The sequence below is a fragment of the Streptomyces griseus subsp. griseus genome (genome assembly GCF_000720255.1).
GTDB lineage: Bacteria > Actinomycetota > Actinomycetes > Streptomycetales > Streptomycetaceae > Streptomyces > Streptomyces griseus_I.
Genome location: NZ_JOJE01000005.1, coordinates 57,672 through 115,342, shown reverse-complemented (window position 1 = coordinate 115,342; position 57,671 = coordinate 57,672). Strand labels below are relative to the sequence as shown.

The 57,671-nt window shown below is 70.8% G+C and carries 48 protein-coding genes and 5 pseudogenes (2 of these 53 cut by a window edge); 24 read left to right on the top strand and 29 right to left on the bottom strand.

What is annotated here, in order from left to right; translation table 11 throughout:
• From IG99_RS08850 to IG99_RS08840, 3 genes are all read left to right on the top strand, one after another.
• Positions 1–962: the 3' portion of a copper amine oxidase gene (locus tag IG99_RS08850; RefSeq protein WP_037671652.1), read on the top strand. 349 nt of this gene lie to the left of the window's left edge; 962 of the gene's 1,311 nt are visible here — the last part of the coding sequence; its start codon lies beyond the left edge, outside the window; the stop codon is at positions 960–962.
• Between the two features lie 106 nt (positions 963–1,068).
• A complete protein-coding gene (locus IG99_RS08845; protein WP_078947588.1) occupies positions 1,069–2,307 on the top strand; it encodes an SAV2148 family HEPN domain-containing protein in 1,239 nt (412 codons plus the stop codon).
• Between the two features lie 136 nt (positions 2,308–2,443).
• Positions 2,444–3,169: a 3'-5' exonuclease gene (locus IG99_RS08840; RefSeq protein WP_037671648.1), complete on the top strand. Its 726-nt coding sequence runs from the start codon at positions 2,444–2,446 to the stop codon at positions 3,167–3,169.
• A 7-nt stretch (positions 3,170–3,176) separates the two neighbouring features.
• Here the strand turns inward: IG99_RS08840 and IG99_RS08835 are convergent, their stop codons facing one another.
• On the bottom strand, positions 3,177–4,040 hold the full coding sequence (locus IG99_RS08835) for a phosphotransferase enzyme family protein (RefSeq protein WP_037671646.1): 864 nt from the start codon (positions 4,038–4,040) through the stop codon (positions 3,177–3,179).
• Positions 4,041–4,228: 188 nt separating this feature from the next.
• Here IG99_RS08835 and IG99_RS08830 point away from each other — a divergent pair, with 188 nt between their 5' ends.
• From IG99_RS08830 to mgt, 4 genes and pseudogenes are all read left to right on the top strand, one after another.
• Positions 4,229–5,164 carry a carbohydrate ABC transporter permease gene (locus IG99_RS08830; RefSeq protein WP_037671644.1) on the top strand — a complete coding sequence of 312 codons (936 nt, stop codon included), beginning with the start codon at positions 4,229–4,231 and terminating at the stop codon, positions 5,162–5,164.
• Entirely contained in the window at positions 5,161–5,994 is an 834-nt protein-coding gene (locus IG99_RS08825; RefSeq protein WP_037671641.1) for a carbohydrate ABC transporter permease, read from the top strand. Before IG99_RS08830 ends, IG99_RS08825 begins: the two co-directional genes overlap by 4 nt.
• A complete protein-coding gene (locus tag IG99_RS08820; protein WP_107055860.1) occupies positions 5,994–7,274 on the top strand; it encodes an ABC transporter substrate-binding protein in 1,281 nt (426 codons plus the stop codon). Before IG99_RS08825 ends, IG99_RS08820 begins: the two co-directional genes overlap by 1 nt.
• A gap of 382 nt (positions 7,275–7,656) precedes the next feature.
• Positions 7,657–8,926 (top strand): annotated as a pseudogene (gene mgt, locus IG99_RS08815) (macrolide-inactivating glycosyltransferase).
• Between the two features lie 60 nt (positions 8,927–8,986).
• Here mgt and IG99_RS08810 read toward each other — a convergent pair.
• Positions 8,987–11,254: an MMPL family transporter gene (locus tag IG99_RS08810; RefSeq protein WP_037671636.1), complete on the bottom strand. Its 2,268-nt coding sequence runs from the start codon at positions 11,252–11,254 to the stop codon at positions 8,987–8,989.
• 235 nt (positions 11,255–11,489) lie between these two features.
• Between IG99_RS08810 and IG99_RS08805 the strand changes: the two genes are divergently transcribed.
• A complete protein-coding gene (locus IG99_RS08805) occupies positions 11,490–12,044 on the top strand; it encodes a DUF1697 domain-containing protein (protein ID WP_037671634.1) in 555 nt (184 codons plus the stop codon).
• Here the strand turns inward: IG99_RS08805 and IG99_RS08800 are convergent.
• Positions 12,013–12,873 carry an aldo/keto reductase gene (locus IG99_RS08800; protein ID WP_037671633.1) on the bottom strand — a complete coding sequence of 287 codons (861 nt, stop codon included), beginning with the start codon at positions 12,871–12,873 and terminating at the stop codon, positions 12,013–12,015. The two genes, IG99_RS08805 and IG99_RS08800, sit on opposite strands and share 32 nt — an antisense overlap.
• A 38-nt stretch (positions 12,874–12,911) precedes the next feature.
• Between IG99_RS08800 and IG99_RS08795 the strand changes: the two genes are divergently transcribed.
• Positions 12,912–13,919: a ketopantoate reductase family protein gene (locus IG99_RS08795; protein ID WP_037671632.1), complete on the top strand. Its 1,008-nt coding sequence runs from the start codon at positions 12,912–12,914 to the stop codon at positions 13,917–13,919.
• Between the two features lie 16 nt (positions 13,920–13,935).
• Here IG99_RS08795 and IG99_RS08790 read toward each other — a convergent pair whose 3' ends face one another.
• The 15 genes from IG99_RS08790 to IG99_RS08725 all read right to left on the bottom strand — a co-directional run bounded on the left by IG99_RS08790 (position 13,936) and on the right by IG99_RS08725 (position 28,944).
• Positions 13,936–14,676 (bottom strand): sirohydrochlorin chelatase, encoded by a 741-nt coding sequence (locus tag IG99_RS08790; protein WP_037671630.1) that lies wholly within the window; start codon positions 14,674–14,676, stop codon positions 13,936–13,938.
• A 5-nt stretch (positions 14,677–14,681) separates the two neighbouring features.
• A complete protein-coding gene (locus tag IG99_RS08785) occupies positions 14,682–15,593 on the bottom strand; it encodes an ABC transporter permease (protein WP_037671629.1) in 912 nt (303 codons plus the stop codon).
• On the bottom strand, positions 15,580–16,368 hold the full coding sequence (locus IG99_RS08780) for an ABC transporter ATP-binding protein (RefSeq protein ID WP_037671628.1): 789 nt from the start codon (positions 16,366–16,368) through the stop codon (positions 15,580–15,582). Before IG99_RS08780 ends, IG99_RS08785 begins: the two co-directional genes overlap by 14 nt.
• A 35-nt stretch (positions 16,369–16,403) precedes the next feature.
• A complete protein-coding gene (locus tag IG99_RS08775) occupies positions 16,404–17,516 on the bottom strand; it encodes an aliphatic sulfonate ABC transporter substrate-binding protein (RefSeq protein WP_037671626.1) in 1,113 nt (370 codons plus the stop codon).
• 236 nt (positions 17,517–17,752) lie between these two features.
• Entirely contained in the window at positions 17,753–19,087 is a 1,335-nt protein-coding gene (locus IG99_RS08765) for a sulfate adenylyltransferase subunit 1 (RefSeq protein WP_037671623.1), read from the bottom strand.
• A 2-nt stretch (positions 19,088–19,089) separates the two neighbouring features.
• On the bottom strand, positions 19,090–20,025 hold the full coding sequence (gene cysD / locus IG99_RS08760) for a sulfate adenylyltransferase subunit CysD (RefSeq protein WP_037671620.1): 936 nt from the start codon (positions 20,023–20,025) through the stop codon (positions 19,090–19,092).
• A complete protein-coding gene (gene cysC, locus IG99_RS08755; RefSeq protein ID WP_037671619.1) occupies positions 20,022–20,558 on the bottom strand; it encodes an adenylyl-sulfate kinase in 537 nt (178 codons plus the stop codon). The genes cysD and cysC overlap by 4 nt, the downstream gene beginning before the upstream one ends.
• 29 nt (positions 20,559–20,587) lie before the next feature.
• Positions 20,588–21,301 (bottom strand): phosphoadenylyl-sulfate reductase, encoded by a 714-nt coding sequence (locus IG99_RS08750; RefSeq protein WP_037671617.1) that lies wholly within the window; start codon positions 21,299–21,301, stop codon positions 20,588–20,590.
• Entirely contained in the window at positions 21,298–21,477 is a 180-nt protein-coding gene (locus IG99_RS50140; RefSeq protein WP_078947586.1) for a hypothetical protein, read from the bottom strand. The genes IG99_RS08750 and IG99_RS50140 overlap by 4 nt, the downstream gene beginning before the upstream one ends.
• The gene (locus IG99_RS08745) at positions 21,474–23,171 is read right to left on the bottom strand and encodes a nitrite/sulfite reductase (protein WP_037671614.1); all 1,698 of its coding nucleotides are present in this window, start codon (positions 23,169–23,171) and stop codon (positions 21,474–21,476) included. Before IG99_RS08745 ends, IG99_RS50140 begins: the two co-directional genes overlap by 4 nt.
• A 192-nt stretch (positions 23,172–23,363) precedes the next feature.
• Complete coding sequence (locus IG99_RS51935; protein WP_361451897.1) at positions 23,364–23,447, bottom strand: putative leader peptide; 84 nt, start codon at positions 23,445–23,447, stop codon at positions 23,364–23,366.
• A gap of 127 nt (positions 23,448–23,574) precedes the next feature.
• Positions 23,575–24,147, bottom strand: a complete 573-nt coding sequence (locus tag IG99_RS08740; RefSeq protein ID WP_037671611.1) for a GNAT family N-acetyltransferase — start codon at positions 24,145–24,147, stop codon at positions 23,575–23,577.
• Between the two features lie 56 nt (positions 24,148–24,203).
• The gene (locus tag IG99_RS08735; RefSeq protein ID WP_037671610.1) at positions 24,204–25,517 is read right to left on the bottom strand and encodes a hypothetical protein; all 1,314 of its coding nucleotides are present in this window, start codon (positions 25,515–25,517) and stop codon (positions 24,204–24,206) included.
• Between the two features lie 201 nt (positions 25,518–25,718).
• The gene (locus IG99_RS08730) at positions 25,719–27,008 is read right to left on the bottom strand and encodes a GAF domain-containing protein (protein ID WP_037671609.1); all 1,290 of its coding nucleotides are present in this window, start codon (positions 27,006–27,008) and stop codon (positions 25,719–25,721) included.
• Positions 27,009–27,309: 301 nt separating this feature from the next.
• Entirely contained in the window at positions 27,310–28,944 is a 1,635-nt protein-coding gene (locus IG99_RS08725; protein WP_037671607.1) for an acyl-CoA dehydrogenase family protein, read from the bottom strand.
• A 145-nt stretch (positions 28,945–29,089) separates the two neighbouring features.
• On the opposite strand from IG99_RS08725, the gene IG99_RS08720 reads away from it, so the two are divergent.
• Entirely contained in the window at positions 29,090–30,250 is a 1,161-nt protein-coding gene (locus IG99_RS08720) for a YihY/virulence factor BrkB family protein (protein ID WP_037671605.1), read from the top strand.
• A 14-nt stretch (positions 30,251–30,264) separates the two neighbouring features.
• On the opposite strand, the pseudogene IG99_RS08715 reads toward IG99_RS08720, so the two are convergent.
• Positions 30,265–31,103: pseudogene (locus IG99_RS08715) on the bottom strand (NmrA family NAD(P)-binding protein).
• Positions 31,104–31,183: 80 nt separating this feature from the next.
• On the opposite strand from IG99_RS08715, the pseudogene IG99_RS52345 reads away from it, so the two are divergent.
• The 3 genes and pseudogenes from IG99_RS52345 to IG99_RS08705 all read left to right on the top strand — a co-directional run.
• Positions 31,184–31,756: pseudogene (locus tag IG99_RS52345) on the top strand (cupin domain-containing protein); the annotation flags it as partial.
• 203 nt (positions 31,757–31,959) lie between these two features.
• Positions 31,960–32,106 (top strand): annotated as a pseudogene (locus tag IG99_RS52340) (helix-turn-helix domain-containing protein); the annotation flags it as partial.
• A 65-nt stretch (positions 32,107–32,171) separates the two neighbouring features.
• The gene (locus IG99_RS08705) at positions 32,172–32,852 is read left to right on the top strand and encodes a helix-turn-helix domain-containing protein (RefSeq protein ID WP_037671602.1); all 681 of its coding nucleotides are present in this window, start codon (positions 32,172–32,174) and stop codon (positions 32,850–32,852) included.
• On the opposite strand, the gene IG99_RS08700 is transcribed toward IG99_RS08705, so the two are convergent.
• Both IG99_RS08700 and IG99_RS08695 read right to left on the bottom strand, forming a co-directional pair.
• A complete protein-coding gene (locus tag IG99_RS08700) occupies positions 32,841–33,236 on the bottom strand; it encodes a VOC family protein (RefSeq protein ID WP_107055876.1) in 396 nt (131 codons plus the stop codon). The genes IG99_RS08705 and IG99_RS08700 overlap by 12 nt on opposite strands.
• Positions 33,237–33,294: 58 nt before the next feature.
• The gene (locus IG99_RS08695; RefSeq protein ID WP_037671599.1) at positions 33,295–33,924 is read right to left on the bottom strand and encodes a VOC family protein; all 630 of its coding nucleotides are present in this window, start codon (positions 33,922–33,924) and stop codon (positions 33,295–33,297) included.
• Between the two features lie 73 nt (positions 33,925–33,997).
• Here IG99_RS08695 and IG99_RS08690 point away from each other — a divergent pair, with 73 nt between their 5' ends.
• The 3 genes and pseudogenes from IG99_RS08690 to IG99_RS08680 all read left to right on the top strand — a co-directional run.
• A complete protein-coding gene (locus IG99_RS08690; protein ID WP_037671597.1) occupies positions 33,998–34,657 on the top strand; it encodes a hypothetical protein in 660 nt (219 codons plus the stop codon).
• Positions 34,654–35,316 (top strand): ThuA domain-containing protein, encoded by a 663-nt coding sequence (locus tag IG99_RS08685; protein ID WP_037671596.1) that lies wholly within the window; start codon positions 34,654–34,656, stop codon positions 35,314–35,316. The genes IG99_RS08690 and IG99_RS08685 overlap by 4 nt, the downstream gene beginning before the upstream one ends.
• Before the next feature lie 179 nt (positions 35,317–35,495).
• Positions 35,496–35,892 (top strand): annotated as a pseudogene (locus IG99_RS08680) (isocitrate lyase/phosphoenolpyruvate mutase family protein); the annotation flags it as partial.
• Between the two features lie 62 nt (positions 35,893–35,954).
• Here the strand turns inward: IG99_RS08680 and IG99_RS08675 are convergent.
• The 8 genes from IG99_RS08675 to IG99_RS08640 form a co-directional block, all read right to left on the bottom strand.
• Positions 35,955–36,638, bottom strand: coding sequence for a 2-phosphosulfolactate phosphatase (locus IG99_RS08675; RefSeq protein ID WP_051865043.1), 684 nt, complete (start codon positions 36,636–36,638; stop codon positions 35,955–35,957).
• A 40-nt stretch (positions 36,639–36,678) separates the two neighbouring features.
• Positions 36,679–37,728, bottom strand: a complete 1,050-nt coding sequence (locus tag IG99_RS08670; protein WP_037671595.1) for a LacI family DNA-binding transcriptional regulator — start codon at positions 37,726–37,728, stop codon at positions 36,679–36,681.
• Between the two features lie 221 nt (positions 37,729–37,949).
• Positions 37,950–39,542 (bottom strand): glycoside hydrolase family 43 protein, encoded by a 1,593-nt coding sequence (locus IG99_RS08665; RefSeq protein ID WP_037671593.1) that lies wholly within the window; start codon positions 39,540–39,542, stop codon positions 37,950–37,952.
• Positions 39,539–40,453 (bottom strand): carbohydrate ABC transporter permease, encoded by a 915-nt coding sequence (locus tag IG99_RS08660; RefSeq protein ID WP_037671591.1) that lies wholly within the window; start codon positions 40,451–40,453, stop codon positions 39,539–39,541. Before IG99_RS08660 ends, IG99_RS08665 begins: the two co-directional genes overlap by 4 nt.
• The gene (locus IG99_RS08655) at positions 40,453–41,337 is read right to left on the bottom strand and encodes a carbohydrate ABC transporter permease (RefSeq protein WP_037671590.1); all 885 of its coding nucleotides are present in this window, start codon (positions 41,335–41,337) and stop codon (positions 40,453–40,455) included. Before IG99_RS08655 ends, IG99_RS08660 begins: the two co-directional genes overlap by 1 nt.
• Before the next feature lie 10 nt (positions 41,338–41,347).
• Positions 41,348–42,682 (bottom strand): ABC transporter substrate-binding protein, encoded by a 1,335-nt coding sequence (locus IG99_RS08650; RefSeq protein ID WP_037671589.1) that lies wholly within the window; start codon positions 42,680–42,682, stop codon positions 41,348–41,350.
• 370 nt (positions 42,683–43,052) lie between these two features.
• On the bottom strand, positions 43,053–44,141 hold the full coding sequence (locus IG99_RS08645; RefSeq protein ID WP_037671587.1) for a LacI family DNA-binding transcriptional regulator: 1,089 nt from the start codon (positions 44,139–44,141) through the stop codon (positions 43,053–43,055).
• A gap of 183 nt (positions 44,142–44,324) precedes the next feature.
• On the bottom strand, positions 44,325–45,350 hold the full coding sequence (locus IG99_RS08640; RefSeq protein WP_037671585.1) for a hydroxyacid dehydrogenase: 1,026 nt from the start codon (positions 45,348–45,350) through the stop codon (positions 44,325–44,327).
• Positions 45,351–45,963: 613 nt separating this feature from the next.
• Here IG99_RS08640 and IG99_RS08635 point away from each other — a divergent pair.
• From IG99_RS08635 to IG99_RS08600, 8 genes are all read left to right on the top strand, one after another.
• Positions 45,964–47,313: an extracellular solute-binding protein gene (locus IG99_RS08635; RefSeq protein WP_037671583.1), complete on the top strand. Its 1,350-nt coding sequence runs from the start codon at positions 45,964–45,966 to the stop codon at positions 47,311–47,313.
• Entirely contained in the window at positions 47,310–48,308 is a 999-nt protein-coding gene (locus IG99_RS08630) for a carbohydrate ABC transporter permease (protein ID WP_037671582.1), read from the top strand. Before IG99_RS08635 ends, IG99_RS08630 begins: the two co-directional genes overlap by 4 nt.
• Positions 48,305–49,177, top strand: coding sequence for a carbohydrate ABC transporter permease (locus tag IG99_RS08625; RefSeq protein WP_037671580.1), 873 nt, complete (start codon positions 48,305–48,307; stop codon positions 49,175–49,177). The genes IG99_RS08630 and IG99_RS08625 overlap by 4 nt, the downstream gene beginning before the upstream one ends.
• A 58-nt stretch (positions 49,178–49,235) precedes the next feature.
• On the top strand, positions 49,236–51,020 hold the full coding sequence (locus IG99_RS08620; RefSeq protein ID WP_037671579.1) for an Ig domain-containing protein: 1,785 nt from the start codon (positions 49,236–49,238) through the stop codon (positions 51,018–51,020).
• A gap of 28 nt (positions 51,021–51,048) precedes the next feature.
• Positions 51,049–54,375 carry a putative Ig domain-containing protein gene (locus tag IG99_RS08615; protein WP_037671577.1) on the top strand — a complete coding sequence of 1,109 codons (3,327 nt, stop codon included), beginning with the start codon at positions 51,049–51,051 and terminating at the stop codon, positions 54,373–54,375.
• A 25-nt stretch (positions 54,376–54,400) separates the two neighbouring features.
• Positions 54,401–55,654 (top strand): alginate lyase family protein, encoded by a 1,254-nt coding sequence (locus tag IG99_RS08610; RefSeq protein ID WP_037671575.1) that lies wholly within the window; start codon positions 54,401–54,403, stop codon positions 55,652–55,654.
• A 92-nt stretch (positions 55,655–55,746) separates the two neighbouring features.
• Positions 55,747–57,360, top strand: a complete 1,614-nt coding sequence (locus IG99_RS08605) for a carboxylesterase/lipase family protein (protein WP_037671574.1) — start codon at positions 55,747–55,749, stop codon at positions 57,358–57,360.
• 184 nt (positions 57,361–57,544) lie between these two features.
• Positions 57,545–57,671, top strand: the 5' portion of a protein-coding gene (locus IG99_RS08600; protein WP_037671573.1) for a bactofilin family protein. It continues 1,622 nt past the right edge of the window; only the first 127 of its 1,749 coding nucleotides appear in the window; it begins with the start codon at positions 57,545–57,547; the stop codon falls past the right edge of the window.

Below are 57,671 nucleotides of genomic sequence, written 5' to 3'. Positions count from 1 at the left end.
CGGGCTTCGGCTTCGCGCAGGGCCTGGTGAACATGGCGCCCGCCGAGTGCCCCGGCGGCACCATCAAGACCGTCAAGGTCCAGGACGCCTTCTACTCGGACAACCCCAACATCAAGGGGCTGTGCACCACCACCCGCGCGCGCGGTCACGCGTACCGCATGCAGGCCGACAACAACAAGGTGTACCAGGAGCAGGGCAAGGACCTGCTCGTCTACACCGTCAACAAGGTCGGCTGGTACGAGTACATGACCGAATGGCGCTTCCAGGACGACGGCACCATCAACATGAACGTCGGCGCGACCGGCAGCCTCTCGCCGGGCGACTACGACGCCGGCGACGGCCGCGGCTGGCCCATCGGCAACGGTGCCCGCTCCAAGGCCACCAGCCACGCCCACAACGTCTTCTGGAAGCTCAACTTCGCCCTCGACGGCTCCTCCAAGAACACCGTCGAGCAGTACGACTCGGTCGTCAGCCCGCCCGCGCGCGGCCAGGAGGCGCCCACCAACAAGACCACCCGCACCAAGGTCACCAAGGAACTCGCGGGCGACGCCAAGAACATGCGCTGGTGGCGCGTGGTCAGCGCCACCGGAAAGAACAAGGACGGCCACGCGCGGTCGTACGAGATCGTCCAGAACGCCACCAGCAAGTACCCGGGCCGCAGCTTCACCCGGCACGACGTCTACTTCACCGAGTACGACAAGTGCGAGCAGTTCGCCAGCAACAACCCGGGCTGCGCGAACGGCCATCCGCGGTTCGTCAACCAGTGGGTGAACGGGCAGACCCTCACCCGGCCCGTGGTCTGGGTGAACGTGGGCTTCCACCACATCGCGCGCGACGAGGACCAGCAGCCGATGCCGGTGCACTGGCAGGGCTTCTCCATCGCCCCCCGCGATGTGACCGCTATGAATCCGCTCACTCCGGCCGCCCTCGCCGACCAGAACGGCCGGCCCCGCAACGGGTAGTCGATAAATGCCATGCCCATCCGGCTGCACCGTCGACCGCTTGCGGAGTACCCTTCCTTGATCGTTGGGACGGGGAGTGCTCGGGGGAGCGGAAGGCGGTGCGCGGGTGGGCTCGGGAGGGCTGGAGCTGCCCCCTGGTGACGAGGGTCACGAGGGGAGCTCCACAGAGGTCCCGCCCGGCACGGTGTCCCTGGCCCGGCCGATGGACGTGGGCGCCATCGGACCGGAGCTGGACTGGGACGCCGACGCCTGGCGCGAGGTGCGTACCCGCGCCCAACGGGCCGGCCGGGCCTACATCTGGCTGAACCTCGTCGAGCAGCGGCTGCGCGCGGTCGTGGCCGCCGTCCTGCGCCCCATCTACGAGCCCGTCCATGGCGACGAGTGGGTCGTGGCCGCGGCCGGCCCCGCCGGACAGGAATGGGTACAGCGCGCGGTCGCCGTCCGTGAGGTCAGCCGCCGCAAGGGCTACCTGCTCGACCCGGCCGACGACAACGTGATCAGCTTCCTCACGCTGCCGCAGCTGCGCGAGCTGATGGTGCAGCACTGGCCGTGCTTCGAGCCCTACTTCGACGAGCGCCGTGACCTCGAACTCGCCTTCGACGAGCTCGAGGTCACCCGCAACGTCGTCTCCCGCAACCGCGCCCTGTCCGAGGCCGTCCTGAACCAGGCGGAACGCGCCTCCGCGCACCTGCTGGAGATGCTCGGCACGGGCGGCGACGTGCCCTCCGCCCGCCGGCTGCCCGTCGACGCGGTCGAGGACCTCGTCGGCGACCGCTACGCCGACGTCGTCGCCGTGCACTCCGACCGGGTGCGGCTGATGCGCCGGTTCCCCGCCGAGGACATCTTCGGCGGCGCCCGCAGGCTCGACGCCATCGGCATCGGCCTCAACCTGCTCGTGCAGAACTTCTCCGGACGCCGGATGATCCGGCTGGCCGAGGCGGGCGCCCGCGTCCGGCTGCTCTTCCTCAACCCCGCCTCCAGCGCGGTGAAGCGGCGGGAACGGGAGCTCGGTCTGAAACGGGGCGAGCTGAGCCGCTCCGTCGAGATGAACATCCTGCACATGCGCCGGGTGCGCTCCCGGCTGCGGGACCCGGACGCCTTCCAGATCCAGGTCTACGACGAGACCCCCCGCTTCACCGCCTACCTCGTCGACGGCGACGGCTCCGACGGCGTCGCGGTCGTGCAGTCCTATCTGCGGCGGGCGCGGGGCATGGAGGCGCCGGTGCTGGTGCTGCGCAACGGGCACCGGGTGCTCAAGTCGGACGAGATCGACGAGGGCGGGCTGTTCGCCGCGTACCGCGAGGAGTTCGAGCTGGCTTGGGTGGATTCGCGACCGGTGTCCTGAACCGCGCCCGGGCGTGGGGCGGCGGTGGGCGTGGCGCGACGGAGGGCGGGCAAACGGAACGCGGACCTCTGATTGTCAGTGGCGCATGCGATGGTGAAGGCCACTGGGGGAAAGCACCACCGAGAAGGGGGGCCGCATGGCCTGGCACCGGGAGCTGCTCATCGGCTTCGACCTGGAGACGACCGGGACGGATCCGCGGCAGGCGCGCATCGTCACGGGCGCCGTGATCGAGGTCAGAGCCGGGAAAGTCCTCGGGCACCGCGAGTGGCTGGCGGATCCGGGCGTGGAGATCCCGGCGGACGCGGTCGCGGTGCACGGCATCAGCAATGAGCGAGCGGTCACCGAGGGCCGGCCGGCCGACCAGGTCGCGGACGCCATCGCCGACGTCCTCGTCTCGTACTGGAAGACGGGCGTCCCGGTCGTCGCCTACAACGCCGCGTTCGACCTCACCCTGCTCTCCGCCGAACTCCGGCGGCACGCCCTGCCGTCCCTGCGCGACCGCCTCGGCGGCCCGGATCCGGCGCCCGTCATCGACCCGTACACCATCGACCGCTGGGCCGACCGCTACCGCCGTGGCAAGCGCAACCTCGAAGCCGTCTGCGCCGAGTACGGCGTCACCCTCGACACCGCCCACGACGCATCCTCCGACGCCCTGGCAGCCGCCCACCTCGCCTCCGCGATAGCCACCCGCCACCCGAAGATCGCCGCCCTCGGCCCCGCGGAACTCCACCACCGCCAGATCGAGTGGTACGCCGCCTGGGCGGCCGACTTCCAGAACTTCCTGCGCGGCAAGGGGGAAACGGACGCGGTGGTGGACGGTACGTGGCCCCTGCGGGAACTGGCGGAGAGCCCCACCGTGTGAGCCCCTCTCAGAAGGGGTACCACCGCACCGCCGCGTCACCCTCCCGCAGCGATCCCACCCGTCGCTCGAACTCGGCCAACGCCTTGGGATTGTTGGGCGCGTGCTGTGCCACCCACGCGCAGCTCGCCGTCTCCCGGGCCCCGCGCAGCACACCGCAGCCCTCCCACGCGCGCACATCCCAGCCGTACGTCTCGACGAACGACTCGTACGCCCCGGCGGGCAGCCCGTAGCGGTCACGGGAGAGGGCCATGACCACCAGGTCGTGCTCCCGCAGGTCCGCGGAGAACGTCTCCAGGTCCACCAGCACGGGTCCGTCCGGCCCGACATGCACATTGCGGGGCAGCGCGTCGCCGTGGATCGGCCCGGGCGGCAGCTGCGGGGTGAGCGCCGCCGCGGCCGCCGCGAAACCGTCCCGCCGTTCCCGCAGATATGCCGCGTCCGCCGGATCGATCGCGTCCCCGGCGAGCCGCAGCCACCGTTCCACCCCGCCCAGCAGGTCGCGGGGCGGCAACGCGAAGGAGGGCAAGGGCAGCGTGTGGACGACCCGTAGCAGTTCGGCCAAATCCCGCGGCTCGGCCGGCCGTACCGGATCCGGCAGCCGGTGCCACACCGTCACCGGATGCCCCTCCACGAGCCGCGCCTCCGGCTCCACCGCCCGCACCGCCGGAACACCCGCCCTGGCGAGCCACCCGGCGATGTCCAGTTCACGCCGCGCCCGGTCCAGGAGTTCGGCGTCGCGGCCCACCTTCACGACCAGCTCACCCGCGGCGAACACCGCGTTCTCACCCAGGGCGAGGAGCCGCACGTCCCGGGCCGCGACGGGCAGCACCCCCGCCGCGTCCAGTACGCCCCGCGCCCGTGCCTCGTCCATGGTCCGCTCCCTGCCCGTACTCGCCCCGATGCGCCCGCGCGCACGCCGTCGCGTTCCCGCCATTCGTCGGCCAGTGTCGCATCCGCACAGGTCGGGCGGTGTGCACGGTGCCTTGACGCGGCACATGACCTTCACGACCATGACCAGGCCCGTCCGAGCCGTGCAAAGGGGCTGATGACGTGACATCGGTGAGTGAGACGGCAGAAGTGAGGCCACCGGTGCGCGGCGCGCCGGGCTCGGGCAGGCGGCGGGGCGTCGGCGGCCACGGCGCCTGGTTCCTCGTCCTGCCCGCGCTGCTCCCCATCCTCGTCCTGAGTGTGGGGCCCCTGCTCTACGGCATCCTGCTGGCCTTCACCGACGCCCAGTCGGGCCGGACCGACCCCACCCGGTGGATCGGCGGACTCAACTTCCGGGACCTGCTGCACGACACCCTGTTCTGGGAGTCGTTCCGCATCGGCCTCGTCTGGGCGGTCGGCGTGACCGTCCCGCAGTTCCTGCTCGCCCTCGGCCTCGCGCTGCTCCTGAACCAGGACTTACGGCTGAGGTGGCTCGCCAGAGCGCTCGCCATCGTCCCCTGGGCGATGCCCGAGGTCGTCGTCGGCATCATGTGGCGCCTCGTCTACAACCCGGACGCCGGCATCCTCAACGAGACCCTGCGCGACCTCGGCCTCGGCGACGGCCGCGACTGGCTCAGCGGCCTGGCGACCGCCCTCCCGGCGGTGATCGTCGTCGGGGTGTGGGCGGGCATGCCGCAGACGACCGTCACCCTGCTCGCGGGGCTCCAGAACACTCCGCGCGAACTGCACGAGGCGGCCGCGGTGGACGGCGCGGGCGCCTGGCGCCGCTTCCGCACGGTCACCTGGCCCGCTCTCAGACCCATCGCCCTCGCCATCACGGCACTCAACTTCATCTGGAACTTCAACAGCTTCGCCCTGGTCTACGTGCTGACCAACGGCGGACCGGGCGGCCGCACCCGCCTGCCCATGCTCTTCGCCTACGAAGAGGCCTTCCGTTACGGCCAGTTCGGGTACGCGGCGGCGATGGGTTGCGTGATGGTCGCGGTGATCGCCCTGTTCCTCGCCCTGTTCCTGGTGGGCCGGCTCAAAGGAGGCGATGACACATGAGGACCCGTCCGGCGGCCCGAGCGGGCCAGTACACCGCCCTGCTCGGGTATCTCGTCTTCCTCGCCTTCCCCTTCCTCTGGCTGGTCTCCACCGCGTTCAAGCCGCCCCGCGAACTGGGCAGCCTGCACCCCACCTGGATCCCGAGGGACCCCACCCTCACCAACTTCCGGCAGGCTTTCGACGAACAGCCCCTGCTGCACGCCGCGTCCAACTCGCTCCTCGCGGCCCTGGGCGCCGCCGTGATCGCGGTGGCCGTCGCGACACCGATGGCGTACGTCATGGCCCGGCACCGCACCCGGCTGTCCCGGGCGGCGAGCGGCTGGGTTGTCGTCAGCCAGGCGTTCCCGTTCGTGCTGGTGATCATCCCGCTGTTCCTGGTGCTGAAGAACCTGCGGCTGATCGACTCGGTGCCGGGACTGGTGATGGTGTACGTGGTGTGGGCACTGCCGTTCGCGCTGTGGATGCTCGTCGGATACGTCCGGGCCGTCCCCGTGGAGCTGGAGGAGGCGGCGGCGGTCGACGGGGCGGGGCGGCTGCGGACCCTGGTGTCGGTGACGGCGCCGCTGCTCGCGCCGGGGATCGTGGCGACGGCGCTGTTCGCGTTCATCACGGCCTGGAACGAGTTCTTCCTCGCGCTGGTGCTGCTCAAGACCCCGGAGAAGCAGACGCTGCCGGTCGTCCTGACCCATTTCATCGGGGCGGAGGGCGTGGCGGACCTCGGGCCGCTGGCCGCCGCCGCGTTGCTCGCCACCCTCCCCTCCCTGGTCGTCTTCGCGGTCATCCAGCGGCGGATCACGGGCGGCATGCTCACCGGGGCGGTGAAGAGCTGATGCGGACCCCATCCGTCCTGGCGCTCGTCGTGGCACTGTTCCTCACCGGCTGCTCGTCCGGCGGAGGACGCGACGACGACGGCCCCGTCACCCTGCGTTTCCAGTCTCTCGCCTGGCAGGACGAGTCCGTCGAGGCCAACAAGGAGCTGGTGAAGGAGTGGAACGCGACCCACCCGGACATCAAGGTGGAGTATGTGCAGGGGAGTTGGGACAGCGTGCACGACCAGCTCCTCACCTCCTTCGAGGGCGGCGAGGCACCGGACATCATCCACGACGCCTCCGACGACCTCGCAGACTTCGCCTACGGCGGCTATCTCACCAATCTGACCGACCTGCTGCCCGAGCGGCTGAAGTCCGACATCCCGCAGCGGAGTTGGGAGACAACCACCTTCGGCGAGGGTGTCTACGGCGTGCCGTTCCTCCAGGAACCACGGGTGCTCGTCGCCAACGCGACCTGGCTGAAGGAGTCCGGTGTACGGATCCCGACCCCCGAGAAGCCGTGGAGCTGGGCCGAGTTCCGGCAGATCACCGACGAACTCGGCGGCAAGGGACGATACGGCGTCGCCTGGCCGCTGAAGGAGCCGGTCTCCGCCACCCTCAACCTCTCGCTCTCGGCGGGCGGGCAACTGTTCCACCGTGGCGTGGACGGCCGGGTCACCATCCGCTTCGACGCCGGCGACGAGGTCGTACCGCGCACCGTGCACGACCAGGTGAACACCGACCGCAGCGCCTCGCCCACGACCCTGGGCAGCGGAGGCTCGGACACTCTGCCCGGGTTCTTCGGCGGCAAGTACGCCATGGTCCCGCTCGGGTTCTCCTACCGCCAGCAGATCGCCCAGCAGGCGCCCGAGGGCTTCGACTGGCAGGTGCTGCCGGCCCCGGCGGGCGCCGACGGCCTCGCCCAGGGCGTCAGCCCGCAGACGCTGTCCGTCGCCGCGGACAGCCCGCACAAGGAGGAGGCCGTCGCCTTCCTCGACTTCCTGCTCGAGCCGCGGAACATGGTGCGGCTGGCGCTCGGCGACTGGATGCTGCCCACCGGCACCCAGGCGCTGAAGGACCCCGCCCTGCACACCACGGAGGACGACTGGGCCACGGGCACCGCCCTCGCCGCCCACCTGCGCCCCGCCCCGGCGCAGTTCGTGCGCGGCTACCCCGAGTGGAAGGACAAGGTGGCCACCCCGGCCTTCCAGGAGTACTACAGCGGCGCCATCGGCGTCGACGAGCTGAGGAGACGTCTGGAGAAGGACGGCAACCTGGTCCTCGCCCGCTATCAGCGCTGAGCGGCGCCCAGGGCGAGTGCTCCCGGAAGCCGGCCCGCGCCGCGGCGAACCGCTTGCGGTGCTCCACGCGCTCGCCCGGTCGAGGAGGGCCCGGGCGAGCGGAGCGGCACCGGCCGCGGGGTCGAGGGCGCGCAGCTCACGGACCAGGACGACACCCTCGTCAAACAGCGGACCAACCCGTTCCAGACACCGGTAGCCGCGCCGGTGCTCGGCTTCCTGCGTGGCGCGGACCCGGACTCCGCGGTGTGGCCAACCCGCGTGACGGGATCGGCCGAGGCGTCGAAGGCCGCCCGCAGGGCGGGCACTTCGACGAAGTGGGCGGCACGGACGTCGGGTGTCCACAGACCCCCCGTCCACATCACCGATCGAACGTTGACGCGCCATGGCGCGGAGCCGGAGGTCGCTCATCGGATTGCACGATACGTATCGTCTCGCCTAGGGTCGCGGTCATGACCACCCCCGCCCACATCGCCATGTTCTCCATCGCCGCCCACGGCCACGTGAACCCCAGCCTGGAGGTGATCCGCGAACTCGTCGCGCGCGGCCACCGCGTCACCTACGCGATCCCGGCACTGTTCGCGGACAAGGTCGCGGCCACCGGCGCGGAGGCGAGGACCTGGCACTCCACCCTGCCCACGCCCGACGACGACCCGTCGGCCTGGGGGACCACCCTGCTGGACAACGTGGAGCCCTTCCTGAGGGACGCCATCCAGGCGCTGCCCCAGCTGATCAAGGCCTACGAGGGAGACGAACCCGACCTCGTCCTGCACGACATCACCGCCTACCCGGCCCGTGTCCTCGCCCACCGCTGGGGCGTCCCCGCGATCTCCCTCTCGCCCAACCTGGTCGCCTGGCAGGGCTACGAGGAGGAGGTCGCCGAGCCGATGTGGGCGGAGCCGAAGAAGACCGAGCGCGGCCGGGCCTACTTCGCCCGCTTCCAGGCATGGCTCGAGGAGAACGGGATCACCGAGCACCCCCATCAGTTCTACGGCCACCCCGACCGCTCCATCGTCCTCATCCCCAAGGTGCTCCAGCCCAACGCCGACCGCGTCGACGAGAGCGTGTACACCTTCGTGGGTGCCTGCCAGGGCGACCGCACCACCGAGGGCGACTGGGAGCGCCCCGCCGGCGCGGAGAAGGTCGTGCTCGTGTCCCTGGGCTCGTCCTTCACCAACCAGCCCGGCTTCTACCGGCAGTGCGTCGAGGCCTTCCGCGACCTGCCCGGCTGGCACCTGGTGCTCCAGGTCGGCAAGCACGTGACCGCGGCCGACCTGGGCGACGTACCGGCGAACGTGGAAGTGCGCTCCTGGGTACCGCAGTTGGCCATCCTCAAGCAGGCCGACCTGTTCGTCACGCACGCAGGCGCCGGAGGCAGCCAGGAGGGGCTGGCCACCGGCACCCCGATGATCGCCGTACCGCAGGCCGTCGACCAGTTCGGCAACGCCGACATGCTCCAGGCGCTCGGGGTGGCCCGGCACATCCCGACCGAGGAGGCCACCGCCGAGACGCTGCGCACGGCGGCCCTGGCCCTCGTCGACGATCCGGAGGTCGCCCGCCGGCTCAAGGAGATCCAGGCCGGCATGGCCGAGGAAGGTGGCACCCGACGCGCGGCCGACCTCATCGAGGCCGAACTGGCCGCACGCCGGGCATGAGCGAGGGCCCGTCGGTCCCTCCCCGTGGGAGACCGACGGGCCCTGGCCCGAGCCGGGGGATCAGACCCTCAGTGGCTCGCCCTCGTCGTCCCGGGCCGGCCGTGCCACGGCCTCGGGCGCCTCGTCGTGGGTGAGGTCCGGCAGCCGGTGCAGCCACTTCGGCAGGTACCAGTTGCGCTCACCGAGCAGCGCCATCACCGAGGGGAGCAAGACGCCCCGGATGATCGTCGCGTCGATCAGGACCGCCGCCGCCAGGCCCACACCCATCTGCTTCATGGTCTGCATGGACAGCGTCCCGAAGATCGCGAAGACGGCGACCATGATGACCGCGGCGCTGGTGACGACACCGGCCGTGGTGACCACACCGTGTGTGATGGCGTCCTTCGTGGTCCGGCCGCGCAGCCGCGCCTCACGGATCCTCGAGACCACGAACACGTGGTAGTCCATCGACAGGCCGAACAGGATCACGAAGAGGAACAGCGGCAGCCAGGTGACGATGGCGCCCACCCCCTTCGCGCCCACCAGCGACGCGCCCCAGCCGTGCTGGAAGACGGCCACGAGGATGCCGTACGCCGCGCCCACCGACAGCAGGTTCAGCGCGATCGAGGTGATCGCGATCGTCAGCGAGCGGAACGACATCAGCATCAGCCCGAAGGCGAAGACCACGACGAAGGCGAAGACCGGGACGACCGCTCCGGCCAGCTGGTCGTTGAAGTCCTTCGACCCGGCGACCTGCCCGGTGATGGGCGCCTCGACGCCGTCGACCTTGCCGAGCGTGGCGGGCCGCACCTCGTCGCGCAGCTTGTCCAGGCTCCCACCGGCCTTGTCCAGATCGGAGCCGCCGACGAGCGGAACGTAGACGTAGGCGAGGTTCTGCGCGTCGTGCAGCTTGATCTCGACCGGGCCGCGCGAGGCGCCCGAACTGATCGCCCGCTCACGGAAGTCGGCCAGCGCGGACTTCACCTCGGGAGCGTTGATGTCCTTCGCCTTGACGACCACCTCGGCCGGCTCGGCGCCGCCCGGGAAGGCCTCGTTGAGCCGGTTGTAGGTCTGGACGATGGGCAGCGAGTCGCCGAACTCCTGGTCCAGGGTGAGCTGCTGGGTCTTCATGCCGAGCGCGGGCATCGCGACGGCGAGCAGCGCGCCGGCTGCGACGACCAGCGAGACGGCGGGCCTGGCGAGCACGACTTTCAGGACGGCGCTCCAGAACCGGCTGCCCTCGGAGGCCCGGGGGCCGTTGCCGTTCTTACGGCGCTTGTCGGGGTGCAGGAACGGAATCCGGCCCTTCTCCACGCGCTCGCCGAGCAGCGAGAGCAGCGCGGGCAGCACGGTCACCGAACCGACCATGGCGACCGCGACCACCATCAGGGAGGCCAGGCCCATCGCCTCGAAGGTGGCGAGCCCGGTGAACAGCATTCCCGCCATCGCCACGCACACGGTGACACCGGAGACGATCACGGCACGTCCACTGGTCGCCGCGGCGATCCGCAGCGCGGTCTCCGCGTCCCGGCCCGCGGCCCGCTCCTCGCGCTCACGGCGCAGATAGAACAGGCAGTAGTCGACACCCACGGCCAGGCCGACCAGCAGCATCACGGAGCTCGCGGTGTCGTCCATCGGCTGCCAGTGGCTGGCGATGCCCATCAGACCCATCGTCGCCATGATCGCGGTGAGCGCGAGCGCCACCGGAAGCAGCGCGGCGACCAGCGCGCCGAAGGCGATCAGGAGGATGCCCAGAGCCACCGGCACGGCGGAGTACTCGGCCTTCTGGAAGTCGTTTCCGAACGCGTCGGAGACCGTCTTCATCATGCTGGCGCCGCCGATCTCCTCGATCCGCAGCGAGGCGTGTTCCTTCTGCACGCCCGCGACGGCCTCGAGCACGGGCTCGACCCGCTCGCCCGCGGTGTCGGAGTCACCACGCATGTCGAACTGCACGAGCGCGCTGCGCCCGTCCTTCGAAATCGTGTTCGTGTCGTACGGCGATGTCACGTCGGTGACCTTGCCGGTCCCCTCGACGGCCTTGACGATCGCGGCGACGGCGCTCTTGAACTCCGCGTCGGTGGCCTTGAGGGAGCCGTCCTTCGCCTGGACCAGGACGGTCTCATTGGCCGGCTCCTCGATGCCGGCGTCCTCGATGATCTTGGCGGCGGTGTGGGTCTCGCCCGACAGCTGGTCGCTCTCCTTGACCTCGACCGTGCCCATCGCCGAGCCGATCCCCATCGCCAGGACGACGAACAGTACCCAGATACCGACGGCCGCCCATCGGTGGCGGGCGCTCCAGCCGCCGGCCCGGGCGGCGAACCCCCGCACCCGTGTATCTGTCTTCCCCATGACCGGCCCGCCCCCTTGTGCGCGGTGGCAGCCCCCTGCCGCCACCTTCCGCTTCGAAGGTATGGGCCGGATAAAGCCATCTCGTCGTGCTGCCCGGTGAGGTGTGACCGGCCCGGCTCCTCCCGACGGACCCCGGCTCCTCCCCACTGGGGAGGACCGTGGTCCCTTACATCTATCCGGCGGACTCAGGGGTCGTTGATCGGGGACGGGGCGCGGGCCGCCTTATGGTGTGCGGATGACGACGACGATGTACGCGGCGCTGCTGCGCGGAATCAACGTGGGCGGCAGCAAGAAGGTCCCCATGGCCGACCTGCGCACGCTGATGGAGGGTATCGGTCACGGCTCCGTCCGCACCTACCTCCAGAGCGGCCAGGCCGTGTTCGCCGCCGGCCACGGCGACGAGGACTCCCTCGCCGCCGAACTCGCGGAAGCGGTCGAGCGGCACTTCGGCTTCTCGGTGGACGTGATCGTGCGCGACCACGCCTACCTGAAGGCGGTCGTCGACGCCTGCCCGTTCCCGGCCGCCGAGCTGGAGGCCAGGCAACTGCACGTCACGTACTTCTCCGCACCCGTCGACGAGGAGCGCTTCGCGGAGATCGACCGGGCCGCCCACCTCCCCGAGGAGTTCCGCCTTGGCGACCGCGCGCTGTACCTGTACGCCCCCGACGGCCTCGGCCGCTCCAAGCTCGCCGAGCGCCTGTCCAAGCCTCGCGTCAACAAGGGCCTGATCGCCACGACCCGCAACTGGAACACGGTCGTCAAGCTGGTGGAGCTGACGGAGCGGGCCTGAGCGTGAGGGCCGCCAGCTCGCCCTTCGACAGGCGTACGGCGCCCGCGTCGAGGTTCTCCTCCAGGTGGGCCAGGGTGCCGGTGCCGGGGGTCGGGCAGAGCACGGGGGAGCGGTGCAGCAGCCACGCCAGGGCGACCTGGCCCGGGGTGACCCCGTGCGCGTCGGCGACGGACGCGCACACCGGGTCCGTCGTCAACGCCCCGTTGCCCAGCGGGAACCACGGCAGGAACGCGATCCCGCGCGCCTCGCACAACGCCAGCAGTGACTCGGAGGCGCGGTCGAGGAGGTTGTAGCGGTTCTGGACGGACGCGACCTCCGTCAACTCCACCGCGGCTTCGAGCTGTTCGGCGGTGACCGTGTCGAGCCCGACGTGCCGGATCTTCCCTTCGGCGCGCAACTCGTCCAGCGCCCCGAGCTGTTCGGCCACCGGCACCGCGGGATCGAGCCGATGCAGCTGGTACAGGTCGATGGTCTCCAGCCGCAGCCTGCGCAGACTCGCCTCGCACATCGCCCGCAGCCGCTCCGGCCGCCCGTCGACGTGCCAGGCCCGGTCGCTGGTGCGTACGACCCCGCCCTTGGTGGCGATCAACAGCCCCGGCGGATAGGGGTACAGGGCCCGGGCCACGAGTTCCTCGGCGATCGAGGGGCCGTAGTTGTCGGCCGTGTCGATCAGCGTCACACCCCGCTCGACCGCCCGCCGCAGCACCGCCACCGCGTCCGCGGCGTCCCCACGCGGCCCCCAGTAACCGGGTCCCGTGAGCTGCGCGGTCCCGTAACCGAGACGGTGGACGGTCAAGTTCCCGCCCAATGTGAGGGTTTCCTCGATCATCCGATGGAGCGTACACACGTCTGTGCGAAGCTCGTCCCATGCGCTACATCATCATCGGGGCAGGAGCGGTCGGCGGCACGATCGGCGGTCGGCTGGCGGGATCCGGACACGAGGTCGTCCTGGTCGCGCGCGGCGCGCACCACGCGGCACTGCGCGAGGGCGGACTGCGGCTGAAGGCGCCGGAGGGCGAGTTCACGTACCGGCTGCCGACGGTCGACGGGCCCGGCCCGCTGGGCGAGCTGCGCGCCGACGACGTCCTGGTCCTCGCCGTGAAGACCCAGGACAGCGAGGCGGCCCTCCAGGCGTGGGCCCCGGTCCTGGTCGAGGGCGGCGGCACCGCGGCCGAGCGGCTGCCCCTGGTCTGCGCGCAGAACGGTGTGGAGAGCCAGCGGCTCGCTCTGCGCCGCTTCCGGCACGTCTACGGCGTCTGCGTGTGGCTCCCCGCCACCTACGTCGAACCCGGTGTCGTCTCCGCCGCCGGGACCCCTCTCACCGGTGTCCTCCACCTCGGCCGGCACCCGCACGGCACCGACGAGACCGCCCGGCTGATCGCCGCCGACCTCGAGAAGTCGAAGTTCGAGGCCCCTGTCGTCCCCGACGTGGCCCGCTGGCAGTACGCCAAACTCCTGCACAACCTCGGCACCGCCCTGGAAGCGGTCACGGGACCCGTCGCCGACGACGGGGCCCAGGCCTTCTACGCCAGGGTCCGCGCCGAGGGCGAGGCCGTGCTGGACGCGGCTGGCATCCCGCACACGAGCGTCGAGGAACAGCAGCGGATCCGCGGCGACAAGATCACTCTCGTTCCTCTCCCCGGCACCCCCCGTGGCGGCGGCTCCTCCTGGCAGTCCCTCACTCGCGGCACCGGCACGATCGAGGCCGACTACCTCAACGGCGAAATCGTCCTCCTGGGCCGTCTGCACGGGGTCCCCACCCCCCTGAACGAACTGCTCCAGCAGCTCGCCAACACCTTCGCGCGCGAGCGACGGGCCGCCGGTTCGATGCCCCTGTCGGAACTGGTGAGCCTGGCCGACCGCGTCACCGGGTGAGCAGGGGCGCGGCCCGTCAGGCCGTGCGCGACAACCGGCCGCGCGCCGCCACCGCGTCGGCCCGTTCCAGCAGCACCCTGGCCACCTCGGGAGCCGCGCCCAGGACGTCGGCCAGGACGTCCGCCTCGGTGGCGCCGCGGGCGATGCGGTCGGGGAGGAAGCCGGGGGCGAGGACGTAGGGGGCCACGGCCACCTTCTCGCAGCCGAGGGCGCGCAGTTCGCGTACCGCGTCCTCGGTGCGCGGAAGGGATGCGGAGGCGAACGCAGGCCGCACGGCGCACCAACCGGTGTGCCGCCACTCCCGCGCGATTTCTGCGATCACTGCGATCGCCTCCGGGTCGGTGGACCCCGCCGAGGCCAGCACGACCCCGGTCGAGGACTTGTCGGCGGGGGTCAGCCCCGCCTCGTACAGTCGCCGCTCCAGGGCGGACAGCAACAGCGGGGACGGGCCCAGGACCTCCGCCTGGCGGATCCGCAGCCGCTGCGGCGCGCCCCGCAGCACCGCCGGGATGTCGGCCTTCGCGTGGAAGGCGCGGGTCAGCAGCAGCGGGAGGGCCACCACGTCATGCACGCCCTCCGCCGCCAGGGACTCCAGCACGCCCTGCACGGACGGGATGTTGAAGTCCAGGAAGCCGGTCTCCACGCGCAGCCCCGGTCGCAGCGACCGTACCCGCCGCACCAGGGCGTGCACGGTCGCGGCGTGCCGCGGGTCGCGGCTGCCGTGGGCGATGACGAGGAGCACCGGCTTGTGGAACACGGGCGTCAGCTCTTCACCAGCAGGCCGCGGTTGCGCAGTACCCACCGCTCCAGCGGACTGAAGATCAGCAGATCGATCGCGATACCGACGAACAGGATCAGGATGATCGCCTCGAACACCATCGACATGGAGCTGGCGTTGCGCCCGTTCTCCAGCAGCGCGCCCAGACCGATTCCCAGATCCGGCGAGGAGGCGATGATCTCCGCCGCCATCAGCGAGCGCCAGGAGAACGCCCAGCCCTGCTTCAGGCCCGCCAGATAGCCCGGCAGCGAGGCCGGCAGGACGATGTGCCAGGCGCCCTTCAGGCCGGTGGCGCCCATCGTGCGGCCCGCCCGCAGGAACAGCGGCGGCACCTGGTCGATGCCGGAGACCAGGCCGTTGGCGATGGACGGCACGGCACCGAGCAGGATCACCGCGTACATCATCGAGTTGTTCAGACCCAGCCAGATCACCGCGGGCGGCACCCACGCCACCGACGGAAGCGACTGCAGGCCGGACAGGACCGGCCCGATCGCCGCGCGCACGAACTTCACCCGGGCCACCAGCAGCCCCAGTGGGGTGCCGATGGCGAGCGCCAGCAGGAAGCCCAGCAGGCCTCGCGAGACGCTGGTCCAGATGTAGTCGAGGAGCTTGCCCTCCAGCCAGGCGTCCTTGAACTCGCCGCCCACGTCGGCGGGCGACGGCAGCTTGCTGGGGTCGTCGACGATCTTCAGGGAGACCAACAGCTGCCAGACGACCAGAACCACGACGATCGCGGTGATCGGCGGAAGGATCTTGTTGACGAAGGTCTGCCGGAACGGCGTACGGCTCGTGGCCGAGGTCTCCAGGGCGTCGAGACCCGCCTCCAGCCCACCCAGCCCGGAGCTGTCCTTGACGGGGGCGTCCGCCGTGGTGTCGGTGGTCTCAGTGCTGGCCATGACGGCGGATCTCCCCACGCAGTACTTCGGTGATCTCCCGGGACAGTTCGGCCACGGGCGCGTCCTCGATGCGGCGCGGCTGCGGAATGTCCACCGTCCACTCGCGCTCCACCCGGCCCGGCCGCGACGACAGCAGCACGACACGCTGCGCCAGCCGCACCGCCTCGCGCACGTTGTGCGTCACGAACAGGACGGACACCCCGGTCTCCGCCCAGATCCGGGTGAGCTCGTCGTGGAGCACGTCCCGGGTGATCGCGTCCAGCGCCGCGAACGGCTCGTCCATCAGCAGCAGCCGGCTGTCCTGCGCGAGTGCGCGAGCCAGCGCGACCCGCTGGCGCATACCACCGGACAGCTCGTGCACCCGCTTGCCGTACGAGCCCTTCAGCCGGACCAGTTCGAGCAGCTCCTCGGCACGGCCGCGCCGTTCGTTCTTCGCCACTCCCCGGAGCTTCAGGGCGAGTTCGATGTTCTTGCCCGCGGTCAGCCACGGGAAGAGGGCGTGCTCCTGGAACATCAGAGCGGGACGCCCGTCGGTGGTGATGCTGCCGGTGGAGGGCCGGTCGAGGCCCGCCACCAGGTTCAGCAGAGTGGACTTGCCGCAACCCGAGGCCCCCAGAAGGGTGACGAACTCACCCGGCGCGACATCCAGCGTGATGTCGTCGAGGACGAGTTGCTGCCCGGCGGGACCGGCGAACGACTTCGATACGTGCTCGATACGGGCGGCATGCTCCACCGAAGCGGAGCCTTCGGCGGCCTTGGCGAGGGCTGTGGCCATGGTCGTCACCTCCTGGGAACTCTCGGATTCGGGACTTACTCGGCGCCGAGACCGGCGTCGTCGACCGGGCTCCCGCCCTCGGCCTTGAGGACCTTGTTCAGCAGGGTGAGGTCGTAGATGCCGTCCAGCTTCGGGTTCTCCAGCAGACCGGCCTTCACCGCGTGCTCCGCCTCGGTGTTGAGGGTGGAGGCCAGCGGGTCGTCGGTGAACTGGATGGACTTCCACGCCGGGTCCAGGACCTCGGCCGGAAGCGCCTTGCCCGAGTCCGTCTTGAGCTGCGCGTTCGCCGCGGCCTTCGCCTCGTCAGGGCTGGCGTTGATCCACTTGTTGGCGTCGACCGACGCCTTCAGCACGGCCTCGACGGCCTTCGGGTGCTCCTTCAGGAACGCCTGCCGCACGATGACGTTCGTGATCACGAACTTCTTGTCCGGCCACAGCGACGCCTCGTCGAGCAGCACCTTGCCGCCAGCGGCGACCAGCTTCGACGCGGTCGGCTCGGGCACCCAGGCACCGTCGATCGAGCCGGACTTGTAGGCGTCCGGGGTGACCTTGTTGTCGGTGCGGACCACCGAGACGTCACCCTTGCCGCTGTCCGCGTCGACCTTCCAGCCCTGCTCCGCGATCCAGTTGAGGAACGCCACGTCCTGCGTGTTGCCCAGCTGCGGGGTAGCGATCTTCTTGCCCTTGACGTCCTTCAGGGACTTGATCTTCTTCGGGTTGACGACGAGCTTCACACCGCCGGAGGCCGAACCGCTGATGATGCGCAGGTTCTTGCCGTCGGACTTGGTGTACCCGTTGATGGCCGGGGACGGCCCGATCCACCCGATGTCAATGGCACCCGAGTTCAGCGCCTCGATCTCGGACGGGCCCGCGTTGAAGACCTGGTACTTGGCCTCGGTGGCGCCGAGCGACTTCTGGAAGTACCCCTTGTTCCTCCCCACGAGCGCGGTGCCGTGGGTCAGGTTGCCGAAGTAGCCGATCTTGACGGAGTCGAGACCGTCGATCTTCTTTGCGCCGGCGGCGACCTTCTGGTTGGACGGCTCGTCCTTGGCCTCGGAGCCGTAACCGCAGGCGGCGACGGTGAGGAGGGGGAGGGCGGCTACGGCGACGATGCCGCGGCGAAGAAGCTTTGAGGCGATGGCAGGCACGGGAGGTGTTCCTCTCGTTGGCCCGGCTGGTCACGGTCTCTCAGGTCGTGGCCGGGAATTCGGCAAGGGGTCTTCGTCGCTTCCGGGACGTCGGGTGGGGGGTGAGGGCGCGCAGGCAGTGCGCGTACGTCACAGCACACATCGCGCCACCCCGCCCTGCCCGCTGCCGAGGGCGCCGCTGCCGACGCGGCCGCCCTCCTTCGCGAACGTCGAGTAGAAGTCGGTGGAGTCCATGCTCAGAAGTCCCACCCGTCGTCGTCGGCCTCGTCCTTGACCGGCTCCGGCGCCGCGAACGACTCGCCGACCATGCCGGCGGTGAGCGTGGTGCCGTCGTTCGGGTCGATGAGGATGAAGGAGCCGGTGCGCCGCGAGTCGGAGTAGGAGTCGACGGGCAGCGGCTCGGCGGTACGGATCTTCACCCGGCCGATGTCGTTGGCGATGAGCTGCCCCGGGTGCGGGTGCAGGGACAGGTCGTCGAGCGTGAGGCGGGACGGGATGTCCTTGACGATGGCCTTGACCGTGCGGGTGCCGTGCTTGAGCAGCACCCGGTGGCCGACCGTCAGCGCGGCGTCGGCGACGTGGCAGACGGTGGCCTCGATGTCCTGCGTGGTCGCCGGCGCGTCCTTGGTTGGCACGATCAGGTCGCCGCGCGAGACGTCGATGTCGTCCTCCAGCAGCACCGTCACCGACTGGGTGGTCCAGGCGACGTCGACCGGCTCGCCGAGCAGGTCGATGCCGGAGATCGTCGTGGTGCGGCCCGAGGGCAGTACCGTGACCGGCTCGCCGACGCGGAACGAACCGGCGGCGATCTGGCCGGCGTAACCGCGGTAGTCGGGCAGGTCGGTGGTCTGGGGGCGGATGACGTACTGCACGGGGAGGCGGGCGTGGCAGTGGCTGAGGTCGTGGGCCACCGGCACGGTCTCCAGGTGCTCAAGGACCGTCGGACCGCCGTACCAGTCCATCTTCCCCGAGGCTTCCACGACGTTGTCCCCGGCCAGCGCCGAGATCGGGATCGCGGTGACCTCCGGGACGCCCAGTTCGGTCGCGTACGCCGTGAACTCCTCGGCGATGGCGGCGAAGACGGGCTCCTGGTAGTCGACGAGGTCCATCTTGTTGACGGCGAGGACCACGTGCGGGACGCGCAGCAGCGCCGCGATGGCGGCGTGGCGACGGGTCTGCTCGACGACGCCGTTGCGGGCGTCGACCAGGATCACCGTCAGCTCGGCCGTCGACGCGCCCGTGACCATGTTCCGCGTGTACTGCACGTGGCCGGGGGTGTCGGCGAGGATGAACCGGCGGCGCGGGGTGGCGAAGTAGCGGTACGCCACGTCGATGGTGATGCCCTGCTCGCGCTCGGCACGCAGACCGTCCGTCAGGAGCGCGAGGTCGGGCCCCTCCGTGCCCCGGCTCGCCGAGGCGCGCTCGACGGCTTCGAGCTGGTCGGTGAGGACGGACTTGGAGTCGTGCAGGAGGCGGCCGACGAGGGTGGACTTGCCGTCGTCGACGGAGCCGGCGGTGGCGAAGCGCAGCAGGGTGGTGGCCGAGAGCGCCTCGGTCGTGATCGTGCTCATGCTTAGAAGTACCCCTCGCGCTTGCGGTCTTCCATCGCGGCCTCGGAGAGCTTGTCGTCGGCGCGGGTCGCGCCGCGCTCGGTGAGACGCGAGGCGGCGATCTCGGTGATCACGGCGTCCAGCGTGGTGGCGTCGGAGTCGACGGCACCGGTGCAGGACATGTCACCCACGGTCCGGTAACGCACCAGCCGCTTCTCGACGGTCTCACCGTCCTTGGGGCCGCCCCACTCGCCGGCGGTCAGCCACATCCCCGAGCGCTTGAACACGTCCCGCTCGTGGGCGAAATAGATCTGCGGCAGTTCGATGCCCTCGCGGGCGATGTACTGCCAGACGTCCAGCTCGGTCCAGTTCGACAGCGGGAACACACGGACGTGCTCGCCGGGCGCGTGGCGTCCGTTGTAGAGGTTCCACAGCTCGGGCCGCTGCCTGCGGGGGTCCCACTGGGAGAACTCGTCGCGCAGCGAGAACACCCGCTCCTTGGCGCGGGCCTTCTCCTCGTCGCGGCGACCGCCGCCGAAGACCGCGTCGAACTTCTCCGACTGGATCTTCTCCGTCAGGGGGAGCGTCTGCAGCGGGTTGCGGGTGCCGTCCGGGCGCTCACGCAGCACACCGCGGTCGATGTAGTCCTGGACGGAGGCGACGTGCAGCCGCAGGCCGTGCTGGTCGACGGTGCGGTCGCGGTACTCGATGACCTCGGGGAAGTTGTGCCCGGTGTCGACGTGCAGCAGGGTGAAGGGCACCGGCGCGGGCGCGAACGCCTTCAGCGCGAGGTGCAGCATGACGATGGAGTCCTTGCCACCGGAGAACAGGATCACCGGGTTCTCGAACTCGCCCGCCACCTCGCGGAAGATGTGCACCGCCTCGGACTCCAGGGCGTCCAGATGGCTGAGGGCGTACGGGCTGTCCGTACCGTCCTCCACCTTGGCCACGGTCGTCATGCCAGTCCCCTTTCGCTGAGCAGGGCGTACACCGACGCCGCGGACTCCTGCACGGTCTGGTTCTGGGACTCGATCCGCAGATCGGGCGACTCGGGCTCCTCGTAGGGGTCGTCCACCCCGGTCAGGCCCTTGAGCTCACCCGCGGCCTGCTTGGCGTACAGGCCCTTCACATCGCGCTCCGAGCACACCTCGACCGGGGTCGCGACGTGCACCTCCAGGTAGGCGGTGCCGCCCTGCTGGTGGCGCTTGCGCACCGCGTCCCGGCTGTCGGCGTACGGGGCGATCACCGGAACCAGCACCGTCACGCCGTTACGGGCGAGCAGCTCGGCGACGAAGCCGATGCGCTGCACGTTGGTGTGCCGGTCCTCACGGCTGAAGCCGAGGCCCGCCGAGATGAACTCGCGGATCTCGTCACCGTCGAGGACCTCGACACGCCGGCCCCGCTCGCGCAGGCGGCCGGCCAGCTCGTGGGCGATGGTGGTCTTGCCGGCACTCGGCAGACCCGTGAGCCAGATGGTGGCTCCGGTCGTCACGTCAGTCTCCTGTGTCTCTGTCATCGCGATCAGCCGTGCAGCCCGCACTCGGTCTTCGAACGCCCCGCCCAGCGCCCGGCCCGCGCGTCCTCGCCCTCCAGCACGCGGCGCGTGCAGGGGGCGCAGCCGACGGACGCGTAGCCGTCCATCAGCAGCGGGTTGGTCAGCACCCCGTGCTCGGCGACATAGGCGTCGACGTCGTCCTGGCTCCAGCGGGCGATCGGGGAGATCTTCACCTTGCCCCGCTTCTCGTCCCAGCCCACCACCGGCGTGTTCGCGCGGGTCGGCGACTCGTCCCGCCGCAGTCCCGTCGCCCACGCCTGATAGCCCTTCAGTCCCTCTTCCAGGGGCTGGACCTTGCGCAGCTTGCAGCACAGGTCGGGGTCGCGGTCGTGCAGCTTCGGCCCGTACTGCGCGTCCTGCTCGGCCACCGTCCGGCGCGGGGTGAGGGTGATGACGTTGACGTCCATCACCGCCTCCACCGCGTCGCGGGTGCCGATCGTCTCGGGGAAGTGGTAGCCGGTGTCGAGGAAGACGACGTCGACTCCCTTCTGGACGCGCGAGGCGAGGTGGGCCACCACCGCGTCCTCCATCGACGACGTCACGCAGAAACGCCTGCCGAACGTATCCACCGCCCACTGGAGGATCTCCAGCGCGGAAGCGTCCTCCAGGTCCCGGCCCGCCTGCTCGGCCAGGGCCTTCAACTCCTCGGCGTCACGCTCCTGCTGAGCAGCCGTGGTCATATCCGGTCCCCTCCTTCGTCGGCTCGCTGAACACCTCGGGCCAGCAGCCCGAGGAACTTCAGCTGGAATGCGCGGCTGCACGCCCCGCATTCCCAGGCGCCGTGGCTCTGCTCACTCGGTCGCAGGTCCTCGTCGCCGCAATAGGGGCAGTAGAAAGGGGCGGCCCGCTCGCTCACGACAGGGCCTCCTCGGAGGCGCGGGCGGCCCAGGTCGCGAAGCGCTCGCCGTCCTCGCGCTCCGACTCGAACCGCTTGAGGACGCGCTCGACGTAGTCCGGCAGCTCGTCCGCGGTGACCTTCAGGCCGCGGACCTTGCGGCCGAACCCGGCGTCCAGGCCGAGCGCGCCGCCCAGGTGCACCTGGTAGCCCTCGACCTGCCGGCCCTGGTCGTCGAGGACGAGCTGGCCCTTGAGACCGATGTCCGCCACCTGGATACGGGCGCAGGCGTTCGGGCAGCCGTTGAGGTTGATGGTGATGGGCTCGTCGAAGTCCGGGATCCGGCGCTCCAGCTCGTCGATCAGCGAGGCGCCGCGCGCCTTCGTCTCGACGATGGCGAGCTTGCAGTACTCGATACCGGTGCAGGCCATGGTGCCGCGCCGGAAGGGGGAGGGCTTGGCGGTGAGGTCCAGCGCCTCCAGGGCCTCGACCAGCGGCTCGACCTGCGCCTCCTCGACATCGAGGATGATCATCTTCTGCTCGACGGTGGTGCGGACCCGGCCCGAGCCATGGGCCTCCGCGACCTCGGCGATCTTCGTGAGGGTGGCGCCGTCGACGCGGCCGACACGCGGGGCGAAGCCGACGTAGAACCGGCCGTCCTTCTGCCGGTGCACCCCGACGTGGTCGCGCCAACGGCCCGCGGGCTCGGCGGGCGCGGGGCCGTCGATCAGCTTGCGCTGGAGGTAGTCGTCCTCCAGGACCTGGCGGAACTTCTCCGCGCCCCAGTCGGCGACGAGGAACTTCAGGCGAGCCCTCGTGCGGAGACGGCGGTAACCCCAGTCGCGGAAGATGCCGACCACACCGGCCCACACCTCCGGCACCTCCTCCAGCGGCACCCAGGTGCCGAGCCGGACGCCGAGCTTCGGGTTCGTGGACAGGCCGCCGCCGACCCACAGGTCGAAGCCGGGGCCGTGCTCGGGGTGTTCGACGCCGACGAAGGCCACGTCGTTGATCTCATGGACCACGTCGAGGAGCGGGGAGCCGGAGACCGCCGTCTTGAACTTGCGCGGCAGGTTGGAGAATTCCTTGCTGCCGATGTAGCGGTCGTGGATCTCCTCGATGGCCCAGGAGCCGTCGATGATCTCGTCCTCGGCGATACCGGCGACCGGCGAGCCGATGACCACGCGCGGGCAGTCGCCGCAGGCCTCGGTGGTGGACAGCCCGACGGCCTCCAGCCGGTTCCAGATCTCGGGCACGTCCTCGATGCGGATCCAGTGCAGCTGGATGTTCTGCCGGTCGGTGATGTCCGCGCTGCCGCGCGCGAACTCCTCCGAGATCTCACCGATCACGCGCAGCTGCCGTGTGGTGAGTCGGCCGCCGTCGATCCGAACCCGCAGCATGAAGTACTTGTCGTCCAGCTCCTCCGGCTCCAGGATCGCGGTCTTGCCGCCGTCGATCCCGGGCTTGCGCTGGGTGTACAGGCCCCACCAGCGCATCCGGCCGCGCAGGTCGTTGGGGTCGATCGAGTCGAAGCCCCGCTTGGAGTAGATCGTCTCAATGCGTGTCCGCACATTGAGACCGTCGTCGTCCTTCTTGAACTGCTCGTTGCCGTTCAGCGGGGTGTGGTGCCCCGCGGCCCACTGACCCTCACCGCGGTGACGGCTCACCTTGCGGCGGGGCGCTGAGGCGGCAGGGTTCTGTGGGGTGGCGGCCATGGTTGATACGTCCTTCGGGACAGCGTCGGGCAGGGGTCGGCGCGAAGCGCCGTCGATGAGGGGCGGTGGTCGGGTGGCGGGCGGGAGGCTCTGACCTGCGCAGGCGGGCGCGTGCGGAAGCGTGTGGGCATGCGCGCGCGTCGTTGCGCGGGGGGAGGCTGGATCAGGGGATGTCGGGTGCTGCCGGGGCTCTCAGCTCGCCCGACAGATGGCGCTGGACATGCGGCCGAGGTCGACGTGCCGCCGACTCACCAAGGCAATTCCAGTTCCAGACATGACGGAAGCGTGTCATGGCGATCTGGACACAGTCCAGCTTTGCCCATCATCCGGACACCCTTGTCTCGGAATGCAAGACTCGGGTGGTCTTGGTCACATGGCGCGTCAGCGCCCTTGTCGACGCTGGTCAGGCCGGGTAGGCGCCGGGCCATGGGCCCGGTGCGGGTACCTCCCGCTCCTCCTCGACCTTGGTGTCGAACAGCTTGAACCCGCGGCGCTGGTAATTGTCCATCGCGTGCTCGCCGTCCTTGCTGCACGTGTGCAGCCACACCCGCTTGGTCTGCGGCAGCCCCGGCCAGCGGTCCGCGACGTCCCAGGCCCGGGCGGCGCCGTACGACAGCAGATGGCCGCCGATGCGCCGGCCGCGGAAGGCCGGGATCAGTCCGAAGTACGTGATCTCCACGACCCCGTCGTCCTGCGGCTCGAACTCCACGTACCCGGCCGGCGTGCCGCGGTCGTAGGCCACCCACGTCTCCACACCCGGACGCTCCAGGTGCTCCAGCCACCGCGCGTAGGTCCAGCTGAGCCGGTCGATCCAGCGGATGTCGCCGCCGACGGAGGCGTACAGGAACCGGCTGAACTCCGGGGAGGGCACCTCGGAGCGGACGATGCGGACATCGCCCTCCGGCGCGGCGGCCGGGAGGAGGTCGCCCGGCGCGGTCTGCTCCAGGGACCAGGTGGTGACGGGGATGTTGGTCATGCCGGCCAGGGAATCATCCCGCTCACCGATCTGTCGATCGGGGCCCGGGCCCGCGCCTACTGCCCGTCGGTCTCCCGTCCCAGCGACTTCTCGATGGAGGCCAGCGGCAGCGCGAACAGCATCCGGCCCGACTGGGTCCAGACCTCGCCGGTCGACTCCCAGTAGGAGAGTGACTCCGTCTGCCCGCTCCAGCAGCGGTGCGTGGTGTCGCTCCCGCACTCCGCGGCCCGCGCGCCGTCGTCGTCCTGCCGCCACAGCGTGCCGCGCCCGTCCCGCGCACCGTCCGTCGTACGGCTGACGTACCAGGCGGAGCGGTACGACAGCACGCCCCGGACCTCGGCCGCCTTCGTCCCGTAGACCTCGTCGGGGTCCGCGTGTCCGGAGCCGTCGGTGGCGAGGAGTCCGGCACGGGTGTCGCCAGGACTGAAGGAGTAGCGCCACAGGCGGGCCCGCCGGTCGCCGCCGTCGAGGGTCCACTCGCTCGCGACCAGGCTGTCCGGGGCGGTGCTGCGGTCGAGGGAGATGGAGCCGGGGTGCGGGACGTCCTCGCCGCCGGCCACCCGGTAGGAGCCGACGGCGGGCATGGCGAACCCGTACCCGTGCGCCGACCAGCCGCCGCGCACCCGGCCCACCGCATCCTCGTGCACGTTGGCGCGCTGGATGCGGGCCATGTCGTAGACGTACAGCGCGCTGCGGTCCCCGTCGTCGGCGGTGACCAGCAGCTTGCCCTGGTACCAGACCATGCCCGAGACATGGGAGGTCAGCGGCCGGTAGTCGCGCCCGCCGTCGACCGGGACGACCAGCAGGACCCAGGTGTAGGTGAGGTGACCGGAGTCGTCCGCGTCGACGAAGGCCACCCGGGCGAGGCCCCGGTCGGCCGCCGGGCCGCCGTTGTGGGTCCAGCCGGAGAGGACGACGCGGTGGGCGCCCCAGCGCCCGTCGTCGTCCGCGTCTCCGGAGGTGGTGATCGCGCCGGGCTGCCAGCCGCGCGTGTCGTCGGCGTCCCAGCAGTAGGCCCTCGTGGCCACCGGGGAGACGGGCAGTGCCCGGCGTTCGTCGGCCGTGCAGTCGATCGCGTCACGAAGATCGCGGTCGGTGTTCTCCAGGACGGTGGACACACCGACGGGCCGGCCCATCTCCCGGGCCAGCCGGTTCAGGGAGGCCTGCGGAACGAGATCCTCCGTCAGCCGCAGGGGGCGGCTCTCGGCGGACGAGGTGAGCGGCTGCAACGCGCCGGGACTGTCGGTGACCGTGGCCTGGGACGCGCTGATCAGGGTGGCGGCGGCGGTGAGTGCGAGGGCGGTTCCGGCCAGGAAGGCGCGCGCCGCCCTGCCCCGCCTGCGTCGGCGGTGTCTGCCACGATGCTTCATCGATCCTCCCGAGGCGAGCCAACTGCGCCTCATGATCCGTACGTTGACCGAGGAGCAGGTGGGGTGGCCCGTAAGGGGGATGCTACGGCAGTCGGGAGCTCCCCAGGAGGAAGACGTCGCAAATATACGGAAGATGCCACCGGGCGACCCATTTCGGGGCCCTGGGCCAACGCCCCAGGGTGCTCCCGTACGCTCAGGCCCTCACCGAACGGAGGCCGACACCCGCCGGTCGAGCACCCCCGGCGCCGTCGAGTGCGGCAACAGGTCGCGCGGGTCGGCCGGGAGGAGCACCTCGACCTCCGCGCCCTCGCAGAAACGATACGGCCGGTGTTCCAGCAAACCCCCGAGATACCGCCGTACCCGCGACACCTCGGCCCGCACCGTCACCGTACGGCGCGGATCACCGAACATCTCCGCCGCCAGCCGGGCCGCCCCGAGCCCCGCGCGATACGTGGCCAGCAGGAACAGCAACTCGGCGTGCCGGGGACTCAGTTCGTGCGACCAGGTGCCCGAGTCCGCCGACACCGTCACCGACGAACGGCGCGGCTGCGTCAGATCCAGCACGATCCGGGTGGCACCGCGCACCACCGGCTCCTCGGCGACCCGCACCAACCAGCCACCCGCCAGCGGCTCCACCGAGCACAGCCCGAGCGCCGGCAGCCACCGGCGGCCCGCCGCCGGCGACTTGGGCAGCGCCACCCGGCTCAGGTACGGCATCCCCGTCACCGCCGCCGTCCAGCCGTCCCGGTCCACCACCACGGCCCGGCCCCCCAACCGCGCCAGCACCGGCGCCGCCACCGCCCGCAGCCGTTCCAGGGAGGACAGATGCACCTCACGCAGCCGGGCCTCGGCGAGCTTCGCCACCGACGAGACCCAGGCCAGCGTGGCCGGATGCATCGTCTCCAGCGGACCGCTGACGTCCACGACACCGATCAGCCGCCCGTCCCGGGGATCCGTGATCGGCGCTCCCGTGCAGGTCCAGGTGGTCTGCGTCCGCACGAAGTGCTCGCCGGCGAACACCTGGACGGGCCCGCGCACCACCGCGGGAGTGCCCACCCCGTTCGTGCCCACCACGTCCTCGCGCCAGTCGGCGCCGAGCTCGAACCCGATCGCGTCCGCCTTGCGCAGCACGGGGGAGGAGCCCTCCCGCCACAGCACCCGGCCCTCCGCGTCCGCGACGACCATGATGTGGTGGGCGACGTCCGCGAACGACAGCAGACCCTCCCGCAACACCGGCAGCACATGCCGCAGCGGAGTCTCCTCCCGGCGCCGCCGCACCTCCTCCGGGGCCAGCAGTCCCGCCGTGCCACCGTGCTCCGGATCCATTCCCCGGCGCAGCACGCGCTCCCAGGACTGCTCGATCACCGGGCGCGCGGGAATGCGCGCGCGCTGCCCGGCGAGCTTGGCGGCGCGCACCTCGCTGAGCATCCGCGCCGCCCGCGCCGCGTCCACGGCGGCGAGTTGCGCCACGTTGACCGGCGGGTTCGCCACTGGTCCTCCCCAAGCACGTACGGGCAACCGGTTGTTCGGCCGTCCGGACGACGGTTTCCGGCCCGGACTGTGCGTCTCATACTGCCGTCCCGCGGTGACGGAGGGACACAGTCCGGCCACAGAGACCAGAAAGTTGCAACCCCCTGCAACCCTGGTGAACACGCATACGGTGGCCGAGACTTGAGCCACGCCGTTCCGAGCGGCGTTCTGGCCTCGCAGGGCCATGCGGCGGGGGTGGTGCCGTGTCGGCGCAGCACCACCTCCGCTTTCTGTCGCCGCAGGTCAGGACGGTGACCGCGCGTCATCCCCGCGGGCGCGCCCGCTCCACCACCGCCGCCAGGTCGAGCGTGTGCGGCAACGTCCCGAAGGCCGCGCCCCCGTCACCGCCCAGCCGTGAGGCGCAGAACGCGTCGGCGACCTGAGGCGGCGCGTACCGCACGAGCAGTGCCCCCTGGAGCACCAGTGCGAGCCGCTCCGTCAGCCGCCGGGCCCGCCCCTCCACCCCCTCCAGATCGGCCAGTTCGGTCAGCAGGTGCTTGATCGCCCCGTCCAGCCGGTGATCGGCGCCGCGTGCCTGCCCGATCTCCTTCAGACAGGCGTTCAGCGCGAGCGGCTCACGGCGCAGCACCCGCAGCACGTCCAACGCCTGCACATTGCCGGCGCCCTCCCAGATCGAGTTCAGCGGCGACTCGCGCACCAGCCGCGGCATCCCCGACTCCTCGACGTACCCGTTGCCGCCCAGGCACTCCGCGGCCTCCACCGCCACCGGCGCGCACCGCTTGGTCACCCAGTACTTCGCCGCCGGCACCGCGATCCGCAGGAACGCCCGCTCGTCCTCACCACCGTCGTCGTAGGCGGCCGCGAGCCGCAGCGCGAGGGCGGTCGCCGCCTCCGACTCGAGGGCGAGATCGGCGAGCACGTTGCGCATCAGCGGCTTGTCGACGAGCTTCCCGCCGAACGCCTCCCGGTACGCACAGTGGTGGATCGCCTGTGCCACGGCCTGCCGCATCAGCCCCGCCGAGCCCAGCACACAGTCCAGCCGGGTCGCCGCGACCATCTCGATGATGGTCCGCACCCCACGCCCCTCCTCGCCGACACGGCGCGCCCAGGTCCCGTCGAACTCGACCTCGCTCGAGGCGTTCGACCGGTTGCCCAGCTTGTCCTTCAGCCGCTGGATCAGGAACGTGTTGCGGTGGCCGTCCTCCAGCACCCGCGGCACCAGGAAGCAGGTCAGCCCGTCCGGTGCCTGGGCCAGCACCAGGAACCCGTCCGACATGGGCGCCGAGCAGAACCACTTGTGCCCGGTCAGCTCGTACGTCCCGTCCTCCGCCAGCGGCACGGCCGCCGTCGTGTTCGCCCGTACGTCACTGCCGCCCTGCTTCTCGGTCATCCCCATCCCGAACAGCGCCCCCGCCTTCAGGCGGGCGGGCCGCAGCTCACGGTCGTAGATCATGGACGTCAGCCGCGGCTCCCACTCGGCGGCGAGGGCGGGATCGGTGCGCAGCGCTGGTACGGCCGCGTGGGTCATCGACAGCGGGCAGCCGTTGCCCGCCTCGACCTGCGACCAGACCAGGAACCCGGCCGCCCGCCGCACATGCCCGCCCGGCCGGGTCCAGGCCGCCGTCAGCCCCGCGGCTACGCCCTTGCCGAGCAGCCGGTGCCAGGCCGGGTGGAAGTCGACCTCGTCGACGCGCTCGCCGTAGCGGTCGTGGGTCCGCAGCCGCGGCGGGAACTCGTTCGCCTGCGCCCCCCACTCCTGCACCTGCGCCGACCCGGCCGACTGCCCGAGCCCCGACAGATCGCTCAGCGCCTCGTCGAGCAACCCCGGATCAAGATGCCGTTCGACCGCCTCGACGAGGGCCCGGTCGGCCGAGAAGAGGTCGTACCCGACCAGCGGTGGCGGCTGGTTGCTCACCGTATGCGTGCTGCGTCCCATGCAGCGAACGTACCCCCGGGTACGCCCCTCATGGCCACCCTGACACGGCCGGCCGGCCTCCGGTCCGGCAGCGGACGTCCCGGCCGGGCCGGGAGCGCGGTGGCCGGGGATGAGTGGGGGCTCGTACGGCGGATACCGTTAGGGCGTGCAGCCAGCAAGCCAGTCCCCCGAGCAACCCGAGAGCGCCCCCGGGCGTCTCCACCGGGCGCGTGTCCTCTACCGCAACGTCTCCAAGCGCAGGACCACCTGGCTGCTCCTGAAGGACACCGTCAATTCCTGCATCGAGTACCGCATCCTCGGCCTCGCCGCCGAAGCCGCCTTCTTCACCCTGCTGTCCGTGCCGCCCCTGCTGCTCAGCCTCATCGGCCTCCTCGGCTACGTCGACGACTGGACCGGCACCAACTCCATCAGCAGCCTGGAGACCAATCTCCTCGAGGCCTCCCGTACCGTTCTGTCGGACAAGGGCGTACGGCAGATCGCGCAGCCGATCCTGGACGACGTGATGAAGGGCGGCCGCCCCGACGTCATCTCCATCGGCTTCCTCTTCGCCCTGTGGTCGGGCTCGCGCGCGGTGAACGTCTTCATCGACACCATCACCGTCATGTACGGCCTCGACGGCGTCCGCGGCATCGTCAAGACCCGGCTGGTGGCGTTCCTGCTGTTCATCGCGGCCCTGCTGATCGGCTCGGTGGCGCTGCCGCTGATGGTCGCCGGCCCGGACGCGGTGGTGGACATCCTGCCGTGGTCGACCACGGTGGTCCAGGTCCTCTACTGGCCCGTGGTGATCGTCCTGTCCATCGCCTTCCTGACCACGCTGTACCACGTCTCCGTCCCGGTCCGCTCCCCCTGGATCGAGGACGTGCCCGGCGCTCTCGTGGCCCTCGGCATGTGGGTCCTGGGCAGCTTCCTGCTGCGGATCTACCTCCAGAGCACCATCGAGGGCGCCACGATCTACGGCTCCCTCGCCGCCGCCGTCGCCGTACTGCTGTGGATCGGCGTGTCCGCGTTCGCCGTCCTGGTCGGCGCCGCCGTCAACGCGGCGATCGACCGTGTCTGGCCCGCCGCCGCGACGGCCGCGGCCCGCGCGGACAACGAACGGGCACGCGAGGAGGAGGCCGCGGAGTACGTCGCCCGGATCGCCGCGGCCCGCTCCCACGAGGACCCCGACGACCCCGACATGCCGTCCGAGTTCCCCGAGCGGTGGTCCCGCTTCCTGCCGCCCGACGACGTCACGGGACGGCTGCGCACCCATGCGAAGAGCTCACCGAAGAGCAACGGCGAGGAGGAGCCACCGCAGGAGAAGTGAGCACCCGGGCCCACTCACCCCTTCCAGGTGGCCGACGCCGCGGCCTCCCGCGCGAAGGCCGTGAAGTCGCGCGGCTCCCGTCCCAGGACCCGTTGAACGCCGTCGGAGAGGTGGGCGTTGCGCCCGTCGAGCAGCGACTCGAACAGCTCGACCAGGAAGCCCACCTCCTGCGCCGGCACCCCGAACCCCGCGAGGTTCGCCCCGTACTCACGCGCCGACACCGCCCGGTACGTGAACGCGCGCCCCGCCGCCGCACCGACCTCCGCCACCGCCTCCCCGAACGTCAGCAGCCGCGCCCCGGACACTTCGATCGTCTGCCCCGCGTACCGGTCGCCCGCCATCAGCACGGCCACCACGACGTCCGCGATGTCCCGCACGTCGACGAACGGCTCCCGCACCCCGTCCCCGCGGGAAACACCAGCTCACCGCCCATCCGCAGCTCCTCCACCAACGGCCCCTCACTGAAGTTCTGCGCGAACCACGCGGCCCGTACCACCGTCCGGTCCGCGCCCGACGCGCGCAGCGCCTCCTCGGTCGGCCGGGCCTGCTCCTCGCCCCGGGCCGACAACAGCACCAGCCGGCGCACGCCCAGCGCGACCGCCTCGTGCGCGAGCCGCCCGACCGTGCCCGCCGCGCCGGGGGCGCCGACGTCCGACGGGTACACCAGGTACGCCGCGTCCGCGCGCCGCAGGACGTCCGCCCAGGTGGACGGGTCCTGCCAGTCGAAGCCACCGGCCCGCGAGGCGCCCCGTACCGTCAGCCCCGCCTCCCGCGCGGCCCGCGCCACCCGGCTCCCCGTACGACCGGACGCACCGGTCACCACCACTGTCATCTGCTGCGTGTTCTCGGTCATGCCCCCAGTGAACCGACGGCCGCACCGGCGCCCCATCGCTGAACGGCTCATTCCCATACGCGCGTGTCTACGCTGACCACATGGACGCCCTCGCAGGCCTGTTGGAGGGTTCCCGCGCGCGGGGTGCCTTCATGATCCGTGCGTGTTTCGATCCGCCGTGGAGCGTGCGGGTCGAGGACCGGGCCCCGCTGACCGTGATGCTCCTGGTCCGGGGCGACGCCTGGATCATGCCGGACGCGGGGGAGCGCGTACGGCTGCGGGCCGGCGACCTCGCCATCGCACGCGGCCCGGCCCCGTACACCTGCGCCGACGACCCCGCCACGCCTTGGCAGGCGGTGATCCTGCCCGGCGCCGAGTGCGTGTATCCCGACGGCCGCCCCCTGGGCGGCACGATGGACCTCGGCGTCCGCACCTGGAGCGACCGGCCCGACGGCGCCACGGTGATGCTGATCGGCACCTACCTCGTGCGGGGCGAGATCAGCTGCCGTCTGCTGGGCGCGCTTCCCGCCCTGCTGACGCTGACGCCGGAGGTGTGGGACTGCCCTCTGACCCCGCTCCTCATGGAGGAGATCGTGCGGGACGAGCCCGGGCAGGAGGTCGTCCTGGACCGCCTCCTCGACCTGCTGGTGATCGCCGCGCTGCGGACCTGGTATCATGCCGCAGACGCGGGGTCTGGCACGCCCACCTGCGGCGTTGTCGTCGGTTGCCGACTCCCCCACGCTCGGCTTCGCTCGCGCGGGGGGACCCCCATCGCGTCGCCGCCCTCCTCCGCCTTGCAGGTGGACGCACCAGACCCCGCTCACCGGGGCCGATGAGGCACCGCTGGTTTTCTGCGACTTGATCCGCCGGACAGCCCCTGTCCGCCGACCATCTCCGCGACACCGACGACACGATCGGCGCGATCGCCCGCCAGGTCGGTTACGGCACCCCGTTCGCCCTGTCCACGGCGTTCAAGAGGACGTACGGGGTGAGTCCGCAGGAGCATCGGACGCGGGTGGGGTGAGGGGGTGCCATGGGCGCGGGGCGGCTGTCCTCCACCCCGGCCTCGCCCGGCGTAGTCTGTGTCCCGTGTACGCGGAACGGCCGTCCCGGCTGACCGGCGCCGTCGTCTGGACGAACAGCCCGTCGCCGCCCGGCGCCCGTCCCGTGCTCCCCGACGGCTGCATGGACCTGCTGTGGAGCGAGGGCCGGCTGCTGGTCGCGGGGCCGGACACCCGCGCGTACGCCCCCGAAGGCCCCGCCGCTTCCTGGGCGGGCGTCCGCTTCCACCCAGGTACCGCGCCCGCGCTCCTCGGCGTCCCCGCCCATGAACTACGCGACCACCGGGTGGAGTTGGCCGACCTGTGGCCGACCACGAAGGTGCGGCGCCTGCGCGACCGCATCGTGTCGGCGCCCGACCCCGCGACGGGCCTGGAGGTGGCCGCGCTGCACCTCGCGGCCGAGGCGGCCCCGCCCGACCCGCTGCCGGCACGGCTTGTCGCGGCCCTGGACGCGGGCCGCCCCGTCGCCGCAGTAGCCGACGAACTCGGTCTGGGCGCACGCCAGTTGCACCGCAGGTCCCTGACCGCGTTCGGCTACGGAGCCAAGACGCTGGCCCGCGTCCTGCGCCTCCAGCGGGCCCTCGACCTCGCTCGCGACGGCACGCCGTTCGCGGCGACAGCCGCCCTCGCCGGGTACGCCGACCAGGCCCACCTGGCGCGGGACGTACGGCAGTTGACCGGGATGACGCTGACGGAGCTACTGACCTGACGGCGCGAAGAGGTCCACCCCGTTGCCGTCCGGGTCCAGCACGACGGCGTACCGCTGCCCCCACACGGCGTCCCACGGTTTCAACTCCCCGCGGTATCCGGCACCCACCAGTTCCTCGTACGTCGCGTCGACCTCGCCCGCCCCCTCGCACCGCAGAGCCAACGAGGCCCGCCCGCCTTCGGTCGGCGCCCGCCACCCCGGATGGAACGACCGCACGGTCTCCTCGGTGTCCAGCATCAGCCGCATCCCGCCCGGCACCTCGGCCTCGGCGTGCGGCGCGTCCTCGGAGCCCTCCGCGAAGGCGAACCCGAGACGACGGTAAAAGGCGACGGAAGCGGCCATGTCCGAGACGACCAGGCCGACGGCATCGAATCGTGGAGTCATGCCACGACCGTAGACAGCGCCACGTCCCACGGTCTTGAAGGAATCGGACATGCCGCCGTCAGTGGAAGGTCACCGCCCCGCGAGGTGTGTCCACCGTGAACGACAGCCGTACCGGCCCCTCGTCGAGGCCAAGGTGGGTGCCCAGCGCGGTGAGGGCGGGGTGGATCTCGTCCGGGGCGGGGGCCGTCGCCGACATGCGGAGCAGAGGGGTGACGGGGAGGCCGGCGGCTGAGGGGTGGACGGAGTCGCCCCAGTCGATGAGGAACGGGACGAGGCCGGAGGGGTGTGCGGTGCCGTCGGTCAGGCGCCATCGCAGCAGGGTGCCGTCGGGCCGGCGGCGGCTCATGGCTCGTACCTCGCCGGGGTCGTACCCCTGCGCGCGGGCGGCCGCGGCCGTGGTGTCCAGGTCGAGTGGGCTGATGGCCCAGGTGATCGTGCGAGGAGCGGTGAGCCCGTCGACGCCGAACGGCTGGGGGCCGTCGGTGCCCGTCTGCTCCGGGTCGGGGCCGATGATCTCCAGGTAGGTGGTGCCGCCCAGGCCGACCAGGTGGTTACGGGTGCCGAGGCCGACGTGTGCGCCGCCGGGGGCCGGGGCCACACCGGTACGCCGGGTGAACTCCGCGACCGTCGCCGCCAGATCGGGGGTCGCGAGGACGAGGTGATCGAGCAGTGCGGGAATTGTGTTCATCCGGTGTGACATTACGCGTCCCCCTCGGGAAAAGACGCTGCCTTGGGAACACCTGTGCGGCAGGATGTGGGCCATGATCCGTGCCGCACGCACCCTCTTACCGACCCTGATCCTCCCCGCCCTCCTCGCCGGCTGCGGCACCGAGAAGGCCGACACCGGCACCGGCGGCGAACGGACGAACGGCAGTACCGAACCCACGGACGCCCGCACCGCCGATCCGGCCGAACTCGCCTCCCGTGCCCAGGCCTTGGGCATCGCCCCGGAGTTCGTCTATGTCACCGAGGCCGCCGGCTACACCCTCGCCCAGCAGTCCGTCGGCGTGTACGGCGACGACGGCTTCTCCGCCACGTACTGGTCGCGGAAGTCCGGCACCCAGCTCCAGCTCTCCGTGGACCGCGGCACGCTGACCGCCGACAACTGTTCCAAGGAGCCGATTGCCGACGCGAGTTCGCGCACCACCTGCGTCCGTGACGGCGACGCCTGGTACCGCAGCAACGGGCAGCAGAAGGAGTACGCCATCCCCAAGGAGGGGCACGTCGTCCGGCTGCGGGGTGAGGGCGTACCGCGCGAGGTCCTGAGCGAGGCCGCCCGCGCGGTCCACCGGCCCACCGTCGACGAACTCGACACCCTCCTGCCCGAGGCCCCCGCGCGGCCGACCGAACCGGTCGAGCGCGGCGACCTGCCGCCGGTCGGCGACGGGGCCCCGAACAACGATGTGGGGGTCGGAGGTTGAGCACCCGCCCGACCGCCCGGCTGCTCGTCTTCACCCGCACCACCGAATACCGCCACGACTCCATCCCCGCCGCCGTCGCCGCGCTGCGCACGCTCGCGGCGTACGACGTCGACCACACCGAGGACCCGGCGGCCCTCCAGGCCCCGCTGGACGGGTACGCGGCCGTCGTCTTCCTCTCCACCAGCGGCGAGGTGCTGACGCCCGCCAGTCGCAAACGCCTCGCCGGGTACGTCGAGTCGGGCGGCGGCTTCGTCGGCGTCCACGCTGCGGCCTGCACCGAGTACGACTGGCCGTACTACGGCGAACTGCTCGGCGCACGCTTCGACCGCCACCCCGCGTACCAGCCGGGCCGGGCCGTGGTCGAGGACCGCGAACACCCCGCCACCCGGCATCTGCCCGCCGTCTGGGACTTCACCGACGAGTGGTACGACTTCCGGGCCAATCCGCGCGGGCGGGTGCGGGTCCTCGCGGTCGCCGACGAGTCGTCGTACGACGGCGGCGGGATGGGTGCCGACCACCCGCTGGTGTGGTGCCGCGAGCAGGGCGCGGGCCGCGTCTTCTACACGGCGTTCGGGCACGCCTCAGAGGCCTTTCTCGACCCCGCCTTCCGCGCCCATCTGCGCGGTGGCATCGACTGGGCGGCGCGGCTCGACACATGACGGACCAGTGACGTTTCTCCGGTGAACCGGTTGCGCCATTGGGGTGAGCAAAGCCCTTGTATGGAGAAAGTCGTGCGTCGACATAGAGGTGCTTTTGTCTTGACAAAGGACTGCCGTGTCGCGGCGGCTTTCTTGCGTCTGGTGTGTTGACCCCTCGACTCCATTGGAGGAGCCGGACGGTGACTTACGGGAACGAGCTGCGGGAGCGGATCGCCGGCCCGGAGACGACCCCGCTGATCGGCGTGTACGACATGTATTCGGCGTCGATCGCGGCGGAGCACTACGACAGCATGTTCGTCTCGGGCTTCGGCTTCGCGGCCTCGTAACTACGGACTGCCGGACATCGGTTTCATCGCGTGGCCGGACATGGTCGCGTTCGTCCACCGGCTGCGGGGCGCGTTCCCGCGCCACCACCTGCTGGTGGACATCGACGACGGGTACGTCGATCCGGAGGTCGCCTGCCACGTGGTGGAGGGCCTGGAACGGATCGGGGCCTCCGGTGTGATCCTTGAGGACCAGAAGCGGCCACGACGCTGCGGGCACGCCGACGGCAAGCAGGTGCTGCCGCTGGAGGAGGACTGAGGGACGGGGAGTGCGACGGCCGGGCGCCGCCGACGCGCCCGGCCGCCCGCCGTGCCTCACACCCGAACCGGACGCACCACCACCTGCCCGTCCTCCCGCGCCGCCACCATCGCGAAGGGGTGGGCGTCCACCACGAGGCAGAGCTCCGCGTCGTCCGGATGCACGCCCTGATGGCCGAGCCGTACTCCGTCGGCCAGTCGCGCGGCGCCGCTCGAGTTCCGCGCCAGCTCCACGAACGGGCCCGGGTCCAGGCCGGGTTCGAGGGCCGACCCCGCGATGTACCGGGCACACGCCAGGTCTTCCTCGGCCCGGCCGCCGTCCCCGGTGATCACGTACGTCACCTCCGCCGGCCGCCGCCTCCGCAGCAGACGCGCGGTGGGGCCCGCGACGACGAAGGCGGCGCACAGCACCAGTTCCGCGTCGGCGACCGCCAGCGCGCCCACCGTCCCGGCGGTGGTCTTCTGCACCACGGTGCGACCCCGCACGTCGAGTGAGCGCAGCTGGGCGGGGGAGTTCGCCAGGTCGAACCCCGGCCGGGGCGGTCCGTCCTGGAGGGCCAACCACCCGGGGTGACGGTCCTTCAGGGCCAGCCCCTCCTCCAGGCTCTCGGCGAGGACGATCCGCTCGGCCCCCTGTGCGAACGCCCCGGCCGCCACGGTGAAGGCACGCATCACGTCGACGACCACGGCGACGGACGGGGTTCCGGTCAGCTCTCCTGTGCCAGTGAAGATCGGTCGCATAGGCTCATCATGGCCCACGGCACGCTCGGCCAAGGCTCGTTCACCTCCCGGGCGGCGGTGCCGTGCTCGCCCGCTCCACCAGCCGGGTCGACAGCTCCGTCCGTGTCCCCTCCGGCCGCTCCCCGTCCATCATCCGCACCAGCAGCCGCAGTGCCGTCGCCGCCATCTCCGCGAGCGGTTGGCGGACGGTGGTCAGGGCGGGGGCCGCCCAGCGGGACTCGGGCAGGTCGTCGAAGCCGACGACGCTGATGTCGTCGGGGACGCGCAGACCCCGTTCGGCCAGGGCCTCGTAGACGCCGAGGGCCATGCGGTCCGAGCAGACGAAGACGGCGGTCGGAGGTTCGGGGAGGTCGAGGAGTTCGCGCATCCGGTGCCGGGCGACGCTCTCGTCGAAGACGCCGTAGCGGACGTACTCGGGGCGGTGCGCGACGCCCGCCGAGGCGAGGGCGGAGCGGTAACCGGCGACCCGGGCGCTGCTGCACATCGTGCGGCGCTGTCCGGCCACGACCGCGATGCGCTCGTGGCCGAGCGACAGCAGGTGCTCGGTCGCGGTCACCCCGCCCTGCCAGTTCGCCGCGCCCACCGAGACCACGCCGGGCGGCGGTTCGAGCACCGGGTCGATCATCACGAACGGGATGCGGTGCTGGTCCAGCCAGGCGAACTGGGACTCCGTGAGCTCGGCCAGGTTGAACAGGACCCCGGCCGAGCCACGCAGGGTGAGCTTGTCCAGCCAGCCGCGCTGGGGACGCGCGGCCCGGGTGCGGGACAGGGCGGCCGAGACGACCACGTCCAGACCGGCGTCGTGCGCGGCCTCCTCCACCCCGTGCAGCACCGCGCCCGACCAGGAGCTCTCCAGCGAGTGCACGACGAGGTCGACGAGCCGGGGCGGCTTGGCCGCGTCGAAGCGGGGTCTGCGGACGTAGCCGAGCCGGTCGAGCGCCTCCGTGACCCGGCGGCGGGTCTCGGGAGCCACGTCCTCCCGGCCGTTGACCACCTTCGAGGCGGTCGGTACGGACACCCCCGCCTCGCGGGCCACGACCGCGAGCGTCGGCCCGGCCGTCGCCACGCTCGCACTCCCGGTACGGACCATCGGGAACCACCTCTCCGGCCCGCCCGAGGGCCAGCGAACGTCCGACCGGCACCGTGGGGGAGCCGACGGAACACCGACGCGCAGAAAGCGCTTGCTATCCTAAGTGCGCGTCAACGCGGCGTGAAGACACCGGAGATGACGGGATCTTGCGTACGGCGCCGGGCGCGCCGCCGCTCACCCCCCGGCGGGCGGACCCCCGCGCCCCGACGAGCGAGAGCCCCTCACTCCCCGGTACAGGTCAGCCCGAAGTCCCGGAAGTCCGCCGTGAACCCCGCGTCCACCAGGTCCCATGCGTGGATGCCGGCCATCGCCCCCGTGAATCGCAGCCGTCCGCCGTGGTCGTCGGAGAGTTTGCTGAAGTCCAGGGCCGGTCCGAGCGGTGTCCGCGTGCCCTCCCGTACGTACCAGAAGCGTGCCTCGGCCTCCTCCACGGTCACGCCCAGCCGCACCGGCGCCCCCGGCGGCACCTCCTCGAGGGCCACCCGCCGCGTGCCCCGCTCGTCACGGTCGATAAGGCTGAGCACCGTACGCCCGCCGCCGAGCCACTGCTGCCCGCGCTGCTCCTCGCCCTCCGGCTCGTCCCAGGTCAGATCCAGGGCGAAGTACGCCTCGGCGTCGTATCGCAGCACCAGACCGGCCCCCTGGGTGAAGGTGGACGGAAGGGCCTGTACGGTGACCGCCGCCTCGGCGCGATGCTCGGTGACGCGCTGCGCCAACAAGCTGTACGCCCACCGTGATTCCGGACCGTGCCGTCCGCGCAGTCTGATCCAGCCGGGCCGGCTCGTGGCGTCGGCCCAGGAGGCGTCGGGAGCGGCACGCAGGCTGCTCCACGGCCAGCCCAACGGGTCGGGCGAGACGAGGGGACGGACGAGGGGGCGGGCCGGAGTCGGCACGTCGACCTCGACCGCGGGATGCCAACCACCGTGCCCCAGCCGCGGCCACCCCTCCGCGTCCCACGTCACCGTCTGGATCGCCGTCTCCCGGCCGAGGGTGCAGCGCGGCCCCTGCGGGGTGTGCAGCGGGCGCGCCGTGAGATGGCTCAGCACCCACGCCCCGTCCTGCGTCTCGACGAGTTCCGCGTGCCCCGCCTTCTGCAACGGCAGCGAGGGATCGTCCCGTGAGGTGAGCAGCGGACGGTCGTCGAGTTCGTAGGGGCCGGTGACGCTCCGGCTGCGGGCCGTCAGGACGCCGTGCTCGAAACCGGTGCCGCCCTCCGCCAGGACGAGCACGAACCAGCCGTCGTGGTGGAGCAGCTTCGGCCCCTCGACCAGCCGCTCGTGCTGGAGCAGCAGGTGCGTGTCACCCACCGGGGCGAGCGAGTCGCGGTCCAGTTCGGTCAGGACGATCCCGGCGAAGCGCCGGCCGCCGGGGCGGTGGTCGTTCTGGAGGTTGAGCAGCCACAGCCGGCCGTCGTGGTGGAAGAGCGCGGGGTCGAAGCCATGGCTCGCGATGCGGCGCGGACAGGTCCAGGGGCCGGTCACCCCGGGGGCGGTGGAGACGTACGTGTCCGTGTCGAAGTACGGCGTACCCACCGACCGCACGACGGAGTACACCACCCAGAACCGGCTACCGTCCCAGCTCAGCGACGGCGCCCAGATGCCCCCGGAGTCGGGGACGCCGGCCAGCGAGCCGCCGGCGGCCGCGCCCCTGACGTGTCCGGCGTACTCCCAGTGCGCGAGGTCGCGGGAGCGGTGGATCGGGATGGTCGGGAACCACTCGAAGGAGCTGGTCGCCACGTAGTACCAGTCGCCGGCCCGGACCAGGGAGGGGTCCGGGGCGAAACCGCGGATCACCGGATTGCGCAGCACGGTCACTTCAGCGCCCCCAGGGTCACTCCGGTCCGCCAGTAGCGGCGCATCGCGACCATCATGATCGCCATCGGCACGATGGACAGCAGCGCGCCGGTCAGGACCAGGCTCGTCAGGTCGACGCCCGACTCCAAGCGTTTGCCGGACCAGTTGTACAGGCCCAGGTTGAGCGTCCAGTTCTCCTCGCCGCGCAGCACGGTGAGGGGGAGGAAGAAGGCGTTCCAGGTGTTGACGAAAGCCAGCAGGAACACCGTGGCACCGCCGGTGGTCATCATCCGCAGCACGATGCTGAAGAAGATCCGCAGCTCACCGGCGCCGTCCAGCCGGGCCGCCTCGAGCAGCTCGAACGGGATGGTGGCCTCGGTGTACACCTTGGCCAGGTAGACGCTGAACGGGTTGATCAGGCAGGGGATCAGCATCGCCCAGGGGGTGTCCACCATGCCGATCGCGGAGAACAGCAGGTACAGCGGGAGCGTCAGCAGCGCGAGCGGGATGAGGAACGAGCCCACGACGCACGCGAAGACCAGGTTGCGGCCCGGGAACTCGAACCGGGCCAGGCCGTATCCGGTGGCGAGCGCGATCAGCGTGCCGCCGAGGGAGCCGACCCCCGCGTAGAGCAGCGAGTTGGCCGTCCAGCGCAGGAAGATGCCGTCCTCGTAGGTGAACAGCTGGTGCAGGTTGTCCCACAGGTGCCAGCCGGAGAACCACAGGCCGTTGCTCTGGTAGAGCCCCGTGCGGTTCTTGGTGGCGGCGACGATCAGCCACCACACCGGGAACAGGCTGTAGGCGGACGCCAGGACCAGGCCGACGAGCAGGAACCGCTGGCCGCCCCGGGAACGGGAGGCCGGGTCCGGGGTGGTGAGACGGCGGACCATGCGTGCCGGGACCTTCTCCGCGCGGTGTTCGGTGAGCGTCATCAGTCGGCCTCCCTCGAAGTCAGCCGGTAGAAGAGGAAGGAGGCGATGCCCAGGATGAGGGCGAGCAGCACCGACAGGGCGGCGGCGTAGTGGTAGTTGCCGGCGTTGAACGCCTGGTTGTAGATGATCATGATCGGGGTGAAGCTGTCGTTCACCGTCTGCGGGGTGACGTTCCGGAACAGCGCGGGCTCGTTGAAGATCTGCAGCATCTGGATGATCGACAGCAGCCCGGTCAGTACGAGCGCTCCGCGCACGTACGGCACCTTGATGCTGCGCGCGATCCGGATCTCCGACGCCCCGTCCAGCCGGGCCGCCTCGAAGAGGTCACGCGGAACGGCCTGCAGGGCCGAGTAGATGATCACCATGTTGTAGCCGATGCCGTGCCAGGTCAGCAGGTTGCCGATGGATGTCCACACCATGGAGGGCGAGAAGAAGTTCCAGTGGAACCCGAGCACCTCACCCATCGGGGTCAGCGGACCGACGTCCGGGCTGTACAGGTTGATCCACACGATCGCCGCCACGACCCCCGGGATCATGTACGGCACCAGCAGCAGGATCCGGAACCGGCTCGCGACCCGCGAGGTGAGCGCGTCCAGGAGCAGCGCCAGGACCAGGCTGATGAACAGCATCACCGGGATCTGCACACAGGCGAACAGCACCACCCGCAGGATGGAGCTCAGGAACGCCGGGTCGGTCAGGCCCTGCTGGTAGTTGGCCCACCCGGAGAACTTCTCCGTCGAGCCGCCGAGCCCGAGCCCGGACTGCTGCTCGCGGTAGAGCGACTGGTACACGGCGTACCCGATCGGGACCAGGTACAGGAAGACGAAGCCGAGCTGGAAGGGCACCGTGAACGCGGCACCCTTCCAGCGCAGGGAACGAATCATCTGTTCTGCCTCAGCCCTTGACGCTGATGCCGCGGGACTTCAGGTCGTTGACCGTCCACTCCTGCATGTGCGCGAGCAGGTCGGTCACCTTCTGCTGCTTGTTGATCACCTTCGCCCAGCCGGCCTGCATCTCCGTGAACATCGCGGTCCAGTCCGGCCCGAAGGTCCAGTCGGTGGTGACGGTCTTCAGGCTGTCCTTCACCACCTGCTGAGCGGGCTGGTAGTTGCTGCCCAGCAACTTCTCGGAGATCGCCTCGGGCACGTACGAGTCACTGTCGGCCAGCGCCGGCATCACACCGTTGCCGGTGGTCGGACTGGCCATCGTCTTCACGGCACCCGAGTCCGTGGACATCCACAGCGCGGCCTGCGCGGCCTGCTCCTGGTACTTGCACTGCTGGGTCACCAGCGTCACGCTGCCGGTCAGGTTGGTACCGGCCGGCGTCTTGGCCGCCTCACCGGCGTACGTCGGCCACGGTGACAGCGCCCACTTCCCGAACGACTTGGTGAAGTTCTGCACCATGCCCGCCATCTGCCAGGTGGAGATCTGCCGGGTCGCGGTGCCACCGTTGTCGTAGTTGCGCTGCACGGCCGCGTAGTCGGCGAACGACAGCTTCGAGTTGAGGTCGTTGTCGATGATCTCCTGGATCACCTTGGCGGCCTTCCGGGTGCCCGCGTCCTGGAAGTCCACCTTCCAGGAGTTGCCGTCGATGGCGTACCAGTGGGCCCCCGCCTGCATGGCGAGCACTTCCAGCGTGCTCGGGTCCTCACCGGCGAAGTTGGTGATCTTGACCCCGTGCTTCGTGAGCACCTTTCCCGCGGCGATGAAGTCGTCCCAGGTCGCCGGGGGCTTGATGCCGTACTTCTTGAAGATGTCGGTCCGGTAGATCGTGAAGTTGGGCGCCGAGCTGGTCGGGACCCCGTAGAGCTTGCCCTGCACCTGCGCTCCGGCCCAGGCGCCGGCGTTGAACTTGTCCTTGTCGGCCTCGACGTACTTGCTGATGTCGGCGAGCGCTCCCTGGGAGACCCAGCTGGTGACGTACTCGGCGGTGTTCTGCACCAGACACGGCGCGTTCTTCGCCTTGACCGCGTTGGTCAGCTGCTTCTGCATGGTCAGCTGGTCGGTCACCTTCGTGTACTTCAGCTGGATGTCCTTGTGGGAGGCGTTGAACGCCTTGACGACCGCCTCCTGGCCGTTGGCCCAGCCCCAGAAGGGGAGGGTGACGGGGACGGAGGACTTCGGGGACGTGTCGTCCCCGGACCCGCCGCAGGCGGTGAGCAGACCTGTCAGCGCGAGTCCCGCGACAGCGGCGCGGGCGAACCTTCTCCGGGGGCTGAGGGAGTTCATCTGACCGTGATCCTTCGGAAGTAGGCGTCTCAGAAGAGGGACGGCGGCTCGGTACTGGCCAGGAACGGCGGCCGGGAGGCGCCTCGTGGACGCCGGCTCGCGGTTGCGGGGGGTTCGGCCAAGCAGAAGCTGTAGAAACCGGTTGCTGCGAAGGTAGGCCGACGGGTCGGCCGTTATCAAGAGGTGTGCGAGAAATTTGTTACGAGGCCCGGTCCGGGCGATAGCGACCGGGCACGCGGCCACAGCGCCGATGGTACGCAAGGAACCGCAGGTCAGGCGCGCGTCTCAGGGCGGCAAGCGCTGCCGAGGGCGCGAGGCGAACGGCTCCCCGCGCCCCGTAAAACATCGAGAAACCGTTTACGAAACCACATCAGTCGCGCCGTGCCGGCGGCCGCACGGAGTTCCGTACGACGACATGGGTGCCCAGCACCAGATGCTCCCCGTCGCCGCCCTTGCGCCGCCCCGCCCCGGCCTCGCGCCGGTCGGCCACCGCGCGCAGCGCGACCCGCCCCATCTCCTCGTACGGGACGTGCACGGTGGTCAGTTGGGGCGTCAGCTGCGAAGCCAGCGGGATGTCGTCGTACCCCGTGATGGAGACGTCCTCCGGCACCCTCAGCCCCGCCGCGCGCAACGCCTGGAGCGCCCCCGCGGCGACCACGTCCGTGCCGGCCAGCACCGCCGTGAACCGCAGACCGTCCCGCAGCGCCCCCTCGACCGCGCGATACCCGTGCTCGTCGTCGTACGGTCCGTGCCGCACCGCCTCAGGCTCGAACGGGACCCCGTACGTCTCGAAAGCCCGCTGTGCGCCACGCAATCGCGCCTGCGCGGTGCTGAGTCCGGCGGGCCCCGGCAGCACGAGCACCTCCCGGTGCCCCGCCGACAGCAGATGGCTGGCCATCGCGTACGCCCCGGACTCGTTGTCGTAGTCCACCGTCGTCGCCGGCACGTCGCCCTCCAGCGGCGGCCTGCCCACCAGCACCAGATGCGAGCCGGCGGCGTCCAGGGACCTGGCGAAGCGCGCCATCCGCAGCTGGTACTCCTCGTAGTCGTAGGCCCCGCCGAGCAGCACCACCGCGGCCACGCCCTGCTGGCGCATCATGTTGACCAGGGCGAGCTCGCGCTCCGGGTCGTCGCCCGTCGTACCCACCAGGGACAGCCATCCGCGCAGGGTGGCCGCGCCCTCGACGCCCTTGGCCACATGGGCGAAGGCCGCCCCGGTGATGTTGTTGATGAGGATCGCCACCGTCGGCGTACCGCCCCCCGCCAGCGAGCGGGCGTGGGCGTTGGTGACGTAGTCCAGGTCGCGGACCACCTTCATCACCCGACGGCGCAGGTCCTCCGACACGGGGTAGTTGCCCGACAGCACCCGCGACACACTCGCCACGGACACGCCCGCACGCTCCGCCACGTCCCGGATCGTCGCCCGGCCGGCGTCCGCGGGCGCCTTGCGCTGACTCACGGTTGCGGCTCCTTCACCGTCGCGTGCGGATCACCGGGGAGGCCGGAGGTGCGGCGCCTCTCGCCGGTGCGGAAACCGTATCCCATGGTTCCTCCAGGTGGGGGAGGGTGCGGGGGGTGGATGCTGAGGGGGTGGGGGTTGGTTGTTTCCGGCCGGGGTGACCGGCAGGGGTGATGGGCCCTTTCAAGCGACCCGTGCAAGATCGGCGTGCCGCACCTCATGCACAAGCCCCACACCCCCCGCCAGCCTCTCCAGCTCCTCCACCACGATCTGCCCCAACCGCTCCAGCTCGTTCCCCAGGGACCCCGCGATGTGCGGGGTGAGGAACACGTTCGGCAGCGTGTAGAGCGGTGAGTCCGCGGGCAGGGGCTCGGGCTCCGTCACGTCCAGGACCGCGTGCAGCCGGCCGGACACCAGCTCCCCGGTCAGCGCCTCGTGGTCGACGAGCGCACCCCGGGAGGTGTTGATGAGCACGCCCCCGTCCCGGATCAGCGCGAGCCGGGGCCGGTCCAGCATGTGGTGCGTCTCGGGGATGTCGGGCGCGTGCAGGCTGACGATGTCGCTGCGGCGCAGCAGGTCCTCCAGCGACACCGGCTCCGCACCGAGTGCGGCGGCCTCGGCGGCGTCGACGTAGGGGTCGTGGAGCAGTACCTGGAAGTCGTGGGGCCGCAGGAGTTCGAGCAGGCGGCGGCCGACCCGTGAGGCGCCGATGACGCCGACGCGGCGGCCGACGTTGCCGATGGCCGCGGTCTCGGCCGACGTCGGCTGGGCGTGGGTGGCGCGGAAGCGCTCGCGGTGGGTGAACGCGTCCTTCCCGGCCAGCAGGATCATCGCGAGCGTGTACTCGGCGACGGGCAGCGCGTTGCCGGTGACCGCGCTGGAGACGGTGGTGCCGTGGTCCCAGACGGCCTCGCCGACCAGCGAGCGGACGGAGCCCGCCGCGTGCAGGACCGCGCGCAGCCGGGGTGTCGCGGCCAGGGTGTCCGCGTCGAGGTGGGGACAGCCCCAGCCGGTGATCAGGACCTCGGCGTCGGCCAGTGCGGCGGCGACGGCGGGGTCGGCGGCGGGGTCGGTGAAGTCCCGTACGACGAGCGCGGGGTCGATCCGTGCCGTCCGCTGGAGCCGGTCCATCAGGGGCGCCGGGAAGAGCAACGGGAGGTGCACCGGATCCATGGCGAACACGGCCCTGGGCAACTGGGCGCTGGGCATGACTCTCCTGGGGGGCTGGGGAAACATTTTCTGAAAGCGTCTTCTACCGTAGATCTGCCGTGGAGGCAGGGTCAATCACCGGAACGGGCCACGGCCCGGGGAAATCTTTCGACCGGTATCGGGACCAAATGCCCATGTCATGGTGATGCTTCGCGTGATTGATCAGTACAGCCCACCGAACGGGGCCCGGAACAGGCCGCCGTAACGCGTTTCCGAGGGCGAGCTCCGGTGGATCGGTGGCACCGCGAACCGATCCCGCTCACAACCGGTTGTCGACCCATGAGTGCCGCCGACCGCAACGCCTCCGTCCTCGCCGACGGCCCGCCCAGACCGCCGACTCCACAGCGGAGACGACCCGATCCACGCACATTTCCCCAGCTCAGAGCCTCACAGCTCAGCCCTCTCGACCGCCCTTCGACCAGGCGCCCGCCCGTCCTCGCCCTTGTGCAGAGTTTTCGAAAGTCTGCGAAGACCCTTGACGTGCCCTTCTGGCCGGAAGAAGCTCTGCCCACTCGGCCGTAGCAACCGGTTGCTACCTGTTACTGAAATCTGCGATCCGGGGTGCACGACCGAGGAGTCGCGCGTTCCCCTTGAGACAGAAGGTGAGGCCTTCATGCGCTCGCATGCCGGTGCTCCTCCCAGTCGGCGCCGATTCCTCGCCCTGTCGGCCGGCGGTGCCATGGCCGGTGCGTCGGCGCTGAGCGGCTGCGCGATGCAGGTGTCCAGCGGCGTCAGCGGCTCGGGTGAGACCGTCACCGTGATGGTCAACTCCGGAGACATCCTCCCGGAGCAGGTCCAACAGGCCAAGAAGGACCTCGGCATCAAGATCCTCCTGGTGAAGTACGACATCACCAAGCTGATCGCGATGCTCACCAACGGCAACCCGCCCGACCTGGTGCGCGGCGTCGGCGCCGTGGACGCGCCGTTCTTCGCGGCGCGGGACGTGGCCGAGGAACTGGACTCCTACTTCGCCCGGAGCGGTGTCCTCAAGCTCGACGACCTGGACCCCGTCAACGACCTGTGGCGGTACGACGGCCGCACCCAGGGCAAGGGGCCGCGCTACGGCATGGCGAAGGACTTCTCCCAGGACTCCATGTACTGGTACGACACCGCGGCTTTCGACAAGGGCGGTGCCGACTACCCGCCGGAGACCGAGCCGGTCACGTACGAGGAGTGGCTGGACACCGCCAAGCGTCTCGTGCAGCGCAAGAAGGGCCAGACCACGGTTTTCGGTGGCAGCTACGGCGGACTGACCCGGTCCACGCTCCTGGCGACCATGACGGTGTCCGCCGGAGGCAGCCTCTTCAACGACGACTTCTCCCGGGTCGACTTCACCACCCCCGAGGCCCGCAAGGCGCTGGCCTGGTACATCGACTACTGCCGGACCAAGGTCGGGCCGAGCCTCATCCAGCCCGACCCCAACGGCTGGGACGGGCCCACCTACCAGGCCGGGCGGCTGGCCATGTCGAACTCCGGCTACTGGATGGGCGGCATGATCGGCACCGACAGGAAGCTGGCGGCGGTGTCCCGCCTGGCGCCCGCCCCGGTCTTCTCGGGCGGTCCGCGGATCAGCGCCTGCCAGGGCGGCACCGGTCTGTGGATGCCGCGCGGGTCGAAGAACAAGGACGCCGCATGGCGGGTCTTCGAATGGTTCTTCGGCGAGGAGCCCGCCAAGGCCCGCGCCTCCGGCGGCTGGGGCATCCCCACCCTGAAGTCGATGCGGTCGCTGATGCCGGCCAAGGAGGACTACCAGAAGCGCGTGCTGAAGGTGCAGGAGAACGAGCTGAAGCACTTCTCGGTGGTCTCCTTCACCCCCTACAGCAGGGCGGACGCGGTCGACGCCCTCTTCAACCAGATCGCGCCCGCCGCGATGAACGGCCAGATCTCCGTCGACACCCTCGCCGGGCGCCTGAACTCGGCCATCAACGAGCAGCTCAAGCGCGGTAAGGAGCAAGTGGGATGACGGTCGACCAGATCTCCTCCGTCGCGGGCCGGCAAGGCGCCGCCGCCAGGGCCGGTCGGGCACCCGCCACCGGCGGGCGGCGGATCTCGATGACCGCGCGCAGGCACCGGGCGTTCTACATGTTCACCTCGCCCTGGATCGTCGGTTTCCTGTTGCTGACCGTCACGCCGATGGTGTACGCGCTGTGGCTGAGTTTCACCACGTTCGACGGCATCTCCCCGAACTGGCGCTATGTGGGACTCGGCAACTACCGCGAGCTGCTGAACGACCCGGTCACCTGGGACGCGCTGGGTCGCACGGGCCTTTTCGCGGTGACCTCGGTGCCGCTGTCGATCATCGCGGGCCTCGCCCTCGCCGTCCTGGTCAACCGGCCGATCAAGGCGCGTGGCCTGTTCCGGACCCTGATCTATCTGCCCGCCGTGGTGCCGCCGGTGGGCGCGGGCCTCGCCTTCAAGTTGCTCTTCGACCAGAACTCCGGTGCCGCCAACGGCGTCCTGACCTTCTTCGGCATCGACGCCGTGGGCTGGCTGGCCGACCCCTACGCCCGCTACGTGCTGCTGATGACGGTGCTGTGGGGCGCCGGTAACGTCATGATCATCTCGCTGGCCGGGCTGCAGGACGTACCCCGGGAACTCCACGAGGCCGCCCGCATCGACGGGGCGAGTGCCTGGCGCACCTTCCGCAGTATCACCGTGCCGCTGCTGTCGCCCGTCCTGCTCTTCCAGACGGTGACCGGAATGATCGCCTCGGTGCAGACCATCATGCCGCTGCTGCTGGCGCCGCTCGGCGACACGAGCGGTATCACCACGGTCCCGCAGTCCAACTACCTCTACATGATGCACGTGTTCGCGCAGTACTTCGCGCTCGGCCGCTACGGCTACGCCTCCGCGCTGCTGTGGGTGCTCTTCGTCCTGATCCTCGTCGTGACCGGACTGATCTTCAAGTTCACGTCCGGCGCGGTGTTCTACAACGTCGACCCGGAGGCGAAGAAGTGACCGCCACCAGCCTGCCGCCCAAGCCGGCGCCGCCCGACGTCCGGGTGCGGATACGCGCCAAGCGCCTCGCCCTCTACACGGTCCTCGTCTCCGTCACCGGACTGTTCCTCGGCCCCTTCGGCTGGCTGATCCTCAGCGGCCTGAAGACCCAGGGCGAACTGGCCGCCTCGCCCGTGCACTGGCTGCCCCGGGCCTTCCAGTGGCACAACTTCGCCGACGCCTTCGACCAGATCGACTTCCTCGGCTACGCCCGCAACTCCCTGATCATCGCCCTGCTCTACGCCACGCTCGTCACCCTCAGCTCCGCCTGGGTCGGCTATGGCTTCGCGCGCCTGGACGCACCCGGCAAGAAGTGGCTGTTCGGCGTCCTGCTCGGCTCGATGATGCTGCCCCAGATGGTCACTTTGCTGCCCACCTACCTGATCTTCGCCAAGCTCGGGATGGTCGACACGTACTGGCCGTGGGTGCTGTGGGGCCTGTCCGCGGCGCCGTATCTGGTCTTCCTCTTCCGGCAGTTCTTCGCGAGCATGCCACGCGAGCTGGAGGAGGCCGCGATCGTCGACGGCTGCGGATACGCGGCGATCTTCTGGCGGATCTTCCTTCCGCAGTCCTGGCCCGTGCTGTCCACGAGCTTCATCATCGCCTTCACCTGGACCTGGGGCGACTACATCGCCCCGCAACTGCTGCTGTCCACGGACCGCACCACGCTCGCCGTCGCCGTGATGACCGCCTACGTCAGCGAGGCCGGTACGCCCGTCCCCGAGCTCCAGGCCGCGGCCTCCGTGATGTACGTCGTCCCGATCCTGCTGATCTTCCTCGTCGCCCAGCGAGGCTTCGTCGCCGGGATGTCGACGTCCGGGCTCAAGTAGCCCCGCCGTCCTCCCCGTGTCCCTCTCTCATCTCCCTCTTCGCCGAAGGAACCGCTTCATGAACGACGCCCAGAGCACCGGACCGTCCCGGCGCACCCTTCTCCAGGCCGCCGGTGCCACCGCCGCCGCGTACACTCTGCTCGGCGCCGCGGCCGGCACCGCGAGAGCCGCCGACGCGGCCGGGGCCCCCGACAAGCTGGTGGTGTACCCGATCCCGAGCGGGGTCCCCACCAACACCAGTTACTCCGTCAAGGCCCGCACCCAGGGCGGCGAATGGCAGACGGTGCCCGTCTACCGGGCCCGGGCGAAGATGATCGACGCCAACACGGGCAGCGGTCCCGTCTACAACTCCTCCGTGGCCATGTTCGACTTCGACGGGACCGTGGAAATCGCCGTCACCTCGGCCAAGGGAACCATCGGCACCGCGCGGATCCGCCCCACGTCGTACGACATCGACTTCACGGTGGACGGCGCCACGGTGAGCTTCACCCTCACCGAGCCGCGCAACCTCTCCATCGAGATCGACGGCGACATCTTCAACAACCTCCAGCTGCACGCCAATGCGATCGAGACGCACGTCCCCGACCCCGACGACGAGGACGTCATCTACTTCGGCCCCGGTCTGCACAAGACCACCGACGGCGTGGTGAAGGTGCCCAGCGGCAAGACGGTCTACCTGGCCGGCGGCGCCGTGCTGACGTCCCGGGTGGAGTTCCACGAGGTGGAGAACGCCCGGCTGCGCGGCCGCGGCGTGATCTACAACTCGGCCAACGGGGTGCTCATCGAGTACTCCGAGAACATCGAGGTCGACGGCGTCATGGTGCTCAACCCGAGCAGCGGCTACGCGATCACCGTCGGCCAGTCGAAGCAGGTCACCATCCGTGACTTCCACTCCTACAGCCACGGCCAGTGGGGCGACGGCATCGACGTCTTCTCCAGCGAGGACGTCCTGATCGACCGCGTCTACATGCGCAACGCCGACGACTGCATCGCCATCTACGCCCACCGCTGGGACTACTACGGCGACTGCCGCAACATCACCGTCCGCGACTCCACCCTCTGGGCCGACGTCGCGCACCCGATCAACGTCGGCACGCACGGCAACACCGACAACCCCGAGACCATCGAGAACCTCGTCTTCAGCAACATCGACATCCTCGACCACCGCGAACCGCAGATGAACTACCAGGGCTGCATCGCGCTCAACCCGGGCGACAGCAACCTGGTGAAGAACGTCCGCGCGCAGGACATCCGGGTGGACGACTTCCGCTGGGGCCAGCTGATCAACATGCGGGTCATGTACAACACCAGCTACAACACCTCGGTCGGACGCGGCATCGACGGCGTCTTCATCCGCAACATGACGTACACCGGGACGCACGCCAACCCGTCGGTCCTGGTCGGCTACGACGCGGACCACGCCATCAAGAACGTCACCTTCCAGAACCTCGTCATCAACGGCAAGTTCATCGGCAACGGGATGAAGAAGCCCGGCTGGTACACGTTCTGGGACATGATGCCCGCCTACGCCAACGAGCACGTGCTGAACGCGCGGTTCCTGAACTCCACCGAGGCGACCTCCGCCGACGCGCCCCAGATCACCAGCCCGGACGCGGCCACGGCCACCAAGAACCAGGTCTTCAACCACCTCATCACGGCGAGCGGACTGCCGACGACGTTCGGCGCCGACGGGCTGCCGAAGGGCCTGGAGATCGACACCGCCACCGGCCTGATCTCCGGCACCGCCCGGGACAACGTCGGCACCTTCCCCGTCACGGTCTCGGCCACCAACAGCGTGGGCACCGCGACCCGGACCGTCACGCTCACCATCGCGCACGCGTGACGCGGCGCCACTGAACCAGGAGACACCCGTGCATTCCCTCAGCAGACGGTCGTTCCTCGGAGCGGCGGGGCTCACGGCCGTGGCCGCGGGCGGACTGCTGTCCGCCTCCGCCACGGCCGCGTGGGCCCGGACGGCCGCCGAAGCGGCGTTCACGTTCAGACACCCCGGCCTCCTGCACTCCCAGGAGGACCTGGACCGCATGAAGGCCGCGGTCGCCGCGCAGGAGTCCCCGGTCTACGACGGCTACCTCACGTTCGCCGCCCACGCCCGGTCGAAGTCCACGTACGCGGTCCAGAACACCGGCCAGATCATCACCTGGGGCCGCGGCCCCACCAACTTCCAGAACCAGGCGGTCGCCGACTCGGCCGCCGCCTACCAGAACGCGCTCATGTGGTGCGTCACCGGCAACCGGGCCAACGCGGACAAGGCGCGGGACATCCTCAACGTCTGGTCCAGGACGCTCACCGGGATCACCGGGGCCGACGGCCCGCTCGGCGCAGGCCTGCAGGCGTTCAAGTTCGTCAACGCGGCCGAACTGCTGCGCCACTCCGGCTACGACGGCTGGGACGCGCAGGACATCGCCCGCTGTGAGCGGTCCTTCCTGGACGTCTGGTATCCGGCCGTGTCCGGCTACATGCTCTACGCCAACGGCAACTGGGACCTGACGTCCATTCAGTCCATCCTGGCCATCGGTGTGTTCTGCGAGGAGCCCACCCTGTTCGAGGACGCCCTGCGGTTCGCCGCCGCCGGCGCGGGCAACGGCAGCGTCCTGAACCGTGTCGTCACCGAGGCGGGCCAGGGCCAGGAGAGCGGCCGCGACCAGGGCCACGAGCAGCTCGCCGTCGGCCTGATGGGCGACGCCGCGCAGGTCGCCTGGAACCAGGGCGTCGACCTGTGGGGCTTCGCCGACAACCGCATCCTCGCCAACGCCGAGTACGCCGCCCGCTACAACCTCGGCGGCGACGTCCCCTTCACCACCGACCTCGACCGCACCGGCAAGTACATCAAGAAGACCGTCTCCGCCACCGGACGCGGCACCCTCCCCCCGATCTACGAGATGTACTACTCCCACTACGCCGGCGTCCGCGGCCTCGACACCCCGTACACGAAGGCCGCCGTCTTCCGCGGCACCGGCGGCACCCGGCTCGTCGAGGGCAGCAACGACGACCTGCCCAGCTTCGGCACCTTCACCTACGCCGGCGCCAAGGCACCCGCGCCGACCGTGCCGGCGACCCCGGCGGGCGTCACGGCGGCGGGGGAGGACGGGTCCGTCACCGTCAGCTGGCTGCCGTCGGCCTGGGCGAGCGCCTACACCGTCCAGCGGGCCACCGCCCCCGACGGGCCGTACGAGGAGATCGCCTCCGGCATCGACGAGCCCACGTACACCGACACCGGTGCCCGCACCGGACGGACCTACTACTACCAGGTCGCCGCCGCCAACTCCCACGGCAGCAGCGACAGTTCCGGCTGGGTCGCGGCCACCGCCGGACTGCCCGAGCCATGGGCGACCCGGGACGTCGGGGACGTCGAGCGCACCGGGTCCGCCCTGTTCGACGGGGAGCGGTTCGTGCTGGAGGCCGGCGGTACCGCGGACTCCTACCGGGTGGTGCATCTGCCGCTGCCCGGCGACGGCTCCGTCACCGCGCGCATCGTGTTCCCGCTCAGCTCCCAGTACTCCAAGATCGGCGTCACCCTCCGCGGCTCCCTCGACGCGGCCGCCGCCCACGCGTCGATGCTGATCCAGGGGCTGCCGCTGCACACCTGGAGCGGCGTGTGGACCGTACGGCCCGAGGCCGGGGCGCCCGTCTCCGGCACCGGCAGCACGCCCGTGCCGCCCAGCCAGCAGACGGCCATCACCACCAGCGCGTCGTTCCCGATCTCCAGCCTGGGTGAGCTGCCCGAGTCGGCGACCCCCCTTCAGGCGCCGTACGTCGAAGGCGCGGGCGACGGCTACCGCCTGCGGATGCCGTACTGGGTCCGCATCACCCGCAAGGGCCGGACCTGCACCGGAGCCATCTCCCCGGACGGCGTGAACTGGAGCGAGGTCGGCTCCACCGAGGTCGACCTCGGCCGCACCGCGTACGCCGGGCTCGCCCTCACCTCATGCCTGGGCGTCGACGAGGAGTACGCCGAGACCGGCACCGGCGCCTTCGACAACGTCACCGTGACGTCGTCGGCCAGGGGCGAGGTGTGGAGCACCCCGCGTCCCCGACGCGCCGCCACCGACCTGCGGGCCACCGCGGGCGCCGACGCCGTGGAGCTCGCCTGGACCGACCCCGACCTCTCGGCCCGGTACAAGGTGCTGCGGGCCACCACGGCGGGCGGCCGGTACGAGACCCTCGCGACCGGCGTCGGCGCGGTCGGGTTCGGCACCCGTGTCCAGTACGCGGACGCGACCGGGACGCCCGGCACGACGTACTACTACGCCGTCGCCAAGACCAACGGCGGACGCGGCCCCCTGTCGGAACCGGCCGCCGCGACCATGCCGACCCCCTCGGTTCCGCAACTCACCTCCGCGAACACGGCGTTCGCGAACCGGGGTGTGCCCTTCCGGCACGTGCTGCGGGCCTCGCACGAGCCCGTGCGGTTCACGGCCGGCGGACTCCCCGACGGCCTGCGCCTCGACAAGCGCACCGGTGTCGTGTCCGGAACGCCCACCGAGACCGGTGAGTTCACCGTCGCCACCACCGCGGGCAACGCCGCCGGCGACGGGACCGGCACGTTGAAGCTCACGGTCGGCACACCCCCGCCCGACCCGTGGACCTACGGCGACCTCGGCGACGTCGTCCTCGACGACCGCCCGTTCGGGACGTTCGGCGTCGTCGCGATCAGCACCCCCGGCAGTACGGCGTACGAGGACGGGACCCTCGTCGTCCGCGGTGCCGGGGTCGACCTGAACGTCAACGGCCAGGGCATGACCGGGCAGTTCGTACGGCAGCCGGTCACCGGCGACTGCGAGGTCACCGCGCGGCTCGTCTCCCGCGACGGCGCGAGCGGCGACCGGGTCGGCCTGCTCATGGCCAAGTCCCTGTCCCCGTTCGACCAGGCCGCCGGAACCATCGTCACCGGCGGCACCACCGCGCAGCTCATGCTGCGCAAGACGGTGGCCGGCGCCTCCGTGTTCTCCGGCAGCGGCACGGTCACCCCGCCGACCCTGCTGCGGCTGCAGCGCACCGGTACCACCTTCACCGCGTCCTTCTCCACCGATGACGGCGTCAGCTGGACCCCCCTCGCCGCGGGAGACATCCCCGGTTTCGGCGACGCCCCCTACTACGTGGGCCTGGTGGTCTGCTCCCGCAGCCCCCTGGTCCGCAGCACCACGCGATTCAGCGAGGTGAGCATCACCCCCACGTAGATCCATGTGATTGGAGCCGCACCGCATGAGCCGCATTTCCCCCCACGAGCACCTCCACAGCGGCGAGGTGAGCCGCCGCGGTCTGCTGAAGACCGCCGGCGGCATCACCGCCGCCCTCGCACTCGGCGCCACCGCCACCGCCACCACCGCCGACGCCGCTCCGGCGACCTTCACCCACCCCGGCATGCTGCACAACGCCGGCGACATCAACCGCGCCAAGGTCAGGGTCGCCGCGGGCGACGACCCCTGGCTGTCCGGCTGGAACAAGCTGACCGCCAACTCCCACTCGGCGTCCACCTGGACACCCAACCCGCAGGCCACGGTCTACCGCGGATCGGGCTACCCCGAGAACTACGGCATCCTCTACAACGACATCGCCGCCGCCTACCAGAACGCCCTGCGCTGGGTGGTCGGCGGCACCAGCGCCAACGCGGACTGCGCGGTGCGCATCCTCAACGCCTGGGCGAACACGCTCACGTCCATCCAGGGCAACGCCGACCGCTTCCTCGCCGCCGGCATCTACGGCTGGACGTTCTGCCAGGCCGCCGAACTCATGCGCGGCTACGCCGGGTTCGACCTGGCCAAGTTCCAGAAGATGATGGTCAACGTCTTCTACCCGATGAACAACGACTTCCTGACCCACCACAACGGCGCCTGCATCACCAACTACTGGGCCAACTGGGACCTGTGCAACATGGCCTCGGTCATGGCCATCGGGATCCTCACCGACAACGCCGCGAAGTACGACCAGGCCGTCACGTACTTCAAGTCCGGCGCCGGCAACGGCTCCATCCAGCACGCGGTGCCGTTCCTGTACTCGAACATCGGCGGCTACGACCTCGGCCAGTGGCAGGAGTCCGGCCGCGACCAGGGCCACACCGTCATGGGCATGGGCCAGATGGGCGCGATCTGCGAGATGGCCTGGAACCAGGGCGACGACCTGTACTCGTACGACGGCAGACGCTTCATGAAGGGCGCCCAGTACGTCGCCAAGTACAACCTGGGCATGGACGTGCCCTACACCACCTACACCTGGGGCACCGGCACCACCTGCTCCCAGCAGTCGCACACGGTCATCGCCTCCGACTCCCGCGGCCAGCTCCGTCCCGTGTGGGCCATGCTCCACTTCCACTACAACCGACGCCTCTTCCTGGACGACAAGTACATTTCGCAGATGTACTACGACCTCGTCGCTCCCGAGGGCGGCGGCGGGGACTACGGACCCAACAGCGGCGGCTACGACCAGCTCGGCTTCGGCACCCTGATGTACGCCAAATAGCCCCCTCACAGGCTCGTGCGCCGGAATACCACGCGTCGATCCGGTGCTCTGGTGTTACCGGTGCACGAGCACGAGGAAGGGCTGGTGGGCGTATGACGGCAGACCTGACGGACCCTGTGGTCGACACGCCCCACGGGGCGGTGCGCGGCAGATTCGAACACGGTGTCGCGGTGTTCCGCGGCATACCGTACGCCGCCCCGCCCTTCGGCCCTCGCCGTTTCCTGCCCCCCGCCCCGCCCGAGCCGTGGGACGGGGTGCGGGACGCGGGCTCCTTCGGGCCGACGCCCCCGAAGCCGCCGTACTCCGAGGCCTTCGCGCAGTACCTCTCCGACCCGGTGGTGTCCGGGGACGACTGTCTCAATCTCAACGTGTGGACACCGGAGCCGGGCCCCGGTGCCCGGCTCCCGGTCATGGTGTGGCTGCACGGCGGAGCCCTGACCAGGGGTTCCTCGGCCGTACCGATCTACGACGGGTACCCCTTCGCCCGCGACGGCATCGTCCTGGTCTCGGTGAACTACCGACTCGGGGTGGAGGGCTACGGACTGTTCCCGGACGCCCCCGCCAACTGCGGACTGCGCGACCAGCTCGCCGCACTGCGCTGGGTCCACGAGTCCATCGCGGCCTTCGGCGGCGACCCCGACCGGGTGACCCTGTGCGGGCAGTCGGCCGGCGCCATCAGCGTGGGCGCCCTGATCGCCGCCCCGCAGGCCCAGGGCCTGTTCCGGCGGGCCGTACTCCAGAGCGGGCCGCCCGAGGCGAGCGACCGGGACAAGGTACGGCGCATGGTGCGCAGGATGGCGGCCCGGCTGAAGGTCCCCGCCACCGCCGAGGCCTTCGCCGCCGTCGACCGCGACCTGCTGCTGCGGACCCAGGCCGAGGTCGGACGCCTCAGCAGCCCGGTCCTCGGCGGGCCCGCCTTCGGCATCGTGGTCGACGGAGACCTCGTACCCCGCGACCCGCTGGAGGCCCTCGTCGACGGTGAGGCGGCCCGCGGCGCCGACCTGATGATGGGGTGGACCCGAGACGAGTACCGCCTGTGGCTGGTCCCGGGCGGCCTCCTGGACCGCGTCGACCGGCTGGGCGCGGTCGCCCTGGCCGGTGCCATGGCCCGCTGCCACTGCGGCCACGAGGTGGTCCGCGGCTACCGCACCCTGCACCCCCGGGCCGGCACCGCCGAGACCGTCGGCCAGATGGTCACCGACCACCTCCTGCGGCTGCCGCTGCACCGCCTGGCCGACGCCCGGCCCGGCTCCTCGTACGTCTACGAGTTCGTCTGGCCCTCCTTGCTGCCCGACCTCGGCGCCTGCCACGCCCTGGAGCTCGGCTTCGTCTTCGACACCGGGCAGGTGCCCGAGTCGGCCAGGCTGGCGGGCGACGGCGCCCCTCAGGAGCTCGCGGACGCGATGCACGGTGCCTGGGTGCGGTTCGTCACCGACGGCGACCCGGGCTGGGAGCCCTGGGACGCCTCGCATCCGGTACGGGTCTTCGGCGACGGCGGACGGGATGCCGTGGACGGCCCGTACACCGCACGCGGCCTGCGGGATCCGGAGCTGGTGCTGTGGGCCGCCGCGGACGCCACCCGCGCCCTCAGCGCCGAGGAACCCATCCCCGCGTCGATCCCGGCCGACGGTTCGCCGCCACGGAGTACGCAACTGCGGTCAGTGGTACGGCGACTCCGGCGCCCCGGCGCCGTCCGTCGGCAGTGATCACGTGCGCCGATCACACCCGGAAAGTCGGTAATCCCTGTTTCGGACAGTACAGGTCTGGTTCGCGCCGGTTATGACGAATGGGGGTTCTTGGGCCGTCCGGCGGGACAGCGCTGTGGAGGACGACGGGGACTGCGCCCGTGGGGGGCGAGCGCCCGCACAGCAGAAACAGGGGTTTTCGACAGTGGCTTCTCTGAGCTACGAAATCCTGACCGACCCGGCTCCGCTCCAGGTGTCCGAGTCGGAATCGGACGAGCAGTCCGTGGGGGCGGTGTACATCGTCATCTCCAACCCGACCACGGACTGGGTGC

Excerpts from the sequence above, each read along its gene's own strand:
- IG99_RS08840 (WP_037671648.1), top strand. The coding sequence starts at position 2,444 with ATGGCCTGGCACCGGGAGCTGCTCATCGGCTTCGACCTGGAGACGACC.
- IG99_RS08835 (WP_037671646.1), bottom strand. The coding sequence starts at position 4,040 with ATGGACGAGGCACGGGCGCGGGGCGTACTGGACGCGGCGGGGGTGCTG.
- IG99_RS08825 (WP_037671641.1), top strand. The coding sequence starts at position 5,161 with ATGAGGACCCGTCCGGCGGCCCGAGCGGGCCAGTACACCGCCCTGCTC.
- IG99_RS08820 (WP_107055860.1), top strand. The coding sequence starts at position 5,994 with ATGCGGACCCCATCCGTCCTGGCGCTCGTCGTGGCACTGTTCCTCACC.
- IG99_RS08810 (WP_037671636.1), bottom strand. The coding sequence starts at position 11,254 with ATGGGGAAGACAGATACACGGGTGCGGGGGTTCGCCGCCCGGGCCGGC.
- IG99_RS08805 (WP_037671634.1), top strand. The coding sequence starts at position 11,490 with ATGACGACGACGATGTACGCGGCGCTGCTGCGCGGAATCAACGTGGGC.
- IG99_RS08800 (WP_037671633.1), bottom strand. The coding sequence starts at position 12,873 with ATGATCGAGGAAACCCTCACATTGGGCGGGAACTTGACCGTCCACCGT.
- IG99_RS08795 (WP_037671632.1), top strand. The coding sequence starts at position 12,912 with ATGCGCTACATCATCATCGGGGCAGGAGCGGTCGGCGGCACGATCGGC.
- IG99_RS08785 (WP_037671629.1), bottom strand. The coding sequence starts at position 15,593 with ATGGCCAGCACTGAGACCACCGACACCACGGCGGACGCCCCCGTCAAG.
- IG99_RS08780 (WP_037671628.1), bottom strand. The coding sequence starts at position 16,368 with ATGGCCACAGCCCTCGCCAAGGCCGCCGAAGGCTCCGCTTCGGTGGAG.
- IG99_RS08765 (WP_037671623.1), bottom strand. The coding sequence starts at position 19,087 with ATGAGCACGATCACGACCGAGGCGCTCTCGGCCACCACCCTGCTGCGC.
- cysD (WP_037671620.1), bottom strand. The coding sequence starts at position 20,025 with ATGACGACCGTGGCCAAGGTGGAGGACGGTACGGACAGCCCGTACGCC.
- IG99_RS08750 (WP_037671617.1), bottom strand. The coding sequence starts at position 21,301 with ATGACCACGGCTGCTCAGCAGGAGCGTGACGCCGAGGAGTTGAAGGCC.
- IG99_RS08745 (WP_037671614.1), bottom strand. The coding sequence starts at position 23,171 with ATGGCCGCCACCCCACAGAACCCTGCCGCCTCAGCGCCCCGCCGCAAG.
- IG99_RS51935 (WP_361451897.1), bottom strand. The coding sequence starts at position 23,447 with ATGTCTGGAACTGGAATTGCCTTGGTGAGTCGGCGGCACGTCGACCTC.
- IG99_RS08740 (WP_037671611.1), bottom strand. The coding sequence starts at position 24,147 with ATGACCAACATCCCCGTCACCACCTGGTCCCTGGAGCAGACCGCGCCG.
- IG99_RS08735 (WP_037671610.1), bottom strand. The coding sequence starts at position 25,517 with ATGAAGCATCGTGGCAGACACCGCCGACGCAGGCGGGGCAGGGCGGCG.
- IG99_RS08725 (WP_037671607.1), bottom strand. The coding sequence starts at position 28,944 with ATGGGACGCAGCACGCATACGGTGAGCAACCAGCCGCCACCGCTGGTC.
- IG99_RS08700 (WP_107055876.1), bottom strand. The coding sequence starts at position 33,236 with ATGACTCCACGATTCGATGCCGTCGGCCTGGTCGTCTCGGACATGGCC.
- IG99_RS08695 (WP_037671599.1), bottom strand. The coding sequence starts at position 33,924 with ATGAACACAATTCCCGCACTGCTCGATCACCTCGTCCTCGCGACCCCC.
- IG99_RS08690 (WP_037671597.1), top strand. The coding sequence starts at position 33,998 with ATGATCCGTGCCGCACGCACCCTCTTACCGACCCTGATCCTCCCCGCC.
- IG99_RS08675 (WP_051865043.1), bottom strand. The coding sequence starts at position 36,638 with ATGCGACCGATCTTCACTGGCACAGGAGAGCTGACCGGAACCCCGTCC.
- IG99_RS08670 (WP_037671595.1), bottom strand. The coding sequence starts at position 37,728 with ATGGTCCGTACCGGGAGTGCGAGCGTGGCGACGGCCGGGCCGACGCTC.
- IG99_RS08660 (WP_037671591.1), bottom strand. The coding sequence starts at position 40,453 with ATGACGCTCACCGAACACCGCGCGGAGAAGGTCCCGGCACGCATGGTC.
- IG99_RS08655 (WP_037671590.1), bottom strand. The coding sequence starts at position 41,337 with ATGATTCGTTCCCTGCGCTGGAAGGGTGCCGCGTTCACGGTGCCCTTC.
- IG99_RS08650 (WP_037671589.1), bottom strand. The coding sequence starts at position 42,682 with ATGAACTCCCTCAGCCCCCGGAGAAGGTTCGCCCGCGCCGCTGTCGCG.
- IG99_RS08640 (WP_037671585.1), bottom strand. The coding sequence starts at position 45,350 with ATGCCCAGCGCCCAGTTGCCCAGGGCCGTGTTCGCCATGGATCCGGTG.
- IG99_RS08635 (WP_037671583.1), top strand. The coding sequence starts at position 45,964 with ATGCGCTCGCATGCCGGTGCTCCTCCCAGTCGGCGCCGATTCCTCGCC.
- IG99_RS08630 (WP_037671582.1), top strand. The coding sequence starts at position 47,310 with ATGACGGTCGACCAGATCTCCTCCGTCGCGGGCCGGCAAGGCGCCGCC.
- IG99_RS08620 (WP_037671579.1), top strand. The coding sequence starts at position 49,236 with ATGAACGACGCCCAGAGCACCGGACCGTCCCGGCGCACCCTTCTCCAG.
- IG99_RS08610 (WP_037671575.1), top strand. The coding sequence starts at position 54,401 with ATGAGCCGCATTTCCCCCCACGAGCACCTCCACAGCGGCGAGGTGAGC.
- IG99_RS08605 (WP_037671574.1), top strand. The coding sequence starts at position 55,747 with ATGACGGCAGACCTGACGGACCCTGTGGTCGACACGCCCCACGGGGCG.